General features: G+C 74.5%; 54 protein-coding genes and 3 tRNA genes (2 of these 57 cut by a window edge). 40 read left to right on the top strand and 17 right to left on the bottom strand.

Going from position 1 to position 56,104, the window contains the following annotated elements:
• Positions 1 to 761, bottom strand: the 5' portion of a protein-coding gene (locus ACPXCB_RS03065) for a 3-methyladenine DNA glycosylase (protein WP_425872143.1). It extends 175 nt beyond the left edge of the window; the window shows 761 of its 936 coding nt (coding positions 1-761); it begins with the start codon at positions 759 to 761; its stop codon lies off the left edge, out of view.
• Between the two features lie 61 nt (positions 762 to 822).
• The gene (locus tag ACPXCB_RS03060) at positions 823 to 2,103 is read right to left on the bottom strand and encodes a hypothetical protein (RefSeq protein ID WP_425871937.1); all 1,281 of its coding nucleotides are present in this window, start codon (positions 2,101 to 2,103) and stop codon (positions 823 to 825) included.
• A 173-nt stretch (positions 2,104 to 2,276) separates the two neighbouring features.
• Here ACPXCB_RS03060 and ACPXCB_RS03055 point away from each other — a divergent pair, with 173 nt between their 5' ends.
• The 4 genes from ACPXCB_RS03055 to ACPXCB_RS03040 all read left to right on the top strand — a co-directional run bounded on the left by ACPXCB_RS03055 (position 2,277) and on the right by ACPXCB_RS03040 (position 3,876).
• A complete protein-coding gene (locus ACPXCB_RS03055; RefSeq protein WP_425871935.1) occupies positions 2,277 to 3,080 on the top strand; it encodes a fumarylacetoacetate hydrolase family protein in 804 nt (267 codons plus the stop codon).
• Positions 3,081 to 3,187: 107 nt separating this feature from the next.
• A tRNA-Gln gene (locus ACPXCB_RS03050) sits at positions 3,188 to 3,259 on the top strand.
• Between the two features lie 136 nt (positions 3,260 to 3,395).
• Positions 3,396 to 3,468, top strand: a tRNA-Glu gene (locus tag ACPXCB_RS03045).
• Positions 3,469 to 3,803: 335 nt separating this feature from the next.
• Positions 3,804 to 3,876, top strand: a tRNA-Glu gene (locus ACPXCB_RS03040).
• 269 nt (positions 3,877 to 4,145) lie between these two features.
• Here the strand turns inward: ACPXCB_RS03040 and ACPXCB_RS03035 are convergent.
• Positions 4,146 to 4,832 (bottom strand): IclR family transcriptional regulator, encoded by a 687-nt coding sequence (locus ACPXCB_RS03035; RefSeq protein ID WP_013284529.1) that lies wholly within the window; start codon positions 4,830 to 4,832, stop codon positions 4,146 to 4,148.
• A gap of 49 nt (positions 4,833 to 4,881) precedes the next feature.
• Between ACPXCB_RS03035 and leuC the strand changes: the two genes are divergently transcribed.
• The 4 genes from leuC (at position 4,882) to ACPXCB_RS03015 (ending at position 9,866) form a co-directional block, all read left to right on the top strand.
• On the top strand, positions 4,882 to 6,330 hold the full coding sequence (gene leuC, locus ACPXCB_RS03030; RefSeq protein WP_425871933.1) for a 3-isopropylmalate dehydratase large subunit: 1,449 nt from the start codon (positions 4,882 to 4,884) through the stop codon (positions 6,328 to 6,330).
• A 12-nt stretch (positions 6,331 to 6,342) separates the two neighbouring features.
• Positions 6,343 to 6,930, top strand: coding sequence for a 3-isopropylmalate dehydratase small subunit (leuD, locus tag ACPXCB_RS03025; RefSeq protein WP_425871931.1), 588 nt, complete (start codon positions 6,343 to 6,345; stop codon positions 6,928 to 6,930).
• A gap of 172 nt (positions 6,931 to 7,102) precedes the next feature.
• A complete protein-coding gene (locus ACPXCB_RS03020; RefSeq protein WP_425871929.1) occupies positions 7,103 to 7,789 on the top strand; it encodes an HU family DNA-binding protein in 687 nt (228 codons plus the stop codon).
• A gap of 130 nt (positions 7,790 to 7,919) precedes the next feature.
• On the top strand, positions 7,920 to 9,866 hold the full coding sequence (locus ACPXCB_RS03015) for an endonuclease/exonuclease/phosphatase family protein (RefSeq protein ID WP_425871927.1): 1,947 nt from the start codon (positions 7,920 to 7,922) through the stop codon (positions 9,864 to 9,866).
• A 76-nt stretch (positions 9,867 to 9,942) separates the two neighbouring features.
• Here the strand turns inward: ACPXCB_RS03015 and ACPXCB_RS03010 are convergent, their stop codons facing one another.
• Genes ACPXCB_RS03010 through cofC form a run of 4 tightly spaced genes read right to left on the bottom strand, consistent with a single transcriptional unit; the run spans position 9,943 to position 14,255 of the window.
• Entirely contained in the window at positions 9,943 to 10,926 is a 984-nt protein-coding gene (locus ACPXCB_RS03010) for an NUDIX hydrolase (protein ID WP_425871926.1), read from the bottom strand.
• A gap of 24 nt (positions 10,927 to 10,950) precedes the next feature.
• On the bottom strand, positions 10,951 to 13,347 hold the full coding sequence (locus tag ACPXCB_RS03005) for an RNA degradosome polyphosphate kinase (protein WP_425871924.1): 2,397 nt from the start codon (positions 13,345 to 13,347) through the stop codon (positions 10,951 to 10,953).
• Positions 13,348 to 13,400: 53 nt separating this feature from the next.
• Complete coding sequence (locus tag ACPXCB_RS03000; RefSeq protein WP_192581542.1) at positions 13,401 to 13,598, bottom strand: cold-shock protein; 198 nt, start codon at positions 13,596 to 13,598, stop codon at positions 13,401 to 13,403.
• 21 nt (positions 13,599 to 13,619) lie between these two features.
• On the bottom strand, positions 13,620 to 14,255 hold the full coding sequence (cofC, locus tag ACPXCB_RS02995) for a 2-phospho-L-lactate guanylyltransferase (protein WP_425871922.1): 636 nt from the start codon (positions 14,253 to 14,255) through the stop codon (positions 13,620 to 13,622).
• 126 nt (positions 14,256 to 14,381) lie between these two features.
• Here cofC and ACPXCB_RS02990 point away from each other — a divergent pair, with 126 nt between their 5' ends.
• From ACPXCB_RS02990 to ACPXCB_RS02970, 5 genes are all read left to right on the top strand, one after another.
• Entirely contained in the window at positions 14,382 to 15,119 is a 738-nt protein-coding gene (locus ACPXCB_RS02990) for a lysophospholipid acyltransferase family protein (protein WP_425871920.1), read from the top strand.
• Complete coding sequence (locus tag ACPXCB_RS02985; protein WP_425871918.1) at positions 15,116 to 16,114, top strand: NAD(P)H-dependent glycerol-3-phosphate dehydrogenase; 999 nt, start codon at positions 15,116 to 15,118, stop codon at positions 16,112 to 16,114. Before ACPXCB_RS02990 ends, ACPXCB_RS02985 begins: the two co-directional genes overlap by 4 nt.
• Positions 16,111 to 17,232 (top strand): cystathionine gamma-lyase, encoded by a 1,122-nt coding sequence (locus tag ACPXCB_RS02980; protein WP_425871916.1) that lies wholly within the window; start codon positions 16,111 to 16,113, stop codon positions 17,230 to 17,232. The genes ACPXCB_RS02985 and ACPXCB_RS02980 overlap by 4 nt, the downstream gene beginning before the upstream one ends.
• Positions 17,233 to 17,260: 28 nt before the next feature.
• On the top strand, positions 17,261 to 18,052 hold the full coding sequence (locus ACPXCB_RS02975) for a putative protein N(5)-glutamine methyltransferase (protein WP_425871914.1): 792 nt from the start codon (positions 17,261 to 17,263) through the stop codon (positions 18,050 to 18,052).
• Between the two features lie 181 nt (positions 18,053 to 18,233).
• A complete protein-coding gene (locus ACPXCB_RS02970; protein ID WP_425871913.1) occupies positions 18,234 to 19,286 on the top strand; it encodes an ROK family protein in 1,053 nt (350 codons plus the stop codon).
• Positions 19,287 to 19,470: 184 nt separating this feature from the next.
• Here the strand turns inward: ACPXCB_RS02970 and ACPXCB_RS02965 are convergent, their stop codons facing one another.
• On the bottom strand, positions 19,471 to 19,671 hold the full coding sequence (locus tag ACPXCB_RS02965; RefSeq protein ID WP_121396135.1) for a DUF397 domain-containing protein: 201 nt from the start codon (positions 19,669 to 19,671) through the stop codon (positions 19,471 to 19,473).
• Positions 19,672 to 19,675: 4 nt separating this feature from the next.
• On the bottom strand, positions 19,676 to 20,521 hold the full coding sequence (locus ACPXCB_RS02960) for a helix-turn-helix domain-containing protein (protein WP_425871912.1): 846 nt from the start codon (positions 20,519 to 20,521) through the stop codon (positions 19,676 to 19,678).
• 279 nt (positions 20,522 to 20,800) lie between these two features.
• Between ACPXCB_RS02960 and ACPXCB_RS02955 the strand changes: the two genes are divergently transcribed.
• Complete coding sequence (locus tag ACPXCB_RS02955) at positions 20,801 to 21,019, top strand: hypothetical protein (protein WP_121396133.1); 219 nt, start codon at positions 20,801 to 20,803, stop codon at positions 21,017 to 21,019.
• Positions 21,020 to 21,134: 115 nt separating this feature from the next.
• On the opposite strand, the gene ACPXCB_RS02950 is transcribed toward ACPXCB_RS02955, so the two are convergent.
• Positions 21,135 to 22,418 carry an ATP-binding protein gene (locus ACPXCB_RS02950; RefSeq protein ID WP_425871910.1) on the bottom strand — a complete coding sequence of 428 codons (1,284 nt, stop codon included), beginning with the start codon at positions 22,416 to 22,418 and terminating at the stop codon, positions 21,135 to 21,137.
• A 195-nt stretch (positions 22,419 to 22,613) separates the two neighbouring features.
• Between ACPXCB_RS02950 and ACPXCB_RS02945 the strand changes: the two genes are divergently transcribed.
• Positions 22,614 to 23,720, top strand: coding sequence for a D-alanine--D-alanine ligase family protein (locus ACPXCB_RS02945; protein WP_425871908.1), 1,107 nt, complete (start codon positions 22,614 to 22,616; stop codon positions 23,718 to 23,720).
• A gap of 112 nt (positions 23,721 to 23,832) precedes the next feature.
• Here the strand turns inward: ACPXCB_RS02945 and ACPXCB_RS02940 are convergent, their stop codons facing one another.
• A complete protein-coding gene (locus ACPXCB_RS02940; RefSeq protein ID WP_425871906.1) occupies positions 23,833 to 24,477 on the bottom strand; it encodes a DUF3515 family protein in 645 nt (214 codons plus the stop codon).
• Positions 24,478 to 24,711 (bottom strand): Lrp/AsnC ligand binding domain-containing protein, encoded by a 234-nt coding sequence (locus ACPXCB_RS02935; protein WP_089001579.1) that lies wholly within the window; start codon positions 24,709 to 24,711, stop codon positions 24,478 to 24,480.
• Between the two features lie 125 nt (positions 24,712 to 24,836).
• Here ACPXCB_RS02935 and ACPXCB_RS02930 point away from each other — a divergent pair, with 125 nt between their 5' ends.
• Together ACPXCB_RS02930 and ACPXCB_RS02925 are read left to right on the top strand one after the other, a co-directional pair.
• A complete protein-coding gene (locus ACPXCB_RS02930; RefSeq protein WP_425871904.1) occupies positions 24,837 to 25,775 on the top strand; it encodes a thiamine-phosphate kinase in 939 nt (312 codons plus the stop codon).
• Positions 25,776 to 25,804: 29 nt separating this feature from the next.
• Positions 25,805 to 26,272 carry a GNAT family N-acetyltransferase gene (locus ACPXCB_RS02925; protein WP_425871902.1) on the top strand — a complete coding sequence of 156 codons (468 nt, stop codon included), beginning with the start codon at positions 25,805 to 25,807 and terminating at the stop codon, positions 26,270 to 26,272.
• A gap of 226 nt (positions 26,273 to 26,498) precedes the next feature.
• Here ACPXCB_RS02925 and rpmB read toward each other — a convergent pair whose 3' ends face one another.
• Positions 26,499 to 26,690 carry a 50S ribosomal protein L28 gene (gene rpmB, locus ACPXCB_RS02920; protein ID WP_011905179.1) on the bottom strand — a complete coding sequence of 64 codons (192 nt, stop codon included), beginning with the start codon at positions 26,688 to 26,690 and terminating at the stop codon, positions 26,499 to 26,501.
• A 293-nt stretch (positions 26,691 to 26,983) separates the two neighbouring features.
• Here rpmB and ACPXCB_RS02915 point away from each other — a divergent pair, with 293 nt between their 5' ends.
• The 12 genes from ACPXCB_RS02915 (at position 26,984) to mutM (ending at position 37,235) form a co-directional block, all read left to right on the top strand.
• The gene (locus ACPXCB_RS02915) at positions 26,984 to 28,600 is read left to right on the top strand and encodes a DAK2 domain-containing protein (RefSeq protein ID WP_425871900.1); all 1,617 of its coding nucleotides are present in this window, start codon (positions 26,984 to 26,986) and stop codon (positions 28,598 to 28,600) included.
• Entirely contained in the window at positions 28,597 to 30,798 is a 2,202-nt protein-coding gene (recG, locus tag ACPXCB_RS02910; RefSeq protein ID WP_425871898.1) for an ATP-dependent DNA helicase RecG, read from the top strand. Before ACPXCB_RS02915 ends, recG begins: the two co-directional genes overlap by 4 nt.
• 15 nt (positions 30,799 to 30,813) lie before the next feature.
• The gene (locus ACPXCB_RS02905) at positions 30,814 to 31,512 is read left to right on the top strand and encodes a serine hydrolase domain-containing protein (protein WP_425871897.1); all 699 of its coding nucleotides are present in this window, start codon (positions 30,814 to 30,816) and stop codon (positions 31,510 to 31,512) included.
• Between the two features lie 5 nt (positions 31,513 to 31,517).
• Positions 31,518 to 31,751: a serine hydrolase gene (locus ACPXCB_RS02900; RefSeq protein ID WP_425871895.1), complete on the top strand. Its 234-nt coding sequence runs from the start codon at positions 31,518 to 31,520 to the stop codon at positions 31,749 to 31,751.
• 148 nt (positions 31,752 to 31,899) lie between these two features.
• On the top strand, positions 31,900 to 32,463 hold the full coding sequence (rsmD, locus tag ACPXCB_RS02895) for a 16S rRNA (guanine(966)-N(2))-methyltransferase RsmD (RefSeq protein ID WP_311410967.1): 564 nt from the start codon (positions 31,900 to 31,902) through the stop codon (positions 32,461 to 32,463).
• On the top strand, positions 32,460 to 32,948 hold the full coding sequence (coaD, locus tag ACPXCB_RS02890; RefSeq protein ID WP_132232638.1) for a pantetheine-phosphate adenylyltransferase: 489 nt from the start codon (positions 32,460 to 32,462) through the stop codon (positions 32,946 to 32,948). The genes rsmD and coaD overlap by 4 nt, the downstream gene beginning before the upstream one ends.
• A 186-nt stretch (positions 32,949 to 33,134) precedes the next feature.
• Positions 33,135 to 33,632, top strand: a complete 498-nt coding sequence (locus tag ACPXCB_RS02885) for a hypothetical protein (RefSeq protein WP_132232640.1) — start codon at positions 33,135 to 33,137, stop codon at positions 33,630 to 33,632.
• A 109-nt stretch (positions 33,633 to 33,741) separates the two neighbouring features.
• Positions 33,742 to 34,305: a YceD family protein gene (locus ACPXCB_RS02880; protein ID WP_393165693.1), complete on the top strand. Its 564-nt coding sequence runs from the start codon at positions 33,742 to 33,744 to the stop codon at positions 34,303 to 34,305.
• Between the two features lie 5 nt (positions 34,306 to 34,310).
• Positions 34,311 to 34,484 carry a 50S ribosomal protein L32 gene (gene rpmF, locus ACPXCB_RS02875; protein ID WP_018786309.1) on the top strand — a complete coding sequence of 58 codons (174 nt, stop codon included), beginning with the start codon at positions 34,311 to 34,313 and terminating at the stop codon, positions 34,482 to 34,484.
• Positions 34,485 to 34,598: 114 nt separating this feature from the next.
• Complete coding sequence (locus ACPXCB_RS02870; protein ID WP_425871893.1) at positions 34,599 to 35,594, top strand: phosphate acyltransferase PlsX; 996 nt, start codon at positions 34,599 to 34,601, stop codon at positions 35,592 to 35,594.
• Positions 35,591 to 36,385: a ribonuclease III gene (rnc, locus tag ACPXCB_RS02865; RefSeq protein WP_425871892.1), complete on the top strand. Its 795-nt coding sequence runs from the start codon at positions 35,591 to 35,593 to the stop codon at positions 36,383 to 36,385. The genes ACPXCB_RS02870 and rnc overlap by 4 nt, the downstream gene beginning before the upstream one ends.
• Positions 36,378 to 37,235, top strand: coding sequence for a bifunctional DNA-formamidopyrimidine glycosylase/DNA-(apurinic or apyrimidinic site) lyase (mutM, locus tag ACPXCB_RS02860; protein ID WP_425871890.1), 858 nt, complete (start codon positions 36,378 to 36,380; stop codon positions 37,233 to 37,235). Before rnc ends, mutM begins: the two co-directional genes overlap by 8 nt.
• A 69-nt stretch (positions 37,236 to 37,304) precedes the next feature.
• Here mutM and ACPXCB_RS02855 read toward each other — a convergent pair whose 3' ends face one another.
• Together ACPXCB_RS02855 and ACPXCB_RS02850 are read right to left on the bottom strand one after the other, a co-directional pair.
• The gene (locus ACPXCB_RS02855; RefSeq protein ID WP_425871889.1) at positions 37,305 to 38,147 is read right to left on the bottom strand and encodes an endo alpha-1,4 polygalactosaminidase; all 843 of its coding nucleotides are present in this window, start codon (positions 38,145 to 38,147) and stop codon (positions 37,305 to 37,307) included.
• A gap of 105 nt (positions 38,148 to 38,252) precedes the next feature.
• Complete coding sequence (locus ACPXCB_RS02850; RefSeq protein WP_425871887.1) at positions 38,253 to 39,515, bottom strand: CAP domain-containing protein; 1,263 nt, start codon at positions 39,513 to 39,515, stop codon at positions 38,253 to 38,255.
• A gap of 375 nt (positions 39,516 to 39,890) precedes the next feature.
• Between ACPXCB_RS02850 and ACPXCB_RS02845 the strand changes: the two genes are divergently transcribed.
• The 3 genes from ACPXCB_RS02845 to ACPXCB_RS02835 all read left to right on the top strand — a co-directional run bounded on the left by ACPXCB_RS02845 (position 39,891) and on the right by ACPXCB_RS02835 (position 44,637).
• Positions 39,891 to 40,085 carry a hypothetical protein gene (locus tag ACPXCB_RS02845; RefSeq protein WP_091621030.1) on the top strand — a complete coding sequence of 65 codons (195 nt, stop codon included), beginning with the start codon at positions 39,891 to 39,893 and terminating at the stop codon, positions 40,083 to 40,085.
• A 320-nt stretch (positions 40,086 to 40,405) separates the two neighbouring features.
• Positions 40,406 to 44,017 (top strand): chromosome segregation protein SMC, encoded by a 3,612-nt coding sequence (gene smc, locus ACPXCB_RS02840; protein WP_425871885.1) that lies wholly within the window; start codon positions 40,406 to 40,408, stop codon positions 44,015 to 44,017.
• Positions 44,017 to 44,637, top strand: coding sequence for an HAD family hydrolase (locus ACPXCB_RS02835; protein WP_425871883.1), 621 nt, complete (start codon positions 44,017 to 44,019; stop codon positions 44,635 to 44,637). The genes smc and ACPXCB_RS02835 overlap by 1 nt, the downstream gene beginning before the upstream one ends.
• A gap of 27 nt (positions 44,638 to 44,664) precedes the next feature.
• On the opposite strand, the gene ACPXCB_RS02830 is transcribed toward ACPXCB_RS02835, so the two are convergent.
• Both ACPXCB_RS02830 and ACPXCB_RS02825 read right to left on the bottom strand, forming a co-directional pair.
• Positions 44,665 to 45,186, bottom strand: coding sequence for a DinB family protein (locus ACPXCB_RS02830; RefSeq protein ID WP_425871881.1), 522 nt, complete (start codon positions 45,184 to 45,186; stop codon positions 44,665 to 44,667).
• Positions 45,187 to 45,310: 124 nt separating this feature from the next.
• Positions 45,311 to 47,023, bottom strand: a complete 1,713-nt coding sequence (locus ACPXCB_RS02825) for an alkaline phosphatase D family protein (RefSeq protein WP_425871879.1) — start codon at positions 47,021 to 47,023, stop codon at positions 45,311 to 45,313.
• Positions 47,024 to 47,173: 150 nt separating this feature from the next.
• Between ACPXCB_RS02825 and ftsY the strand changes: the two genes are divergently transcribed.
• The 8 genes from ftsY to ACPXCB_RS02785 all read left to right on the top strand — a co-directional run.
• Positions 47,174 to 48,361: a signal recognition particle-docking protein FtsY gene (ftsY, locus tag ACPXCB_RS02820; protein WP_425871877.1), complete on the top strand. Its 1,188-nt coding sequence runs from the start codon at positions 47,174 to 47,176 to the stop codon at positions 48,359 to 48,361.
• A gap of 7 nt (positions 48,362 to 48,368) precedes the next feature.
• Positions 48,369 to 49,232 carry an aminoglycoside phosphotransferase family protein gene (locus ACPXCB_RS02815; protein WP_192581443.1) on the top strand — a complete coding sequence of 288 codons (864 nt, stop codon included), beginning with the start codon at positions 48,369 to 48,371 and terminating at the stop codon, positions 49,230 to 49,232.
• A gap of 193 nt (positions 49,233 to 49,425) precedes the next feature.
• Entirely contained in the window at positions 49,426 to 50,904 is a 1,479-nt protein-coding gene (locus tag ACPXCB_RS02810; RefSeq protein WP_425871875.1) for an ammonium transporter, read from the top strand.
• Positions 50,905 to 50,929: 25 nt separating this feature from the next.
• Positions 50,930 to 51,268 carry a P-II family nitrogen regulator gene (locus tag ACPXCB_RS02805; protein WP_176733926.1) on the top strand — a complete coding sequence of 113 codons (339 nt, stop codon included), beginning with the start codon at positions 50,930 to 50,932 and terminating at the stop codon, positions 51,266 to 51,268.
• A 16-nt stretch (positions 51,269 to 51,284) separates the two neighbouring features.
• Entirely contained in the window at positions 51,285 to 53,621 is a 2,337-nt protein-coding gene (locus ACPXCB_RS02800; protein ID WP_425871873.1) for a [protein-PII] uridylyltransferase, read from the top strand.
• Between the two features lie 181 nt (positions 53,622 to 53,802).
• Positions 53,803 to 55,362, top strand: a complete 1,560-nt coding sequence (gene ffh, locus ACPXCB_RS02795) for a signal recognition particle protein (protein ID WP_425871871.1) — start codon at positions 53,803 to 53,805, stop codon at positions 55,360 to 55,362.
• A gap of 68 nt (positions 55,363 to 55,430) precedes the next feature.
• The gene (locus ACPXCB_RS02790) at positions 55,431 to 56,009 is read left to right on the top strand and encodes a Uma2 family endonuclease (RefSeq protein ID WP_425871869.1); all 579 of its coding nucleotides are present in this window, start codon (positions 55,431 to 55,433) and stop codon (positions 56,007 to 56,009) included.
• Between the two features lie 69 nt (positions 56,010 to 56,078).
• Positions 56,079 to 56,104: the 5' portion of an amidohydrolase family protein gene (locus ACPXCB_RS02785; RefSeq protein ID WP_425871867.1), read on the top strand. It continues 1,054 nt past the right edge of the window; the window shows 26 of its 1,080 coding nt (coding positions 1-26); it begins with the start codon at positions 56,079 to 56,081; its stop codon lies beyond the right edge, outside the window.

Genomic DNA, 56,104 nt, shown 5'->3' with positions numbered 1-56,104 from the left:
TCGTACGGGGACGCCTGCATGTCGAGTAGCCGGATGTCCCTCGCCAGCTCGAAGCAGTCGAGCGCCAGGTCCCCCGGGACCGCGGGGCCCAACTTGGTCGCCCACTTGTGGCAGTCCATCGACGCGTGCAGGCAGCCCGGCTGGTCGAGCTCCACCTGGCTCTCCCGCGTGGGTCGGAGCCGGTTGAGGCCGACCGCGTCCGGGGTGAAGAAGCGGAACGCGTCGAAGTGCGTGCAGCGGATCTGGTGCGACTCGACGACCGCGTCGGTGCCCTCCTGCCCGAGTCGCAGGGGGAGCGGGTGCCGGTGCTCGCGTTGGCGGTACACCATCGCCCACTCGTGCAGGCCGAAGCAGCCGGTGAAGGCCGGTCGCGACGCGATCGCGGACAACAGTCGGTGGATGAAGCGCACCGACTCGGCCCGGTCGACGAGGAACGCCGCGGCGTCGAAGCTCACCGCCCCGTCCGCCGCCGTGGCGTACCAACGCCACTGCCGGTGCGGGGCGGAGCCGTCCGGCCCCGGCTCCAGACAGATGCCCACGCCCGGGTGCCACCGTCGGAGCACCGAGGGCCGGGTGCCGTAGTAGTCGTACAGGAAGTCGTCGATCGCGTGGCGTTCCCCGGTGGCCCTGCGGGCGCGGTGGCCTGCGGTGAGGGCGTCCGCACGCCTCTCGTGCGCTTCCAGGAGGGGAACCCAGGTCGCCGCGGGGACGGTGGTCGACGGCTCCTCGCGCCGGGCCTGCCGGCGCGCCGCGTCGGGCACGGCGGTCGGGGTGAGGGCGGCGGTCACGAAGCCAAGGGTACGACCGCCGCCCGGCGCCCGGTCAGGGCACGTCCACCCGGACCCCGGCGGAGAACACCCCGCTGCGCAGCTCGAGCTGCTCCGGCGGCGCCTTCCCGGCGACGGTGAAGACCAGCGGCAGCACCGTCCGGCTGCCGGCCGCCATCGGCTGGGCGAAGACGTCCCGGCCCTGGTTGGCCGCCCGGGTCGCCTGCTCGTCGGTGCTGACGAAGTTGCCGTCGGGCAGGTACGCCCGTTGCAGCCGGCCGTGCCAGCTCTGCTGCTCCGGGGTGAGGTTGCGCACCCCGACCGTCGCCTCGCACTGCCGGGCCGCGGCGCCGGGCTCGCACGCGACGCGGTACACGGTGAACTCGAACGCCGACTCGCGCAGCGGCTCGCCGACGGCGCCGTTGACCCCCTGGCCCAGCCACGCGCCGCTGGTCGGCTGGCTGTCGGTGTCGACGGCGGCGACCTGCCGGGTGGCCGTCCAGGCGGCGGTGCCCACCGTGCCGGCGAGCACGGCGGCGGCCACCGGGACGATCAACCAGACGGACGGCTTGCGGCGGAGCTGTTCCGGTCGCGGCGCGGCCGGGCGTGGGTAGACCGTCCCTGGATGATGGCCGGAGAGGGCCGCGGCGACCGGCCGGCGGCGCCGGCGCCAGGTCCACACCCCGCCCACCGCGAGCACCGTCACCGTGCCGAGCCCGGCCAGCAGCACCGGCGTCCGGCGCCACGGCGGCGCCTCGGAACGCTCGGGCGCGGCGGCCGGCGCGCCCGCGTTCCAGGTCGCGGTCGCACAGTCGTACGGCCGGCTGCCGTCGCGGGCGTAGGCGCAGGCCGGCGCGGTCAGCGGCCGGGCCGGGGCGGCGGCGGTGAGCGCCGTGCCCAGGGTGGTGGTGCTGCGGGCGGGCAGCTTGAGCTGCCAGGTCACCTCGGTGGCCGACTGACCGGTGGCCCGGGTGGCCCGGCCCCCGGCGGTGATGGCGGTCGCCGAGGCCCCGGGCGGCAGTTCCTGCCGGACGGTGGTGTCCACCGGCGTGCCCCCGCTGTTGCGGACCTGGATCCGGTAGCGCGGCGCCGGCGTGCTCTCCGGCACCACCGCGACCGTGACCGGCGGCTTCGCCACCGGCGGGGCGGCCCGGGTCGGGGTGGGCACCGCCGGCGGCGCCGACGGCATCGCCGGCTCCGGGGTCGGCGCGACCACCGGTGGTGGCGCGGCCGCCGCGGGTGGGGCCGCCGCGGGCAGTGCCGGCACGGCGGAGAGAATGCCGAGGCAGTGTACGAACACTGCGAGGGCCCTGTGGTGTCGTGTCGATGCAGGCATACGAACGAACCTCCGGAGCCGACGCTATGGGCGCGACGACACCGGGCGGGTACGAAGTCGCGAACTCCGCCCCCGCGAGCGGAGGGTGGCGTAGGGTGCGCCCTCCCCGTCTGCGGCGCGCCCCTGACTCCGGCCTCGGCCGGGGCGCGGGTCACCGGGGCTAGATTGGCCTGGTGCGTATCGCTCGTTTTGCTCATGCCAAGGGAATGTCGTTCGGGGTCGTCGAGGGCGAAGCGGAGGCGGGCCCGCAGAGCCTGACCATCGCCGAGATCGAGGGCCACCCGTTCGGCCAGATCACCTTCAGCGGTGCCCGCTGGGCGCTGTCGGACGTCCGCCTGCTCTCGCCGATCCTGCCCAGCAAGGTCGTCTGCGTCGGCCGCAACTACGCCGAGCACGCCGCCGAGCACGGCAGCGAGGTGCCGAAGGAGCCGCTGCTCTTCCTCAAACCGTCCACCTCCGTGATCGGGCCCCGGGACGCGATCCGGCTGCCGATCTTCTCGAAGCAGGTCGAGCACGAGGCCGAACTGGCCGTGGTGATCGGCGCGCCGGGCGCCCGCCGGGCCGACCGGGCCGCCGCGGAGCGGGCCATCTTCGGCTACACCTGCGCCAACGACGTCACCGCCCGGGACCTCCAGCGCTCCGACGGCCAGTGGACCCGCGCCAAGGGCTTCGACTCGTTCTGCCCGATCGGGCCGTGGATCACCACCGGGCTCGACGTCCGCGACCTGGAGATCCGCTGTGAGGTGGGTCGCAATCCCGAGGAGATGGAGGTCCGCCAGCTCGGCCGGACCCGCGACATGGTCTTCGACGTGCCGGCCCTCGTGTCGTACGTCTCGCACGTGATGACGCTGCTCCCCGGCGACGTGGTGCTCACGGGCACACCCGCCGGGGTTAGCCCGCTGCTGGACGGGGATACGGTCACCGTGCGGATCGAGGGGATCGGAGACCTCATCAACCCGGTGGTGCCCGTCGCCTGATCCGCGTCGAGGCCCCGTTTCCGCAGTTCAGGGGCGGTTTGGGGGACTCGATTTGGCCTGCTGGCACCGGGAGGGTAAAGTTTGATCCCGGCACCGCAAGGGGCCAATGGGGTATGGGGTAATTGGCAGCCCGACTGATTCTGGTTCAGTTAGTCTAGGTTCGAGTCCTGGTACCCCAGCGCAGCCGAGGTTCGGAAGAGCTTCGGGCGCTGGATCTCGTAGGAGACGACTCCGGTTCCCGTCAGGGGATCGGGGTTCTCTCTGATAGAGTCCAGCGGCACCGCTCGGCAGAGTGGTGCCGCAAGTTCAGGTTCTGGCCCCGTCGTCTAGCGGCCCAGGACGCCGCCCTCTCAAGGCGGTAGCGCCGGTTCGAATCCGGTCGGGGCTACATCTCAGAACGGCCCGTTCCACTCCGGTGGGGCGGGCCGTTTCGCATGTCCCGCGCCGACGCTGCTTGTTGCCTGCCGCCGCAGACACGGATGGCCCGACGCCGGCGGCTGCGACCCGCCGTGTGTGGCTCGGGCTCGCCCCTGCTGGCCGACCGGTCTCCGCCCCGCCGGTCGTGGCCTCGGCCGAAGCCTGGTCTCCGGTCGTCCGATCCTGGTCGTCCGGGTGGTGGAGTGCCGGGACGACCGTCGGGTCGCCCCGATTTCCGCCCCGGTGAGGGCCGCCGCTAGACTACAGCCGCACCGCTCGCAAGGGCGGTGGAAGCAGTGAAGTCTTGGCCCCGTCGTCTAGCGGCCCAGGACGCCGCCCTCTCAAGGCGGTAGCGCCGGTTCGAATCCGGTCGGGGCTACATCTCAGAACGGCCCGTTCCACTCCGGTGGAACGGGCCGTTCGGCATTCCACCCTCCCGCCCGGGCTGCACCGCGCGCTGTACTTCCGCCCCTGGCCGCGCCGCTGCCGGTCGTGTCGACCAAGAAGTTTTCGCTCGGTCGGGGGTCGAACCCGGGCGAAAACTTCTTGATCGACGCGGGGCCGATGGGCGGCGGTGGGGCGAGCCGGCGGGTGGGCCGGGTGGGCCGGGTGGGCCGGGTGGGCCGGGGGGCCGGGGTGGGTGGGGCGTCAGAGGCCGGAGAGGCGTTGGCCGGCGCGGACCACGGCCATGGCGTGGCGTTCGCCGGGGCGGCGTCCCAGGCGCTCGATGGGCCCGGAGATGCTGATCGCGGCGATGACCCGACCGGTGCGGTCGCGGATCGGCGCCGAGACGCTCGCCACACCGGCCTCGCGTTCGGCGACGCTCTGCGCCCAGCCCCGGCGGCGTACCTCGGCCAGGGTGCGGCCGGTGAACTTCGACCGGGGTAGCAGCGGCATCACGGCCTCGGGCGGCTCCCAGGCGAGCAGGATCTGCGCCGCGGAGCCCGCCGTCATCGGCAGCACCGAGCCGACCGGCACGGTGTCCCGCAGGCCGCTGGCGCGCTCGGCGGCGGCCACGCAGATGCGTTCGTCGGCGCGGCGCAGGTAGAGCTGGGCGCTTTCGCCCGTCGCGTCCCGCAGTGCCGCCAGCAGCGGCTCCGCCGCCGTCAGGAGCACGTCCGGGGCAGCGTTGGCGAGCTCACCCAGGCGCGGGCCGGGACGCCAGCGACCCTGGGTGTCCCGGACCAGCATCCGGTGGATCTCCAGCGCCTGCGCCAGCCGGTGCGCGGTGGCCCGGGGCAGCTTGGTGCGTTCAACGAGTTCGGCCAGGCTGGCGCCGTCGACGCAGGCGGCCAGGATGACCACCGCCTTGTCGAGAACGCCGACACCGCTCATACTGTGTCCCACAAGCCGAAACTTACCTCCCAGAATTTAGGATGTCCAGATGGTGGGAGTCACTACTACCGAGCCGAGGACCCTGGCCGAGAAGGTCTGGGACGCGCACGTCGTACGGTCCGCCGAGGGCGAGCCCGATCTGCTCTTCATCGACCTGCACCTGCTGCACGAGGTGACGAGCCCGCAGGCCTTCGACGGGCTGCGCCTCGCCGGGCGCCGGGTGCGCCGCACCGACCTCACGCTCGCGACGGAGGACCACAACACCCCGACGGGGTATGCCGACCCGTCGTTCCGCCTGCGGCGCGGCGATCTGCTCACCATCGCCGACCCCACCTCGCGTACGCAGATCGAGACGCTGCGCCGCAACTGCGCCGAGTTCGGGGTGCGGCTGCACCCGCTGGGCGACGAGAACCAGGGCATCGTGCACGTCATCGGCCCGCAGCTCGGCGTCACCCAGCCCGGCATGACCATCGTCTGTGGGGATTCGCACACCGCCACCCACGGCGCGTTCGGCGCGCTCGCGTTCGGCATCGGCACGAGTGAGGTCGAACACGTGCTGGCCACCCAGACGCTGCCGCAGAGCCGGCCGAAGACGATGGCGGTGAACGTGACCGGGCGGCTCGCCCCCGGGGTCACCGCCAAGGACCTGGTGCTCGCGCTGATCGCCCAGGTGGGTACGGGCGGCGGCCGCGGGCACATCGTCGAGTACCGCGGCGAGGCGATCCGGTCGCTGTCCATGGAGGGGCGGATGACGATCGCCAACATGTCCATCGAGTGGGGCGCCAAGGCCGGCATGATCGCGCCGGACGAGACCACCTTCGCGTACCTGAAGGGGCGGCCGAACGCCCCGAAGGGCGCCGACTGGGACGCGGCGCTGGCCTGGTGGCGGACCCTGCCCACCGACGAGGGCGCCACCTTCGACGCCGAGGTGACCCTCGACGCCGGCGCCGTCACCCCGTTCGTGACCTGGGGCACCAACCCGGGTCAGGGCGCGCCGCTGGGCGCGGTGGTGCCCACGCCCGAGGAGTTCGTCACCGAGGCCGAGCGGACCGCCGCCCGGCGCGCGCTGGAGTACATGGACCTGCGCCCCGGCACCCCGCTGCGCGACCTCGCCGTCGACGTGGTCTTCGTCGGGTCCTGCACCAACGGCCGGCTGGAGGACCTCCGGGCCGCCGCCGACGTGCTGCGCGGGCACCGGGTCGCCGACGGGGTGCGGATGCTGGTCGTGCCCGGTTCCGCCGCCGTCCGCGAGGCGGCCGAGGCGGAGGGGCTGGACAAGGTCTTCAGCGACGCCGGCGCCGAGTGGCGCTTCGCCGGCTGCTCCATGTGCCTGGGGATGAACCCGGACACGCTCTCGCCGGGCCAGCGTTCCGCCTCGACCTCCAACCGCAACTTCGAGGGCCGCCAGGGCCGGGGCGGACGCACCCACCTGGTCTCCCCGCCGGTCGCCGCCGCCACCGCCGTGGCGGGCCGGCTGGCCGCTCCCACCGACCTGTAGAAGGGCACCCAGATGGAGAGGTTCACCACCCACACGGGCACCGCCGTGCCGCTGCGGCGCTCCAATGTGGACACCGATCAGATCATCCCCGCCGTGTACCTCAAGCGGGTGACCCGGACCGGTTTCGCGGACGGCTTGTTCAGCGCCTGGCGGGAGGACCCGGAATTCGTGCTCAACGATGAAGCCTATTCGGGTGCGTCGATTCTTGTGGCCGGTCCGGAGTTCGGCACCGGCTCCTCCCGGGAGCACGCCGTCTGGGCGCTGCGCGACTGGGGGTTCCGTGCCGTGATCGCGCCCCGCTTCGGCGACATCTTCCGGGGCAACGCCCTCAAGGAGGGGCTGCTCCCGGTCGAGCTGGAATTGAAGGCGGTCGAGGAGATCTGGGACCTGGTGGAGGCCGACCCGACCACCCCCGTCACCGTGGACCTGACCGCCCGCGAGGTGCGTGTCGGCGAGGCCACCTGGTCGTTCCCGATGGACGACTTCAGCCGTTGGCGGCTGCTGGAGGGCTTGGACGACATTGGACTCACCCTCCGCCACGAGTCGGAGATCAGCGCCTTCGAGGCCACCCGGGCGCCGTTCCTGCCCTCGGTCGCATAGCCGTACGCCCGATCCCACAGCGGTTTCCGCCCCCGCCGGTCTCACCGGTGGGGGCGAATCCGTTACGACACAAGGGCTTTTTTCGACCGAATGTTTGTGTCCCGGCAGCACAGGGCATACCGTGCGCGCAGAATGGCTCGCGTCGAGTCAGTTGCACAATCGGGAGGAAGTCGTGAACAAGGCCGAGCTCATCGAGGCGCTCGCCGTTCGCCTGGGGGACCGGAAGACGGCGACGGCCGCGCTCGACGCGGTCCTCGCTGAGGTCCAGGCGGCGGTCACCAAGGGCGAGAAGGTGGCGATCACCGGATTCGGAGCGTTCGAAAAGCGCGTCCGGGGCGCCCGAACAGCGCGCAACCCGCGGACCGGCGAGGCGGTGAAGGTCAAGAAGACATCCGTCCCGACCTTCCGTCCCGGCGCCGGATTCAAGGAGATGGTGGCCAGCGGCAAGGTGCCGAAGGCCACGGCGGCGGCGAAGAAGAGCACGGCTGCCGCCGCCAAGACCACGTCCGCCGCCAAGACCACCGCGGCGGCCAAGACGACGGGTGCCAAGGCGACCGGGGCGAAGGCCACCGGGGCTAAGGCGACCGGCGCCAAGGCCACCGGGGCCAAGGCGGCGGGCGCGAAGGCGGCCGGGACCAAGGCGACCGAGGCGGCCAAGAAGGCCCCCGCGGCGAAGGCGACCAAGACCACCGCGGCGAAGAAGACCGCGACCACCAAGGCCGCCCCGGCGAAGAAGACCACCGCGGCGGCCAAGGCCACGGCGGCGAAGAAGACCGCCGCGACGGCGAGCAAGAGCGCGGCGGCGAAGAAGGCGCCGGCAAAGAAGTCGGCGGCGAAGAAGACCGCCACCAAGCGCTGAACCTGGCGGTACGGCAAGGGCGTCCACCGACGGTGGGCGCCCTTCGCCGTGTCCACCCCCACCCGTTGACCCCGACCGTGCCCCGCCCGCAGAATCGCCGCACCCCTTCCGGTCGGCGAAAGGCAGCCCGGTGCGCTACCGCCACCTCACCACCGTCACCCTCGCCCTGGGCGTCGTGCTCCTGGTCGACGTGCTGCGCGTCTTCCTGCCGGCGGTCATCACCATCTTCGGGCAGGCCGCCTCGACCCCCGCCGAACTGCTGGGGGCGTTCGCGTTCGGCTGGTTCCTGCTCGCCCTGGCCGCGCCCGCGCTGATCCGTCGGGTCGGCGCCCGCCCCGTGACGCTCGTCGCCGCGGTGCTGCTGGTCGTGGCGCGGCTCGCCGTCAACGGCCAGCCGGGCGGGCGGCTCCAGCTCTGGCTCGCCACGGCCGGGCTGCTGGCCGGGCTGGTCTGGCTCGCCGGTGTCGCCGCCGGCACCGATCGCCCCGTACCCGGGTTGGCGCTCGGGTTGGCGGTCGGGGCCGTCCTGCACACGGTGCTGGACACGTACCGCTCGGCGTTCTTCGGGGACTGGCCGGCGTGGTTGGCGGCCGTCGGAGTCGCGGCGCTCTTCCTGGCGGGGCAGGCGCGGCCCGCGCCGGCGTCCGGGGCGGGCGGCGTACGGAGCTGGCTGCTGGCCGGGCCGGCGCTGCTGCTCGCCGGCATGGTGGCGCTCTCCCCGGCGGTCGCCCGGACGGCGACGTCGTACCAGTTCGGTCTGCTGCGGTCGGATCCCGCCGACGAGGTGGGGGTGGCCACCGTGCCGCTGTTCGGCCCCGCCCCGCTCGCCGTGGCGGTCGGCGGGTTCCTGCTCGCCGCGCTGGCCCCGCCCCGCCGGGGCGCCTGGCGGTGGCTCGGGCCGGTGGCCCTGGTCGGCGGGGCCGTCCTCGTCGCCCTCGGACGCGGGGAGTTGCTGCTGCCGGCCGTCCTGCTCACCGCCGTCGGTCTCGGCGCGTGCCTGGCGTCGGCCGGTGCGGCGGACGGACGGGGCGACGACGGCGCGGACGAAGCCCGCACCCCGGTCCCCGACGGCGCTGGGCAGGACCCGGCACGGGCAGCCGGGCGGCGCGGGTACGCCGCCGTCGCCGGGATGCTCGTCTTCGCCGTCGCGGCGGTGGCCTACTACTCCGCCTACGACCTCGGCCACCCCAACGCCGGGGTGCCGGTGGCGGTGGCGGTGCTGGTCGCCGCCGTCGCGCTGGCGACCCGTCCCACGCCGGGGCCGGCCCGGTCGCCGCTGCCGCCGGTGTGGACGGCCGCCACCGCCGCCGTGGTGACGCTGCTGGCCGCGGTCGCCAGCGACGAGCTGCTCTCCGCCACCAACCGGGACGGGCCGCCGGAGACGGTGCGGGTGGCGGCGTACAACGTGCGGATGGGGTTCGGGATGGACGGCCGCTTCGACCCGGACGCGCTGGCGCGGGCCGTGGCCGGGGCCGACGTCGTGGCACTCAGCGAGGTGGACCGGGGCTGGCTGCTCAACGGCGGCCACGACACGCTCGACCTGCTGGCGGAGCGGCTGGACATGCCGTACGTCTTCGCGCCGGCCGCCGATCCGCTCTGGGGCGACGCCGTGCTCAGCCGGTGGCCACTGGACGCGGCGCGGACCCGGCCGCTGCCGGCGGTCGGCGCGCCCACCGGGGCGCAGGCCCTCGGCGTCACCGTCGACTTCAGCGAGGGCGTCAGCCTGGCGGTCGTCGCCACCCACCTGCAACCGCCGCCCGGCGAGGACCCGGTGGTCCAGGCCCGCGCGGTCGCCGACTTCGCCGTGCGGTACGCGGCCGGCCGTCCCCTGGTGGTCGCCGGAGACCTGAACACCGAGCCCGGCGACCCGGCGTTCACCGAGTTCACCCGGGCCGGTCTGGTCGACGCGCTCGCCGCCGCCCGTCCCCTGCCGACCAGCCCGGCGGACGCCCCGCGCCAGCAGATCGACCACGTCTTCGTCACGCCCGGCCTGGCCGCCGCCGACGCAGCGGCTCCGCCCGGGACGGCCAGCGACCACCTGCCGGTCGCGGTGACGCTGACCCTGCCACCGGCCTGACCCGCCGCCGAACGGGCCGGCCTGACCCGCCGCCCAGCGGGCCGGTCGGGACCGGTCGACCCCGGTGGGTGCGCGGTCAGAGGCGGTCGCCGGCGACCAGGCGGTCGCCGGCGAAGGCGAGCAGCCAGCCGCCGCCCTTCGGGGTGGTGAAGTCGCCCGGCCGCCCGCTGAGTCGGGCCAGGGCGCCCGGGATCACCTTGCCCTGGCTGCACACCCCCACCGGCTCGCCGGTGGCCGCCAGCGCGGCCAGGCGGCCGGCGGCGGCCAGCGCGCACTCGTCGGGCTGCTGGCCCGGCCGCGGCTCGTCCAGGTCGCCGTCGATCTCGACCGGCAGGTCGAGCAGCGCCGCCGCCGGGTCGAGGGTCTGTACGCAGCGGCGGGCCGAGGCCGACAGCAGGCGTACCGGGCGGAGCAGCGCCACCAGCGGGGCGAGCGCGTGGGCCTGCGCCCAGCCCCGGGCGTCGAGCGGCCGGCCGGTGTCCGGGCCCGACCAGGTGGCCCGCTTGCCGGCGTGGGCGTGCCGGACCAGCGCCACCGTCCCGGTGACCGTCGGCAGGGCCGCGAACGCGGCCAGCACCTCGGCGTCGTGCGGGTAGCTGACCAGCCGGACCGCCTCGTCCACGCCGAGCCAGCGCACGTCGTCGACCTCGGTGCCCGGCTGGAAGCCGCCGGTGGCCACCGCCCGCATCGACCAGTAGTCGACCACCTTCGGGCGGCCCTCGCTGCGGTAGCGCACGGTGGGCAGCCGCACCTGCGGCACCGCCCGGACGTCGGTCTCCTCGGCCACCTCCCGCACGGCGGCGCGCAGCGGATGCTCGCCCGGCTCCAGCTTGCCCTTGGGCAGCGACCAGTCGCCGTAGCGGGGCCGGTGCACGAGGCAGACCAGCACCCCACCGCGCGGGGTGGCGTCCGTGCTCCCGGCGGCCGGCCCCTCGCCCGGCCCGGGCTCATCGGCGGGGCGCCACACGACACCACCCGCCGCCCGGATCGGGGGCGCGGCGTCAGGGAACCCGGGCAGCCGGCCCCGGCCGGGGCCGGCCGCGTCCCGCTCATCCAGCATCAGGTCAGCCTATGCGGGTACCGGTCAGCCCGCCGTGTCACCGACGCGACGCAGCAGCAACTCCTGGAGGTGGACCCGCGGTTCCTCGGCCGTGCCGGTACGCCGGCTCCAGGTGCCGTCCGCCGCCAGCTCGAACGCGTCCACGTCGGGGCTCATCGCGGCGGTCAGCACGTGGTCCAGCTCGGCCCGGGCGACGGGGTCGCTCACCCGCACCAGCGCCTCGACCCGGCGGTCCAGGTTGCGGTGCATCAGGTCGGCCGAGCCCATCCAGAACTCGGCGTCGCCGTCGTTGCCGAACCGGAAGATCCGGGAGTGCTCCAGGAACCGGCCCAGGATCGAGCGGACCCGGATGTTCTCCGACAGGCCGGGCACCCCCGGGCGCAGCGTGCACATGCCCCGGATCACCAGGTCCACGTGGACGCCGGCCCGGGAGGCCCGGTAGAGCGCGTCCGTGATCTTCTCGTCGACCAGCGAGTTCACCTTGATCTGCACGAGCCCGGGCATGCCCAGCCGGACGTGCGCGATCTCCCGCTCGATGCGTTCGATGAGGCCGCTGCGGATGCCCTGCGGCGCCACCAGCAGACGGCGGTACGAGGTCTGCCGGCTGTAGCCGGTGAGGACGTTGAACAGGTCGGTCAGGTCGGCCCCGATCTCCGGGTCGGCGGTGAGCATGCCGAAGTCCTCGTAGAGCCGGGCGGTCTTCGGGTGGTAGTTGCCGGTGCCGATGTGGCAGTAGCGGCGGATCTGGTTGCCCTCCTGGCGTACCACCAGGGCGGTCTTGCAGTGCGTCTTCAGCCCGACCAGGCCGTAGACGACGTGGCAGCCGGCGCGCTCCAGCTTGCGCGCCCAGCCGATGTTGGCCACCTCGTCGAAGCGCGCCTTCAGCTCGACCAGCACCACCACCTGCTTGCCGGCGGCCGCCGCGTCGACGAGCGCGTCCACGATCGGGGAGTCGCCGCTGGTGCGGTAGAGGGTCTGCTTGATGGCCAGCACGTCCGGGTCCGCGGCGGCCTGCTCGATGAAGCGCTGCACGCTGGTGGCGAACGAGTGGTACGGGTGGTGGACGAGGATGTCGCCGTCGCGCAGGGTCGCGAAGACGCTGCGCGGCACCTCGCCCTCGGTGAGGCGGGGGTGGGTGGCCGGCACGAACGGCGGATCCTTGAGGTCCGGCCGGTCGGCCTCGTCGTAGAGCTGCCAGAGCGCGGAGAGGTCGAGCAGGCCGGGCACCCGCAGCACCTCCTGGTCGTGCATGTCCAGCTCGCGGACGAGCAGCTCCAGCACGTGGTCGGAGACCGAGGCGGCCACCTCCAGCCGGACGGGCGGGCCGAACCGGCGCCGGGCCAGCTCCCGTTCCAGGGCCTGGAGCAGGTCCTCGTCGCGGTCCTCGTCGACCTCCATCTCGGCGTTGCGGGTGACCCGGAACAGGTGGCACTCGACCACCCGCATGCCGGAGAAGAGCTGCCCCAGGTGCACCGAGATCAGGTCCTCCACCGGCAGCATCCGCACGCCCGGCAGGTCGCGGTGCACCCGGACGAAGCGGGGCACGTTGTTCGGCACCTTGACCCGGGCGAAGAACTCCGAGCCGCCGTCCGGGTCGCGGACGGCCACCGCGAGGTTGAGCGACCGCCCGGAGATGTACGGGAAGGGGTGCGCCGGGTCCACCGCCAGCGGGGTCAGCACCGGGAAGATCTGCTCCCGGAAGTACGCGCGCAGCCGTTCCCGTTCGGGGTCGTCCAGTTCGGCCCAGCGCAGGATCCGGATGTCCTCGGCGGCCAGCTTCGGCAGCACCTCGTCGGTGAAGCAGGCCGAGTGCCGGGCCACCAGCGTCGCGGCCTTCCCGGCGACCAGTTCCAGCTGGGTGCGCAGCGGCATCCGGTCCCCGCCGCGTACCGGCAGGCCGGCCTGGAGCCGGCGCTTCAGCCCGGCGACCCGCACCATGTAGAACTCGTCGAGGTTGCTGGCGAAGATGGCCAGGAACTTGGCCCGCTCCAGCAGCGGCGTGCGCGGGTCCTCGGCGAGCGCCAGCACCCGGGCGTTGAAGTCGAGCCAGGAGAGTTCCCGGTTGAGGAAGCGGTCCTCCGGCAGCGGCTCCGCCGCGGGGGGCTCGTCGATGAGGTCGGGCGCCGGCGCCTCGGCGGGCGGCGGCGCATCCAGCACCTCCTCCAGCCCGGCGGAGGCGGCCGCACCGGCGGCGTCGGCCGTGCCGGTCGCTGCGGACACTCCGCCCGGGGTCGCTGCGGACGCACCGCCCGGGGTCGCGGCGGACACTCCGCCTGGAGCTGCGGTGGGCGCCTCGCCGGGGGGCGCGGCCGGCGGGTCGGCGTGGAAGCGGCCGTCGGCGCCCCGGGACCGGGTGCCGTTGCGGGGGGCGGCAGGGTCGGTGGACGGGCGGTTGGCGGGGTGCTTGCGAGGGGTGCTCACCTGCCCATAATCACCCGGATGCGGTTAACGCAAAATGAACTTCGACCAGCCGCTCAGGCCATCGTCGGCAATGTCACCCGGACCACCGCGCCGGTGTCGTCGGTCTCGACGCGCAACCGCTGGCCGAGGCGGAGCAGGCGCAGGCCGGAGGCGTCGAACGCCCGGGCCGGGAAGGCCAGCTCGGTGCCGTCGTCGAGGAGCAGCGTCCCGCTGCGGGTCGCCGCGTCGTAGGTGGCCACCGTGCCCTGCATGACCCGCACGCTACACGCCCCTCAGGCCGGGCAGCCGGCGGCGGCCAACGCGGCCGTGCGGGGCCCCAGTCCGAGCCGGGCCGCCGCGGCCAGGTCGCCGGCGGTGTCCACGTCCCGGCGCAGGCTCGACCAGTCCCCGGTGAGGGCGAGCGCCCCGCTCGCGGCGTGCGCGGCGGCCGAGCCGACCCCGAAGCGGGGATCCAGGGCCACGCCCGGCGGCGCGGCCAGCAGCACGGTGCCCTGGCCGGGGGCGTCGGCCACGTACCCGCGTACGCCCGGGGGCGCGGCCTGGGCCGCCCGCAGCGCCGCCGCCAGCTCGGCCGGGCGCAACGCGGGCAGGTCGGCGGTGAGCCCGGCCACCCAGCCGCCGCCCGCGACCGACGCGCCGTGCCGGAAGGCGGCGTTCAGCCCGGCCCCGGGGGCGTCGGGCAGCGCCCGGGCGCCCGCCCGGCGGGCGGCCTCGGCCACCCGGGCGTCGTCGGTGACGACCAGCACCCCCGCCACCGCCGGGCAGGCCCGCACCGCGGCGACCGTGTCGGCGGCCAGGGCCAGCGCCAGTTCCTCGTGCGGTACGGCCGGCAGCGCCCCCCGCAGCCGGCTCTTCGCGGCGGCCAGGCGCTTCACGGGCACCACCACGGTCCACCTCGGCTGACTCACACCGCCATCCTGCCAGCCGTACGGCGGTACCCTCTCTGGCCGGACCCGGGTCGAGCAGGCATGATTTCCGCTGCGGGCGTCACCGGGTGCGGATCCGGTGGGGGCGGGGCGGCACGAGGAGGCGCGGTGACACGGCGGAGGCTGGGGTTCTGGCAATGGTTCGCCGTGGTGCTGGTCAAGCCGGTGATGACCGTCTGGACCCGGCGCACCTGGCGCGGTGTGGAGCACCTGCGCGGCGACGGTGGCGTGATCATTGTGCCGAACCACATCTCGCACGCCGACCCGCTCGTCGCGGCCCACTTCGTCTACGACTCCGGCCGTTGGCCGCAGTTCCTCGGCAAGGCCAGCGTGTTCCGGGTCCCGGTGATCGGCTGGATCCTGCACCGGTGCCGGCAGATCCCGGTCGAGCGCAACACCGTGGACGCGGTGCGGTCGCTGGACCATCTCGTCGCCGCGCTCGACCAGGGCGGCGCGGTGGTGATCTACCCGGAGGGCACCATCACCCGCGAGCCGGAGCTGTGGCCGATGAAGGGCAAGACCGGCGCCGCCCGCCTCGCGCTCGCCACCGGGGCGCCGGTGGTCCCGCTCGTCATGTGGGGCCCGGAGCGGATCTTCGACCCGCGCCGGTCCCGACTGGACCCGCGCCCCCGGATTCCGGTGACCGTGGTCGCCGGACCCCCCGTCGACCTGGGCCGGTGGGCCGGGTCGACCCCGACGAAGGCCGTCCTCGAGGAGATGACCGACACCATCATGCTGCGCCTTCGTGACATGCTCACCGAGATCCGGGGCGGCACCCCGCCACCGCTGTGGGAACGGACGGCCCGCCCCGCCGTCGAGCGGCCGCGGCCGGAGGCGGCGGCGTGAGCGGGCACGTCGCGGTCCTGGGTGCCGGCTCGTGGGGCACCGCGTTCGCCAAGATCCTCGCCGACGCCGGGCGGGACGTCACCGTCTGGGCCCGCCGCCAGGCGGTCGCCGACACGATCCGGGCCGAGCGGCGCAACCCGGAGTACCTGCCGGACGTGCTGCTGCCGTCGCGGGTCACGGCGACGGGCGACGCCGCCGAGGCGATCACCGGGGCCGAGCAGGTGGTGCTGGCCGTACCGTCGCAGACGCTGCGCGGCAACCTGGCCGAGTGGACCGCGCACCTGCACCCGGACGCCACCCTGGTGTCGCTGATGAAGGGCATCGAGCTCGGCACCACCAGGCGGATGAGCGAGGTGATCGTGGAGACCACCGGGGTGGCGGCGGACCGGGTGGTGGTGGTCTCCGGCCCCAACCTGGCCCCGGAGATCGCCGCCGAGCAGCCCGCCGCCACGGTGGTCGCCTGCACCGACGCCGACCGGGCGACGCTGGTGCAGCGCTCCATCACCACGCCCTACTTCCGCCCGTACACCAACGACGACGTGATCGGCTGCGAGCTGGGCGGCGCGGTCAAGAACGTGATCGCCCTGGCGTACGGCATCGCCGTGGCGATGGGTTTCGGCGACAACACCCGGGCCATGCTCGTCACCCGGGGACTGGCCGAGACGGCCCGGCTCGGGGTGGCCCTGGGCGCCGACCCGCTCACCTTCGCCGGCCTGGCGGGGATGGGCGACCTCGTCGCCTCCTGCTCGTCGCCGCTGGCCCGCAACCGCACCTTCGGCGAGCACCTGGGCCGGGGCGCGACCCTGGAGGAGGCACGCGTCGCCACCCGGCAGACCGCCGAGGGCGTCAAGAGCGCGCTGGCCCTGCGCGACCTGGCCCGGGCGCACGCGGTGGAGATGCCGATCACCGAGCAGGTCGAGCTGGTCTGCCACGAGGGCATGGACCCTCGGCTCGCCGTCGAGGCGCTGATGAGCCGCACCACCAAGCCGGAGTGAGCGACGTGACCGAGCACCACGACGGCACCCGCTGCGTCCGCGCCGGCCTGCCCGAGCCGGCTCCCGGCCAGCCGTTCCTGCCCGGGCCGGTGTTCGCCGCGCCGTACCACCTGGACCCGTGGGCGGGGCCGGCGGCGGCACCCGACGGCTACGGCCGGCCGGACAACCCCACCCGGCGGCTGCTGGAGGCGGCGGTCGGGGAACTGGAGGGGGGCGACTGCCGGGTCTTCGCCAGCGGGCAGGCCGCGATCACCGGGCTGGTGCTGACGGTGCTCAGGCCGGGGGACACCGTGGTGCTCCCGTCGGACGGGTACTTCGCCGTCCGGGCCTTCGCCGCCGACACGCTGGAGGGCATCGGCGTACGGGTGCTCCTCGCCCCGACCGCCGGCCCGCACCCGGCCTTCGACGGCGTACGCCTGGTGCTGCTGGAGACCCCGGCCAACCCGGGCCTGGACGTCGCCGACGTGGCGGCGCTGGCCGCCCGGGCGCACGCCGCCGGCGCCCTGGTCGCGGTCGACAACACCACGGCGACTCCGCTCGGGCAGCGCCCGCTCGACCTGGGCGCCGACGTCGTGGTGGCCTCCGGGACGAAGGCCCTCACCGGGCACTCCGACCTGCTGCTGGGCTACGTCGCGACCCGCTCGCCCGAGCTGCGGGACGCGGTCACCGCCTGGCGGAACGTCACCGGGGCCGTGCCGGGCGCGTTCGACGCCTGGCTCGCGCACCGGTCGCTGGCCACCCTGGACCTGCGGCTGGCCCGGCAGACCGCGAACGCGCAGGCCCTCGCCGGGCTGCTCGCGGGGCGCGACGACGTGACCGGGCTGCGCTGGCCGGGGCTGCCCGGCGACCCGGCCCACCCGGTGGCGTCGGTCCAGATGCGACGCATCCCCGGGGTGCTCTGCTTCGACCTGGGCGACGCCGGGCGGGTGGCGCGGTTCCTCGACGCGGCCCGGCTGGTGGCCGCGGCCACCTCCTTCGGCGGCCTGCACACCACCGCCGACCGGCGGGCCCAGTGGGGCGACGACACCCCGCCCGGCTTCGTCCGGCTCTCCTGCGGGGTCGAGGACGCCGTCGACCTGGTCGCCGACGTGACCGCCGCCCTGGACGCCAGCCGCTGAGCACCGGACGCCGGCCCGGAGGTGCCCCGTGACCGTCTTCTCCTTCCGCCCCGACCGGCCCGCCCTCGTGCAGCGGCTGCGCGCCGCCGGCTGCGTCTACGCCGAGGACGAGGCAGAACTGCTGATCGCCGCCGCCGGCTCGGCCGAGGCGCTGGCCGGCCTGGTCGACCGCCGGGTCGCCGGGCTGCCGCTGGAGTACGTGCTCGGCTGGGCCGAGTTCTGCGGCGAACGGATCGCCGTCGACCCCGGCGTGTTCGTGCCGCGTGCGCGTACCGCCCTGCTGGTCGACGTCGCCGTCGCGGTGACCGGCCCCGCGGCGGCCGTGGTGGACCTGTGCTGCGGCTCCGGCGCCACCACGGTGGCGCTGGCCCGCCGGCTCGCGCCGCGCTGGCTGGCCGCCGCCGACGTGGACCCCGCCGCCGTGGCCTGCGCCCGGCGCAACCTGGCCCCGCTGGCCGTGCCGGTCTTCGAGGGCGACCTGTACGACCCGCTGCCGGCCCGCTGGCGGGGCCGGCTGGACCTGGTGCTGGCCAACGCCCCCTACGTGCCGACGGCGGCGGTGGCGCTGATGCCGCCGGAGGCCCGGCTGCACGAGGCGCCGGTGGCCCTCGACGGCGGGCCGGACGGACTGGCGGTGCTGCGCCGCGTCGCCGAGGGCGCGGCGCGCTGGCTGGCCCCGGGCGGGCACCTGGTGGTCGAGGCGGGGGAGGCGCAGGTGGAGGCGCTCCGCGCGGCGCTGACCGCCGTGGGCCTGCACCCCACGGTGACCCGGGACGACGACCGGGACGCCACCGCCGTCTCGGCCCGCCGCCCGGGCTGACCCTCGTCGGTCGCCGCGCCTACCTGTCCGTCGCCGCGCCGGCGCTGGATCGGGCCGGCGCGGGCCGGTGAGCCCGGCTTCGGCCGGGCGGCGGCCCGGTACGGCCGTTGGGCGCGGCCTGGCGGGGGCGGGGAAGGGGAACTAGCCTCACGACAGGCGTGGCGGCGGAAGGCGGGTTGTCGTGGGTGGTGCGGACGTGCCGGTGGTCGTCGGGCTGGACAACGGGGGGACCAGCAACAACGCCACGGTGCTCACCATGGACGGCCGGTTCCTGGTGGACGGCCTGGTGGAGAACCCGAGCGAGGTACGCGCCGGCCCGGCGGCGGCGATCGAGGCGCTGGCCCGCGCGTTCGACGGGGTGCTGGCGCTGACCGGGGTGCCCCGCGCGGCGGTGCGCGCGGTCGGGCTGGACACGCCGGGGCCGGCGAGCGCCACCGGGGTGATCTCCTCCCGCGGGTCGACCAACTTCTCCCAGCCGGCCTGGCGCGGCTACGACGTGCGGACGGCCCTGGAACGGCGGCTCGGGCTGCCGGTGCTCTACCACAACGACGGCAACGCCGCCGCGCTCTACGCCCACCACGCGCACTTCGGCGCGGAGGCGATGCGCCGCTCGTCGGTGTCGGCCATCGTCGGCACGGGGCTGGGCGGCGGTGTGGTCGAGGCGGGCCGGGTGGTCGCCGGGGCGGCCGGGATGGCCGGCGAACTGGGGCACGTGCACATCCCGCTGACCGGGCTGCTCGCGCCGGACCAGCCGGTGCCCACGTGCGCCTGCGGCTTCGCCGGGGACGCCGAGAGCGTCGCCTCGCTGACCGCCATCGGGCGGAACCTGCTGCCGTACTGGCTGGGACGCTTTCCGGACCATCCGCTGGCCGCCGAGCCGCCGGAGCGGGCGGCGAAGCTGGTCCGGGGCTACGGTGAGCGCGGCGACGCGTTGGCCCGGGAGTTGTTCACCCAGCAGGCGATGGCGCTGGGTCGGCTCTTCACCGTCGCGGCCAACTTCACCGACCCGCACGCGTACTTCGTCGGGGGCGGGGTGGTGGAGGCGGCCCCGGAGTTCCGGGACTGGTTCCTCGCGACGGTGCGGGAGCACACGGTGCTGCGGGAGGAGCAGGCCGCGTCGGCCACCTTCGCCCTGGTGCCCGAGCGGGACATGGCCGGCGCCCGGGGCGTGGCCATCGCGGCGCTGGAGGCGCTGCGCGCCGGCCCCGCGCCCCGCCCGGTCGTCGCGGGCTGACCCGCCCGCCTTCCGTCGGGCGAGGGCGCTCCGCCGCCTCCAACGGCGGGGCGGTGCGGCCGGTCGCCCGTCGGAGCCGACCCCGCCGGGCGACGGCCCCACCGGCTCCCATCGGTGGGACCGCCGCCGGCGGGGCACCGGCGCGACGGGTCAGCGGGCGCGCCGGCGCCCCCGGAGGGAGGGGTCAGTGTCCGGGCGGCGCCCCGACGAAGGCGGCCCAGGCGGCCGGCGGGAAGAGCAGCGCGGGGCCGGACGGGTCCTTGGAGTCGCGGACGGCGACCGTGCCCGGGACCACTGCCATCTCCACGCACGCCCCCTCGTCGCCGCTGCGGCTGCTCTTGCGCCACCGCGCCACGGCCAGCGCCGCGCTGATCGTCGGTGTCATGGTCCTACCGTCCCTTCAGGAGTTGGAGGAGCTGGTCGCGGCTGTCCGCCGGGCTGAGCGCGACGGTCCGCAGGTGCTCCATGATCTTGGTGCAGGTACGCAGGTCGCCCGGCCGGTCGAGGACCATCTGCCCGGCCACCGTCTCGACCGAGGCGATGATCGGGTCCTCCGGGTCTGCGAACTCCAGAATGTGCAGCGAGCCCCGGGTGCCCCGGTGGTACCCGGCGGCGAGCGGGATCACCTGGACCGTGATGTTGGGCAGCTCGCCCATCTTGACCAGGTGGTGCAGCTGCGACTCCATCACCGACCGGTCGCCGACGGGCCGCAGCAGCGCGCCCTCGTCGATGATGGCGTCCAGGATCGGCGGCTGGTCACTGATGAGCCGTTGCTGCCGGTCGAGCCGGAACTTGACCCGCTGCTCCACCTCGTCGTCGCGCAGGGTGTGCGGGCCGCCGCGCATCACACCCCGGATGTAGTCGGCGGTCTGCAACAGCCCCGGCACCACCGAGGGCTCGAAGTTGGCGATGCCGGTGGCCTCGGCCTCCAGCGCGATGAAGTCGATGGTGCGCCGGTCCAGCAGGTGCGAGTACGACACCCACCAGCCGGGCTTGCGCGCGTCCTTGGCGAGCTGCACGGCGGCGGCCACCTCGTCCGCGCCGACCCCGTAGAGGGTGAGCAGGGCGCGCACGGTGGCGGGGCTGACCAGCGTCTGCGCGTTCTCGTAGCGGGACAGGGTGCTGCGGGTGCTGCTGATCTCGTCCGCCGCTGCCTCCAGCGTGAGGCCGGCGGCTTCCCGGTGGGTGCGCAGCGCGATGCCCAGTCGCCGGGCACGGGCGGTCTTCGGAGCCATGCATCGATCGTCGCACATCTTCTCGGGAACGTGTAGATGAGAGAACGTCGATGAGAGTTGCATTCATTGCTGCACACATGTCAATCTGTCATCGCGTCCTCGCTGCCGGTTGTCGTGGCGACGGCGGTGGTGAGCGACCGGAGGGGAAGGGGCGCGCGGCGATCGGGTTTCTCCCCCGTACCCGATCGCCGCGTGCCACGTCCCGTGGCCCGCCAGCCGGAAGGGACCCGACGTGCGTACTGCCCGACAGGCCCGCGCCGACCGTCCCGGCGGGCACCGATGACGCGGTTCCTGGTGGTGCTCACCGACGTGCGGCCGGCCGAGGGCGCCGGACGCGACGAACGCAACTGCCCCGAGCGCCGCCGTCAGGTGGTCGGGGCGAGCAGCCGCGAGGCGGCGGACCGGATCGCGGGCGCGTTCATGGCGCTGGGCATGGTGCGGGCCGGCCGGCAGCGGGTCAAGGTGATCGCCATCGGCCGGCGGCACGCGCGCGGCTGACGCCGCCGAGGACGGTGCGGTCGCGGGAGGCGGCCCCGCCGGGTGGGAGGGCCGCCCGGCAGGCGGCCCGGCCCGGCGGGAGGCGCGGCCCGGCGCCCCGCCGGGCCGTCCGGCGTCACAGCATCCTGCGCCGCTTCAGGTAGGCGACCAGGTCGTCGTAGACGCCCCCCTCGTTGGCGAACATCGCCACGTTGCGGGCGGTGGCCATCCACGGCTTCGTCGACGGCCGGACCTCCTTGACCGCCCGCTCCAGGTCCCGGTGCTCGATCATCCGCACCTCGCCGGTACGTACCGAGTCGGCCATCGCGAACTCGGCGGCCGTCTCGCAGAGGTGGGCCAGGTCGGCGCCCGAGTAGTCCTCGGTGGCCGCCACGATCTTCCGCAGGTCGATCCCCGCGATCGGCCGCTCCCGCAGGTGGTACTCCAGGATGGCGCGGCGCGCCTCGGCGTCCGGCGGCAGCACCAGCACCACCCGGTCGAGCCGCCCGGGACGACGCAGCGCCGGGTCGACGTCCCACGGGGTGTTGGTGGCGGCCAGCACGAAGACCCCCTCGTTGCTGCCCTCCATCCCGTCCAGCTCCGCCAGCAGCTGGTTGCCCAGCGTCCGCATCGAGCTGGAGCCGACCTGCGAGCGCTTGTGCCCCAGCGCGTCGACCTCGTCCAGGAAGAGCACGCAGGGCGCGTTGCGGCGGGCCGCCTGGAACAGCTCGTGCAGGTTGCGCTCCGAGTTGCCCATCCACATGTCCAACACGTCCACGATGGACAGCGAGATGAACTTCGCGCCCATCTCCCCGGCGACCGCCCGGGCCAGGAACGTCTTGCCGCAGCCGGGCGGGCCGTAGAGCATCAGGCCGCCGCGGAGGCTCTTGCCGTACATCCTGCGCAGTTCCGGGTTGCGCAACGGGCCGAGGAAGGCCAGCTCCAGCCGCTCCTTGACCGCCGACATGCCGCCCACGTCGGCCAGCCGGATGCCGGAGGCCTCCACGTCGTACACCCGGTCGGAGTGGCCGGCGACCGGCTCCGGCTCGTCGCCGGCGCGGGCGAACCGCGGTGGCACCACGTCGGCCAGTTCCTGCTCGTAGGCGGCGAGGGGATCCTGGTCGGCGGTCGCGGCGGAACCGCCGGGCCCGGCCGGTGCCGGGCGCTGCGCCGGCGGTCGCGGGTCCGCCGTGGGCGGCGTCGGCGGCGGGGGTACGGAGCCGCCCAGCGCCCGCTGCATCAGCGCCTGCGCCTGGCCGTTGCCCGGATCCCGGGCGAGGGCCTGCCCGACCTGCGCGATCGCCTCCCCGGCCCGGCCGGCGTCCAGCAGCAGCGCGGCGAGGTGCAGGCGCAGCGGCAGGTCGTCGGGGCGGGCGTCCAGGGCCGCCGTCAGGGACTCGATGAGGGGATCAGCGCTCATAGGACGTGCAGCGTAGTGGGCGGCCGGTGCCGTCACCGTCCCGTACGGGCGGTTACGGAACGTATATCCTCTGCTGACCGCTTGCTGCGACGGTCCGGCTGTCCCCGGGTATCGGCAGCCGGTGCCCGCCACGCACAGTAAGGTCAACCGGGTGAGCGCCACGACCGGATCAGTCGCGTACGAAGAGGTGACGCAGTGACCACCCCAGGCAGGACCCGCGTGGCGATCGTGTTCGGCGGCCGCAGCCCGGAGCACGGCATCTCCTGCGTCAGCGCCGGCAGCGTCCTCGGCGCCCTCGACCCGGACGAGTTCGAGGTGGTGCCGGTCGGCATCACCCGGGCCGGCCAGTGGGTGCTGACCAGCGGCGACCCGGCCCAGTTGGCGATCACCGCCCGCCGGCTGCCGGAGATCACCGCCGAGTCCGGCACCGACATCGTGCTGCGCGCCGACCCGACCGGCAACGGGCTCATGGTGCTCGACCCCACCGAGGGGCCCCGGGCGCTCGCCGACGTCGACGTGGTCTTCCCGGTGCTGCACGGCGCCTACGGCGAGGACGGCACCATCCAGGGCATGCTGGAGATGGCCGGCATCCCGTACGTCGGGGCGAACGTCTTCGCCTCCGCCGCCGCCATGGACAAGGAGTTCACCAAGAAGCTCTGCGCCGTCGAGGGCATCCCCGTCGGCCCGTACGCCGTGCTGCGCAACGGGATGACGCTGAGCGAGGCGGACAAGGAGCGGCTCGGCCTGCCGGTCTTCGTGAAGCCGTCGCGGGCCGGCTCGTCGTTCGGCATCAGCAAGGTCGACGACTGGGCCGACCTCGACGCGGCGGTCGCCACCGCCCGGCAGATCGACCCGAAGGTGCTCGTCGAGGGTGCGGTCGTCGGCCGCGAGATCGAGTGCGGCGTGCTGGAGGGCGAGGCCGGCGGCGCGCCGGAGGCGTCCGTGCTGGCCGAGGTCCGGGTGGTCGGGGACTACGACTTCTACGACTTCGAGGCCAAGTACATCGACTCCGAGACCGCCTGCGAGTACGACATCCCCGCCGGCCTGCCGGAGCGGGTGACCCGCCAGGTCCGGGAGTACGCCACCCGCGCCTTCACCGCGCTCGACTGCGCGGGCCTGGCCCGGGTCGACTTCTTCGTCACCCCGGAGCTGGACGTCTACCTCAACGAGATCAACACCATGCCGGGCTTCACCCCGACGTCGATGTTCCCGCGGATGTGGGCGGCGTCCGGGCTGGAGTACCCGAAGCTGGTCAACCGCCTCGTCCGCACCGCCCTGCACCGCGGCGTCGGCCTGCACTGAGGTGTCAGGAAGGGCACCCTCCTGACGCCTGACGCGCAGGAAGGTGCCCTTCCTGACCGTTGCCCGCCCACGCGAGGCGGGCCGGGGCGGGCCGTGCGGGGGCGGAGCGGTGTCAGGTCCGGCAGCCGCTGGGGGTGTCGGCGACGGAGGGCACCGAGGCCACGATCGTGTCCGAGACGGGGGCGACCCACTGCAACCCCTGCCCGTAGAAGTGCGGCACGCGGACCGTGACGGCGGTCTCCCGGTCCATGGTGGTGAGCACGGTGGCGTCGCGTTCCTCGCTGGCGTACCAGCAGACCCGGTTGACCGTCCAGACGTGGTCGGTGTCGTCGACGGCCGGCTTGGCCCCGCCGCAGGCGACGGTGACCGCCGGGTCGCCGTACGCGGCGTTCTGCTCCGGGCCGGCCGTGACCGGGCGCTGGGCGAGGTCGTTGACCGTGGGCGGCAACTGGGAGAGCAGGGCGCGGCAGACCGTGGCGGGCCGTTGGGCCAGCGTCGGCGCGGCCATCTCGACCGGGGCGGTGGAGCGCGGTCCGGCGCTCGTGGCGGTCGCGCTCGGCGTGGCGGCCGGCTCGGCCCGCTCGTCGGGGGAGAGTTGGGCGAACGCGAACGCGCCCACCAGCACGGTGACCGGCAGCGCGATCAGCGTGGCGATCAGCGCCGCGCCGCGCGTCGTGCGGTCGCGGGTCGGCCGGTCGGGGGCCACCTCGTCCGGCTGGGCGGAATCGGTCACGGGAGAGTCAGTGATCTTGTCCACTTACAGGCGCACCACCGAACACGTGAGGGTGCGGGTGATGCCGGGCACCATCTGCACCTTGCTGACGATGAGTTTGCCGAGCTCGTCGACGGTGTTCGCCTCGGTGAGCACGACCACGTCGTACGGCCCGGTGACGGCGTCGACGCGTACCACGCCGGCAAGGTCCGAGATGAGACCGGCCACGTCACGCGCCCGGCCGACCTCGGTCTGGATGAGGATGTACGCCTGTACCACGACTCGACCTCCGTCCGTCGCCGCCCTGGAGCGGCCCGAAGGGAGAAAGTACCTTACGGACCAGGTCTGATCCCTATCGGTGGTCAAGGAGAAGCGGTGAGCGAGCAGCACGGCGGAGGAGCGGCATGAGCGTCGCGGGGATCGGCGAGTTCGGCCTGATCGACCGGGTGACCGCCCGGTTGTCGTACGGATCGACGGTACTGCTGGGCCCGGGGGACGACGCGGCGGTGGTGGCCGCCCCGGACGGTCGGGTCGCGGCCTCGACCGACGTGCTGGTGGAGGGGCGGCACTTCCGGCGGGACTGGTCCAGCGCGCGTGACGTCGGCCACCGGGCGGCGGCGGCGAACCTGGCCGACATCGCCGCGATGGGGGCGCAGCCGACCGCGCTGCTGGTGGCGCTCTGCATGCCGCCCGAGCTGGATCCCGGGTGGGCCGAGGAGCTCGCCGACGGGCTGGCCGCCGAGGCGGCGAAGGTCGGCGCGAGTGTGGTGGGCGGGGACATGTCGGGCAGCCCGACGCTGACCATCGCGGTCACGGCCCTCGGCGACCTGGGCGGCCGGCCGCCGGTGACGCGCTCCGGCGCGCGGCCCGGTGACGTGCTGGCCCTGGCCGGCCGCATCGGGTACGCGGCGGCCGGGCTGACCGTGCTCTCCCGGGGCTTCCGTACGCCCCGGCTGCTGGTGGAGGCCTGCCGACGGCCCGAGGTGCCGTACGCGGCGGGACCGCACGCCGCCCGGCTCGGCGCCACCTCCATGATCGACGTGTCGGACGGGCTGCTCGCCGACGTCGGGCACGTGGCGAAGGCGAGCGGGGTCGCCGTGGACGTGCGCCGGGACGCCTTCGAGGTGCCCCGGCAGATGCGCGACGCCGCCCAGGCGCTCGGCGTCGACCCGTACACCTGGCTCCTCGCCGGGGGCGAGGACCACGCGCTGGCCGCGACCTTCCCGTCGGCGGTGGCGCTGCCGGGCGACTGGCGGCCGATCGGGCGGGTGACGGAGGGCTCGGGTGTCACGGTCGACGGGCAGCCGTACGACGGACCCGCTGGCTGGGACCACTTTCGGTAAGGGCCGATCGGCGTCGTACCCTTTACTTCGTGAGTGAGATCGAGATTCGGGCCGAGCGCTTCGACTCGCCGGTGGCGCAGCGGCTGATCCGCGCCGCGCTGGCCGACCTCGGTGCCCGGTACGGCGGCAGCGGCGACGAGACCCCGGTCGATCCGGGGGAGTTCGCGCCGCCCGCCGGCGCCTTCCTCGTCGCCCACCTCGGCGGCGAGCCGGTCGGCTGCGGCGGCTGGCGCAGCCACGGTGACGAGGGCGACACCGCCGAGCTGAAGCGGATGTACACCGCGCCGGCGGCCCGGGGCCGGGGCGTGGCCCGGGCGGTGCTGGCGGCGGTGGAGCGCTCCGCGCGGGAGCACGGGCGCAAGCGGATCGTCCTGGAGTGCGGCGACAAGCAGCCGGAGGCCATCGCCATGTACACGGCGGCCGGCTACGAGCGCATCCCGAACTTCGGCTTCTACCGGGACGCCCCGGGCTGCATCTCCTTCGCCCGCACGCTCTGACCCGTTCTGCGCGCGCCCTGACCCGTCTCGCGCCGGGGCCGCCCTGACCCGCTCGCGCCGGGGCCGCCCTGACCCGCTCGCGCCGGGGGCCGTCCGGGCCCCGGCGCCGGCACGCCCGCACCGTGCGCGGACGGGCATCGGAGGTGGAGCGTCGCCGGACACGACAGAACCGGCGGACCGCAACGGCCCGCCGGCAATGACGAGTGTGAAGCTGGGGGCTACCGCGTCAGGCGCGGGTGACCTTGCCAGCCTTGATGCAGGAGGTGCAGACCTTCAACTTCTTGGTGTTGCCGCCACCGGCCGGGGTACGCACCGACTGGATGTTCGGGTTCCAGCGGCGGTTGGTCCGCCGGTGCGAGTGGGACACGTTGTGGCCGAAGCCCGGTCCCTTGCCACAGACGTCGCACACGCTAGCCACGGGATACTCCTGGGATTGAAACGTTCATGAGGTCGCCGCCAGGCGCAGCCCGGGCAACCTGGCCAGGTTACCCGATGACCCGGGGCCCGACCAACCGGCCCCGGACGCCAGCCCAGGGTGGGGGGCGTGACCGCGCGACGCGGTCCCGGTCGCCCGGTCCGCGCCCGCCCCCGCGGCATCGCCGCACCCGGGGACACGCCACGAGGATAGTGGGTGCGCCGCGGCTGCCGGACACGCCGTGGGAGTCGCGTGGACCCCGGCGCGTGTCGGTGCGCGCCAGTAGGCTTCTCGCCGTGCTGGACACCCTCGACGCCGCCGCGGTCCGCCGTTGGTGCGCGGGCGGGCTGGTCGCGCTCAAGCGCCACCAGGGCGAGATCGACGACCTGAACGTCTACCCGGTGCCCGACGGCGACACCGGCACCAACATGGTGCTCACCCTCACCTCGGCCCAGCAGGCGCTCGCGATGGACCTCGGCACCCTGCCGGAGGACGGGCCCACCGCGCACGGGCACGCGTTGCGGCTGATGGCCCGGGGCGCGCTGCTGGGCGCGCGGGGCAACTCGGGGGTGATCCTGTCGCAGATCCTGCGCGGCTTCGCCGACGCCGTCGCCGCCGCGCCCGCCGTGCGGGGGCGCGAGCTGGCCGCCGCCCTGCGCGACGGCACCGCCGCCGCCTACGCCGCGGTCGCCCGCCCGGTCGAGGGCACGCTGCTCAGCGTCGTCGCCGCGGCGGCGCACGCCGCCGAGCGGGCCGACACCGACGACCTGCGGGCGGTCGTCCGGGCGGCGGCGGGCGGGGCGGCGCACGCGTTGGCGCGCACCCCCGAGCAGCTTCCGGCGCTGGCCCGGGCCGGCGTGGTGGACGCGGGCGGCCGGGGCCTGTGCCTGCTGCTCGACGCCCTGGTCGAGGTCGTGACCGGCGAGAACCCCGAGCGTCCCGCGCCCGCGCGGCGCCCGGTCCGTCCGCCGGCCACCGCTGTGCGCGAGACCGGTTCCGAGGAGTACGCGTACGAGGTGCAGTTCCTGCTCGACGCCGGGCCGGAGGCGGTGGCCCGGCTGCGGGACGAGCTGGCGGGCCTGGGCGACTCGCTGGTGGTCGTCGGCGACGGAAACGCCGGCACGGGCACCTGGAACGTGCACGTGCACGTCAACGACGTGGGCGCGGCCATCGAGGCGGGCGTGGTGGCCGGCCGGCCGCACCGCATCTCGGTGACCCACTTCGCCGACCAGAGGGCACCGGTGTCGCCCCCCGCGGCGGCGGACGGGCGGGCCGCCGTGGTGGTGGCCGCCGGCGCGGGCATCGCCGAGCTGTTCGCCGGCGAGGGCGCGACGGTGGTGCCCGGCAACCCGTCGATCGGCGAGCTGCTGGACGCGATCCGCGCCACCGGGGCGGCCCGCGTGGTGGTGCTGCCCAACGACCCCGACACGCAGGCGGTGGCGAACGCCGCCGCCCGGGAGGCGCACGGGCTCGGCGTCAAGGTCAGCGTGGTGCCGACCCGCTCGCCGGTGCAGGCGCTGGCCGCCCTCGCCGTACGCGACCCGGGGCGGCGCTTCGCCGACGACGTGATCGCGATGGCCGAGGCGGCTGGCGCGTGCCGCTACGCCGAGGTCTGCTACGCCCGCCGCGAGGCGCTGACCGTCGCCGGCCCCTGCCGTCCCGGCGACGTGCTGGCGCTGGTCGAGGGGGAGGTGCACCTGATCGGGTCCGACCTGATCGACACCTGCGCCGCCGTGGTCGACCGGATGCTCGGCGGCGGCGGTGAGCTGGTGACCCTGCTCCCGGGGGCGGACGCTCCCGACGGGCTGGCCGACGCGGTCCGCGAGCACGTCGGGCGGCGCTGGCCGTTCGTCGAGGTGCAGGCGTACCCGGGCGGGCAGCCGCACTATCCGCTCCTGGTGGGGGTCGAATGACATCCGAGCCGGCCACGATGGACACGCCGCTCAAGAAGCTGGTCGGCGAGAAGACCGCGAAGGCCCTCGCCGGGCACGTCGACCTGCACACCGCCGGTGACCTGGTCTACCACTTCCCCCGCCGCTACGACGAGCGCGGCGAGCACACCGACATCCGCTCGCTCGACGTCGGCGAGCAGGCCACCGTGCTGGCCCAGGTGCAGCGCACCGCCGTACGCCCGATGCGCCAGCGCCGGGGCAACCTGCTGGAGGTGACGGTCGGCGACGGCTCGGGCGGCACCCTCACCCTGACCTTCTTCGGCAACCAGGCCTGGCGCGAGCGCGAGCTGCGCCCCGGCCGGTGGGGGCTCTTCGCCGGCAAGGTCACCAAGTTCCGGGGCAAGCGGCAGCTCAACGGCCCGGAGTACGTCCTGCTCGGCGAGGGCGGCGACGGCGAAGCGGCGGCCAACGAGGAGATCGAGGAGTTCGCCGGCGCGCTGATCCCGGTCTACCCGGCCGCCGCGGCGGTGCCCACCTGGGTGATCGCCCGCTGCGTCCGGGTGGTGCTGGACACGTTCACGGCGCCGGACGACCCGCTGCCCGCGACCCTGCGGGCGAGCCGCAACCTGGGTGGCATCGACACGGCGCTGCGCGAGATCCACCGGCCGACCAGCAAGGAGGCGCTCTACCGGGCCCGGCACCGGCTCAAGTGGGACGAGGCGTTCGCCGTGCAGCTCACCCTGGTGCAGCGCAAGCACCGGGCCGCCGCCTCGCCGGCCCGGCCCCGCCCGGCGAAGCCAGGCGGCCTGCTCGACGCCTTCGACGCCCGGCTGCCCTACGAGCTGACGCCCGGCCAGCGCGACGTGGGTGTGGAGATCGCGGCGGACCTGGCCACGGCCCACCCGATGCACCGGCTGCTCCAGGGCGAGGTCGGCTCCGGCAAGACGGTGGTCGCGCTGCGCGCGATGCTCCAGGTGGTCGACGCGGGCGGGCAGGCCGCGCTGCTGGCCCCGACCGAGGTGCTCGCCGCGCAGCACCACCGGGGCATCCTCGACCTGCTCGGGCCGCTCGGACGGGCCGGCGAGCTGGGCGCGGCCGACGACGCCACCCGGGTCGAGCTGGTCACCGGCTCGCTGGGCGCGGCGGCCCGCCGGCGGGCCCTGGCCGAGGTCGCCAGCGGCGCGGCCGGCATCGTGCTCGGCACCCACGCCCTGCTCTACGAGGGCGTCGACTTCGCCGACCTCGGCCTGGTGGTGGTCGACGAGCAGCACCGCTTCGGCGTGGAGCAGCGCGACGCGCTGCGCGCCAAGGCCGAGCAGCCCCCGCACGTGCTGGTGATGACGGCCACCCCGATCCCGCGCACGGTGGCGATGACCGTCTACGGCGACCTGGAGACCTCCACGCTCTCCCAGCTGCCGCAGGGCCGCTCGCCGATCGCCTCGCACGTGGTGCCGGTCGCCGAGAAGCCGGCCTTCCTGGACCGGGCCTGGCGCCGGGTGCGCGAGGAGGTGGCCGCCGGGCACCAGGCGTACGTCGTCTGCCCGCGCATCGGGGAGGGGCCGGCGAGCGAGGAGGAGCCGCCGCCGGAGGACGACAACGGGCGGCGGCCGCCGATGGCGGTCACCGAGGTGGCGCCGCTGCTCGCCGAGGGGCCGCTGCACGGCCTGCGCATCGGCGTGCTGCACGGCCGGCTGCCGGCCGACGAGAAGGACGCGGTGATGCGCTCCTTCGCGGCCGGCGACCTCGACGTGCTGGTCGCCACGACCGTGGTCGAGGTGGGCGTCAACGTGCCGAACGCGACAGTGATGATCGTGCTCGACGCCGACCGGTTCGGCGTCTCCCAGCTGCACCAGCTGCGCGGCCGGGTCGGCCGGGGCTCTGCCCCGGGGCTCTGCCTGCTGGTCACCGAGGCGCTGGAGGGCACGCCCGCGCGGGAGCGGCTCGACGCGGTGGCATCCACCACCGACGGGTTCAAGCTCGCCGAGCTGGATCTGGAGCAGCGCCGGGAGGGCGACGTGCTGGGCGCCACCCAGTCGGGGCGCCGCTCGCACCTGCGGCTGCTCTCGCTGCTGCGCGACGCCGACCTGATCCGCGACGCCCGGGCCGAGGCGATCGCCCTGGTCGAGGGGGACCCGGAGCTGGCCCGGCATCCGGCGCTGGCCGCGTCGGTGGCGGCCCTGGTCGACGAGGAACGCGCCGAATACCTGGAGAAGGGCTGACCTAGGCTTCGAAGGATGTCGATATCCTCATTAGACAGTGGCGTGCTCCTGCTGGCCCGGGGCGACGAGATCCTGACGGAGCAGGTCGCCGGGGTGGCCGATCGGAGCACCGGTGTCCACTGCGCTCCCGGGACCCGGTTCCAGATCGCCTCGATCAGCAAGCAGATGGCCGCCGCGGCGGTGCTGTTGCTCGCTGAGCGGGGTGCGTTGAGCCTGTCCGATCCGGTCGTGCGCTGGCTGCCCGGCCCGCCGCCGGAATGGTCCGGCATCACGCTGCACCACCTGCTCACCCACACCTCGGGCCTGGGCCACTGGGAGCAGTACCCGGCGGTCGATCTCGCCGACCCGGCCGAGCCGGACGACCTGCTCGGCTTGTTCGCCGCGGTGCCGCCGCTGTTCCGGCCCGGAGCCGGGTGGCACTACAGCAGCCCCGGCTACGTGCTGTTGGCCCGGACCGTCGAGCGCGCGGCCGACCGGCCGTACGCCGAGTTCCTCGCCGAGGAGGTCTTCGCGCCGCTGGGCATGACGGGCAGCTTCGCCGGTGCGGGCGACGGACGGCCGGACGTGGCGGTCGGACACGAGGGCGGCCGTCCGGTGCCGTCCTGGGACCTGGCGACCGTGAGCATGGGCGCGGGTGACGTCTGGTGCACCGGGACGGACCTGCTCACCTGGCTCGGCCGCGCCGGGGCCGGCTGCTCGCCCCGGCCTCGGTGACGGCGATGACCGCTCCACACGCGCCCACCGGCCGGCCCGGGGAAGCGTACGGCTACGGGTTCTTCGTCGGCCCGCTGGCCGGCAGACGGGCGCTGCACCACTCGGGGGACAACGGCGGATACAAGGCGTTCGCAGCCTGGCTGCCCGATTCGGACCAGCGGCTCGTGCTGCTGACCAACCAGGCCGAGGTCGACCCGGTCACGATCACGTCGGTGCTCGGTCCCGCCGAGGTGCGTTGACCGGGTGCGGACGCCGACCGGGTGGCGGACGCGCACTCGGTGCGGGCCGGTGGGGCCGACAGGTCGTGGAGGGTCCGCTTGTCGCCTCGGGTGCCTCGTCCACCGGCCGGGCCGTCGCGTAGCGTCGGGGCATGGGCAGGGAGCGACGGTGACCCGGATCGTGGCCGGAACCCTTGGTGGGCGGCGGATCGCCGCGCCGCCCGGCGCGGGCACCCGGCCCACGTCGGACCGGGTCCGCGAGGCGCTGTTCAGCGCCGTGCAGGCCGAGGTCGACCTGGCCGGCGTCCGCTTCGCCGACCTCTACGCCGGCTCCGGGGCGGTCGGTCTGGAGGCCCTCTCCCGGGGGGCCGCGCACGTGCTGCTGGTGGAGTCCGACCCCCGGGCAGCCCGGGTGGTCCGGGAGAACGTGGCCACGTTGCGCGCCGCCCCGGCCGCCCGGCTGGTCACCGGCAAGGTCGCCACGGTGCTGGCGGCCGGCCCGGACGGCGACCCGTACGACGTGGTCTTCGCCGACCCGCCCTACGCGGTGCCGGACGCGGAGATCACGGCGATGCTCGTCGCGCTGGTCGACGGCGGCTGGCTGGCCCCGGACGCCCTGGTGGTGGTGGAGCGGTCCAGCCGCACGGGCCCCGTCGGGTGGGTGCAGGGCATCACCGGCGAGCGCAGCCGGCGCTACGGCGAGACGACCCTTTGGTACGGTCGCCGATCATGAGACGTGCGGTGTGTCCCGGCTCGTTCGATCCGGTCACCAACGGGCACCTCGACATCGTCGGCCGGGCGAGCCGGCTGTTCGACGAGGTGATCGTGGGTGTGCTGGTCAACCAGTCGAAGAGTGGCCTGTTCACCGTCGAGGAGCGGATCGACATGCTCCGCGAGGTGACCGCCTCCTACGACAACGTCCGGGTCGAGTCGTTCCGCGGCCTGCTTGTCGACTTCTGTCGGGCGCAGCAGGCGAGCGTGTTGATCAAGGGCCTGCGGGCGGTCAGCGACTTCGACTACGAGTTGCAGATGGCGCAGATGAACATCGGCCTGGCCGGCGTCGAGACCCTGTTCATGCCGACCAATCCGCTCTACTCGTTCCTCTCCTCCAGCCTGGTCAAGGACGTGGCGAAGTGGGGCGGCGACATCTCCGCCCACGTGCCCGACCGGGTCCGCGAGGAGTTGAGCGCCCGGCTCGTCCCGCCGTCGCGCGACTGACCGCCCCGGGCCGCGGTCCCCGCCAGCGCCGTGCCCGGTGGGGACGGCGCCGTGGCGTACCGCGACGCGCCGGGCCGGGGTGAGCGGTGCGCTGTGGTCGGGGCGCGACATGATGTGTGCAGCGGGAAACCGGCCGTAGCCCGCATCATGTAGGTCGGCCCGACGAACGACAGGAGTGAGGTACCGGTGGACCCGCTCGATCGCATCGACGAACTGATCGCCATGGTGGAGCAGGCGCGCTCCGTCCCGATGTCGCGCAACAACTGCATGGTCGACCGGGGTGAGTTCATCGCGATCCTCGATGAGCTGCGCGCCGAACTCCCCGCCGACCTGCGTCGGGCCGCCGCGCTGCTGGACGAGCGGGACAAGATCATGGAGGCCGGCAAGCGCGAGGCCGACCGGATCATCAGCGAGGGTGAGGCGGAACACGCCCGGCTGGTCTCGGTGAACGAGATCACGGTCTCCGCCGAGCACGAGGGCGCGCGGATCATCGCGGAGGCCCGCGCCGAGGCGCAGCGCCTGCGCGAGGAGGTCGACGACTACGTCGACACCGCGCTGGCCAACTTCGAGCAGTTCCTCACCCGGGCGCTGGCCTCGATAGAGCGCGGGCGGGACAAGATGCACGCGCTGCGCGAGATCGGCACCTTCGGTGGGGAGGAGGCGGACCGCCCGCTACCCTTCTGAGCGGCACCTCACCAGCCGACAGATGGGGCGGGCGCCGCCCCCGGTTCGACGGTCCGGCGGTCGCCCAGGTAACCTTTTTTGTCGGCCTCTCACCGGCCGGAGTCTGACTATGCCCAAACACACGCCTTCGACACTCAACCCCAGGTCGCCGCTGGTCCTCGACACGAGGGAGCTGCCGCGCCGACCTGGTGCGTTGCGTACGGAAAAGCGGGTGGTGCCGGCACCGGCGGACCTCGGCGGCGAGATGATCGCCGTGCCGCAGGGCGCTGACCTCGACCTCGACCTGAGGTTGGAGTCGGTGTCCGAGGGCGTGCTCGTCTCCGGGACCGTCAGCGGTCGCGTCCGGGGCGAGTGCGGTCGCTGCCTTCGCGAGATCGACGACTCGCTGGTTGTGCGGATCCAGGAGCTGTACGCGTACGAGAACAGCACCACGGACACCACGACCGACGAGGACGAGGTGGGCCGGATGCAGGACGATCTGATCGACCTGGAGCCGGCGCTGCGGGACGCGGTGGTGCTCGCGCTGCCGACCAACCCGCTCTGCCGGGAGGACTGCCCAGGCCTGTGCCCCGAATGCGGGGTGCACTTGGACGATCTGCCGGCCGACCACAGTCACGAGCAGATCGACCCGCGTTGGGCGGGCCTGTCGCAACTGAACCGTAAAGAGGAGTAGGAACCGTGGCCGTCCCCAAGCGCAAGATGTCGCGCAGCAACACCCGCGCCCGCCGGGCGAACTGGAAGGCGACCGTGGTCGCGACCGTGGCCTGCCCCCAGTGCAAGTCGGCGAAGCTGCCCCACGCCGCCTGCTCCGTCTGCGGCACCTACAACGGCCGCCAGGTCCTCGAGGTCTGACCTGGACGCCGAGTGACGCCCCCGACCCCTGGTCGGGCGGCGCGCGCACCCTGGCAATCGTCCGGTGCCCCGGCTCCCTCCGACGCCGGCCGGCCTGTTCCGGCCGGCGTTCCGATGGAGCCGGGCACCGCGCGGATCGCCGTTGACCTCCTCGGCGGGGACGACGCTCCCGCCGTCGTGGTTGACGGCGCTCTGCGGGCCGTGCGCGCCGACCCGGACCTGCACCTGCTTCTCGTCGGCCCGGCCGAGGCCGCCGGCGAGGTGATCCGTGCCCTCGACCCGGCACAGCGTGCCCGGGTCACCGTGCGGCCGGTCCGCGCCGCCGTCGGCATGGCCGACCATCCCGTGGCCGCCCGTGCCGACAGCACCGTCCGCGCGGTGGTGCACGCCGTCCGCGACGGCGTCGCCGACGCGCTCGTCTCCGCCGGGTCCACCGGCGCCACCGTCACCGCCGTCGCGCTCGGCCTCGGCCGCTGGCCGGACGTGCGCCGTCCGGCGCTGATCGCCACCCTGCCGGCCGTCGCCGGCCCGGTGGTCCTGCTGGACGTGGGCGGCTCGCTGGAGCCGCGCCCGGCCACCCTGGCCCGGCACGCCGTGCTCGGCGCCGCCTACGCGGCGGTGGCGCACGCCGTCGTCGCGCCCCGGGTGGGGCTGCTCTCGGTGGGCACCGAGGCGGGCAAGGGCGACCGCGCCCGCCGGCTCGCCGATCCCGTCCTCGCCGCCGCGTCGCTGCCCTGCGACGGGCGCTACGTCGGCCTCGTCGAGGGGTACGACGTCTCCCTCGGCACGCGCGCCGATGTGGTGGTCACCGACGGGTTCACCGGTAACGTGCTGCTCAAGGCGATCGAGGGCGCGTACGCGATGGCCGGCGGGCCCCCGTCCGGCGGCGGCGCCCCGCGCGCGGCGGCCCTGCTGGGGGTCGCCGGGACGGTCGTCGTCTGCCACGGCGCCGCCCGCGCCGAGGACGTCGCCGCGGGCATCGCGCTGGCCGCCCATCTCTGGCGACGGCGCGCCACCGACCACGTCCGCACGCTGCTCGACGGCGCCGAGGCGGGCGACCGCGAGGAACGCACCGACCGCTCCACCGACACCGAGGTACCCACATCATGAGCAACGACAAGCGGCGGCGGGCGTCCGTCGGTCACCTGGAAGCCGCGTTCGGCGTCAGCCTGGATCCGGAGCTGCTCCAGCGCGCGCTGACCCACCGCTCGTACGCGTACGAGAACGGCGGTCTGCCCACCAACGAGCGGTTGGAGTTCCTGGGCGACTCGGTGCTCGGCGTGGTGATCACCACCGCGCTCTTCCACAACCACCCCGACCTGCCCGAGGGGCAGCTGGCCAAGCTGCGGGCCAGCGTGGTAAACATGCGGGCCCTCGCCGACGTGGCCCGGGGCCTCGGCCCGGACGGGCTCGGCGCCTACCTGCTGCTCGGCAAGGGGGAGGAGACCACCGGTGGCCGGGACAAGGCGAGCATCCTCGCCGACACCCTGGAGGCGCTGCTCGGCGCGATCTACCTCCAGTACGGGCTGGACACCGCCGCCATCGTCATCCACCGGCTCTTCGACCCGCTGATGGCCGAGTCGGCCGGCCGGGGTGCGGCCCTGGACTGGAAGACCAGCCTCCAGGAGCTGACGGCGGCGCTGGGGCTCGGCGTCCCCGAGTACCGCATCGAGGGCACCGGCCCGGACCACCTCAAGACCTTCACCGCCTGGGTGGTCGTCGCCGGCAACCGCTACGGCGGGGCCGACGGGCGCAGCAAGAAGGAGGCCGAGCAGCGGGCCGCCGAGGCGGCCTGGCGGACGCTCACCGAGCAGGCGGAGCGGGAGCTGGTCGCGGCGGAGGGCCCGGTGGCCGGGGAGGGGACGGCGCAGACCGCCGAGGCGGGCCTGGGTCGTGCCTGAGCTGCCGGAGGTCGAGACCGTCCGGCAGGGGCTGGCCCGGTGGGTCACCGGCCGGCGGATCTCCTCCGTCGAGGTGCGCCACCCCCGCGCGGTACGCCGGCACACCCCCGGCGGCGGGCACTTCGCCGACGTGCTGGCCGACCGGACGGTGCTGGACGTGCGCCGGCGCGGCAAGTACCTGTGGCTGCCGCTGGACAGCGGCGACGCCGTGATCGGGCACCTGGGCATGTCGGGTCAGCTGCTGGTGCAGCCGGCCGACGCCCCCGACGAGACGCACCTGCGCGTCCGGTTCCGGTTCTCCGACGACGGTCCCGAGCTGCGTTTCGTCGACCAGCGCACGTTCGGCGGCCTGTCGGTCTCCGCAGGGGGCGCCGAGTTGCCGGCGGAGATCGCGCACATCGCGCGGGACCCGATGGACCCGCAGTTCTCCGACGCGGCGTTCGTCGCCGCGCTGCGCCGGCGGCGTACCGAGGTCAAGCGGGCGCTGCTGGACCAGACACTGATCTCCGGCGTGGGCAACATCTACGCCGACGAGGCGCTGTGGCGGGCGAGGCTGCACGGCGTCCGCCCCACCGACGCGCTGACCGGCCCGGCCGCGCTGCGGCTGCTGGGCCACGTCCGGGACGTGCTCGGCGAGGCGATCACGTCCGGCGGCACCAGCTTCGACGCCCTCTACGTCAACGTGAACGGGGAGAGCGGCTACTTCGACCGGGCGCTCAACGTCTACGGCCGGGAGGGGCTGCCGTGCCACCGGTGCGGCGCACCGGTGCGCCGCGAGGCGTTCATGAACCGTTCGTCGTACAGCTGCCCGCGCTGTCAGCCCCGTCCCCGGGCGGCCCTGCGGGGCTGACCCCGCGCGGTGCTCCGGGAGCAGCGGCGGCGCGTTCGCCCGTCCCGGCCCGAGAGGAGGCGCCGGTGGTCAGGGCGCCGCGCAGGGGAGCCGCCACGCGTCGAGCCGGCGTTCCTTGCGGATCGAGGAGAGGCCGTAGCCCAGCGTGGTGACGCAGAAGTCCGTCGTCGAGCCGGCGTACTCCACGTGGAACACCGGCTTGCCCGCCTCGACGAACGGCAGCAGCCGGGCGCACTGGTCCAGCCGCACGCACTCCTCGTTGACGGCGAAGTCGAAGTCCGGGGCCAGGGCGGCCACCTGCCCCAGGTCGTTGATCAGGCCGGGGGAGAGGCTCAGCGAGCGGGCCAGCTCGGCCAGCCGGCGGTTGAACCGCAGCTGGTCGTCGAAGTCGAGCGGGAAGCCCGACCGGTGCGCGTACCCGTCGGCGTCGGCCAGGGCGACCGCCCCGAAGCCCTTGCCCCGGCAGAGCCGGAACCGGTCGGCCAGCACCGGCCGCAGCGCGTCCCACTGCCGTACGTCGAGCCAGCGGCCCTGCGGCTGGCGGGACGCGGCACCCCGCACGGCGGCCGGGAGGCGGTCCGCGTCCGGGTCGGTCGGCAGGACGGAACCGACGTGCACCTGGCAGACCAGCCGGCGGTCCCGGGAGCGCAGCTCGGCGGTCTGCGCGGCGGTGGTGGCGACCGGGTCGAGCAGGAAGACGTCGGCGTCGACGGTGAGGTCCAGCACGCCGCTGAGCTGCCACTGCCACTGCCACCGGCCCGCCGACGAAGCCGGCCAGGCGGTCGGCGCACCGGGCGCGGCCAGGTCCGGCCGGCAGGCGACGAGCACGCTCAGCAGGGCGAGCGCGACGCAGGCCGGCAGGGCCCGGCGCAGGCCCCGCCCGACGGCGCGCGTACGCGGCCGGATCCGCATCGGCAGCTCCCGGGTCGCGGGCGGCGGCACACCGCCCGGAGCGGGTACGCCGTGTCGGCGTACCTCACCCGGTCAAACGAGTACGGCCCCGGCCACGACTCGCGTTCAGCGCGGCGCGGCGAAGACCTGCGTCCAGTACGGCCCGTTGCTGTTGGCGACGCCGACGCCGATCTCGGTGAAGGCGCAGTTCAGGATGTTGGCCCGGTGGCCGGAGCTGTTCATCCAGGCGTCCATGACGGCGGCCGGCGTCTTCTGGTTCCAGGCGACGTTCTCGCCGTAGGTGCGCCAGGAGTAGCCGACCCGGTCCAGCCTCGTCCCGACGTTGCTGCCGTCGCTGCCCGTGTGCGACATGTTCCGGTGGTCGGCCTGGTCCTGGCTGTGCCGCTGGGCGGCGGTCGTCAGCTTGTCGTCGACGCTCACCGCGCCGCAGCCGGCCTTGGCGCGCTCGGCGTTGACCAGGGCGACCACCTGGCTGGCCTGGCTGCCGGTGCCGCTGCTGACCGGTGCCTTCGTGCCGCCGCCGGTCGGCGGCGTGCTCCGTTCGGCGCTGCGCCGCGAGGGCGCGGTGGTACGCGACGGCGCCGGCGTCGGCCTGGTGCTCTTCGTGGCCGACGGGGTGGGCCTGGCGGTGGTCGGCGCGGTGCTCGGGGTGGCGCTCGGGGCGGGCGGGGCCAGCGAGTCGCCGGGCGTCGACTCGCCGCCCGGCAGCACCGGGGCGGCGGCGATCGTGTCGTCGACGGCGGTGGGGTCGGTCGCCGGGCCGTCGCCGGTCAGCGCGATCGCGCCGACGCCGAGGCTCACCACCAGCGTGGCGGCCGCGGCGGCACCGCCGATCACCAGCGGGCGGGGGAACCGGCGGCGGGGACGGTGGCGGCCCTCGGCGGCGGCCGGCGCCGTCGCGGCCGGGGCGGCCCGGAGCGCGGCGAGGTCGACGGGAGCGGTCGGGTCGTCGACCGGCCAGGCGCCGGCGGTCCGGTCCGCGGGGAAGGGGCGCTCCGCCGGGTACGCCCCGTCCGTCGGGCTGCCGGCCCCGGCGGCCCAGCGGGCGTCCGGCTCTGCCTGCCAGCGGTCGGTGGGCTCGGGCCGCCAGGTCGCGGTCGCGTCGGTGGACTGCGGCTGCCAGGTCCCGGCCGGCGCGGCGGGCTCGGGCTGCCAGGTCCGGGCGGGCTCGGCGGGCTCGGCCTGCCAGCGGGCGGTCGGCTGGTCGCGGTGCCACTCGTCGGCGGGCTGCTCCGGGTCGTCCCCGAAGAGGTAGGCCGACCTCGGCTCCGGACGGTCGGTGAGCCAGGTTGGCGGCTCCTCGCCCAGCGGCTGCTCGCGGCGCCGGGCGGCGCCGTCCGGGTGGTTCGGGTCGGTCCAGCCGTACACGCCACTGCCTCCAAGGGGGTCGGTTGCGGGCCGGGGTGACGCTACGTGGCGGGCGTGAACAGCGGCAACGTGGCTAAGGAAGAGTTAAGGGGAAGCCGGACGGCAGGGTGGGGACTTCCCGGGATCCGAGGCGTAGAGTCAAGGTGTCCGGACAGAGTGTGTCCGCGCCTTGTGGCAGCCCCCCGGCAAGTGGACAGGTCGACGTGGAAATGATCTACGGCCTGCGAGAACTTGACGAAAGAGGGGGTGTCGGCTCAATATGTAGGTGTCGCCAGTCGCGCCCGGTCATGCCCAGAATCGCCTGGGGTGACAGCCGCGTACACATTTGGGCGCGCGTTGGCCGGCCCTTCCGGCAGCGCATATCAAGGAGTCAACATGGCTAAGGCCCTGTACGGCCACGTAGGTGCGGCGCCCGATCGGCGTCTGCTCGACGAGGTCACCCGACTGCGTACCACGGTTCGGGCTCTGGAGTTCGAGATCACGCGGCTGCGTGCCGAGAACGATCGGCTCGCGGCGGCTGCGGCGGAGGCGGACGATCTGCTCCGTCTGGCCGAGCCCGCGCTGACCTGATCTCCAGATCGCAAAACTGAATCGCATCACGCAAAAAGAGCGCGCCGACACTTCTGTGCCGGCGCGCAGCTCTGTCCGCACCCCTTTTTCGCCGCACCAATTCGTGATCTTGTGCGGCCCGCCGCGACGATTCCCGTACGACTCCGGCCGACGGATGGGCCGCACCCGGGCGGGCCGGCCCGCGCCACCTGGGACGGGCGCCCGGCGGTCGCCAGGCGGGTCGCGTGCCCGGCGGTTCCCGGTCCCGGGTTAGTCTGCGGGTTCACCCAGGTCCGCGCAGCCGGCGACGGTACGGCGGCCACCGGACGAGGATAGAGAAGGTGCATCTCAAGAGCCTGACGGTGAAGGGCTTCAAGTCCTTCGCCTCCGCGACGACGCTCAAGCTGGAGCCGGGGATCACCTGCGTGGTCGGCCCCAACGGCTCCGGCAAGTCCAACGTCGTCGACGCCATCGCCTGGGTGCTCGGCGAGCAGGGCGCCAAGGCGCTGCGCGGCGGCAAGATGGAGGACGTCATCTTCGCCGGCACCGCCGGCCGGGCCCCGCTGGGCCGGGCCGAGGTGACCCTCACGATCGACAACACCGACGGTGCGCTGCCGATCGAGTACACCGAGGTGTCGATCACCCGCCGGATGTTCCGCTCCGGCGAGAGCGAGTACGAGATCAACGGCGACACCTGCCGGCTGCTCGACATCCAGGAGCTGCTGTCGGACTCCGGCATCGGCCGGGAGATGCACATCATCGTCGGCCAGGGGCGACTCGACGGGATGCTGCACGCCAAGCCGGAGGACCGGCGGTCGTTCGTCGAGGAGGCGGCCGGCGTCCTCAAGCACCGTAAGCGCAAGGAGAAGGCGCTGCGGAAGCTCGACGCGATGCAGACGAACCTCAACCGGCTCAACGACCTCACCGCCGAGCTGCGCCGCCAGCTCAAGCCGCTGGGCCGGCAGGCGGAGGTGGCCCGCCGTGCCGCCGCCATCCAGGCCAACCTGCGCGACGCCCGGCTACGGCTGCTCGCCGACGACCTGGCCACCCTGCGCGCCACCCTGGACCGGGAGATCGCCGACGAGACCGCGGTGCGCGAGCGGCGCGAGCAGGTCGAGGCCGAACACGCCGAGGTGCAGGCGCGGCTGGCCGAGCTGGAGGCGGCCCTCGCCGAGGACGCGCCGCTGCTGGCCGCCGCCCAGGACACCTGGTACAAGCTCTCCGCCCTCTCCGAGCGGTTCCGCTCCATCGAGCAGCTTGCCCGGGAACGGCTGCGGCACCTCAGCGCCACCCCCGACGACGAGCGTCCCGGTCGCGATCCCGAGCAGTTGGAGGCCGAGGCCGAGCGGATCCGCGAGCAGGAGGAGGAGCTGCGCGGCGCGCTGACCGACGACCAGATCCGGCTGGCCGAGGCCGTCGAGCACCGCCAGGAACTGGAGCGGCAGCTCGCCGCCGCCGAACGCGAGCTGGTCGCCGCGGCCAAGGCGATCGCCGACCGGCGGGAGGGCCTGGCCCGGCTGACCGGTCAGGTCAACTCCGCCCGCGCCCGGACCACCAGCGCCGGCGAGGAGATCGAGCGGCTCGCCACCGCGCACGCCGACGCGCTGGCCCGGGCCGACCAGGCCCAGGCCGAACTCGACGCGGTCGCCGAGCAGTCCACCGAGGCAGACCGCGACAACGCCGACCTCGACGCCCGGCACGCCGAGGCGGTCGCCGCCCAGGAGCGGGCGCAGGCCACCGTGCGGTCGCTGACCGACGCGGAGCGGGCGGCGGAGAAGGACGCCGCCACCTGGAAGGCCCGGGAGGAGGCGCTCGCCCTCGGCCTGCGCCGCAAGGACGGCGCGGGCGCGCTGCTGGCCCGCGCCGACGAGGTCCCGGGCCTGCTGGGCAGCCTGGCCGGGCTACTCACGATCGCGCCCGGGCAGGAGGCCGCGCTCGCCGCCGCGCTCGGCGGGCTGGCCGACGCGGTCGCGGTGAGCGGCGTCGACGAGGCGGTCGAGGCCATGCGGCTGCTGAAGATCTCCGACGCCGGCCGCGCCGGCCTGCTGGTCGGCAGCCCCGCCGGGCCGGGCATGGACGGGCCCGCCGACGCGCTGCGGCCGAAGCTGCCCGACGGCGCCCGCTGGGCGCCCGACCTGGTGGAGTGCTCCCCGCAGCTCCGCCCCGCGGTGCACCGGGCGCTGCGCGACGTCGTGCTGGTCGACGACCTCGCCGCCGCGGCCGAGGTGGTCGCCGGCAACCCGGAGCTGCGCGCGGTCACCCCCGACGGCGACGTGGTCGGGGCGTACGCGGCGGCCGGGGGGTCGGCCAAGGCGCCCAGCTTCATCGAGGTGCAGGCCGCCGTCGAGGAGGCCCGCTCGAACCGGCTCGCCGCCGAGCAGACCGGCGCGGAGCTGCGCGAACAGCTCGTCGACGCCCGCGCCGAGGTGGCCGCCGCCAAGGAGACGGTGCAGCACGCCGCCGCCGCCAAGCGGGAGGCGGAGAGCCACCGCAACGCCGCCGCCCGCCGGCTGGCCGAGCTGGGCGCGGCGGCCCGCTCGGCGAAGGCGGAGACCGACCGGCTCGGCGAGTCCCGGGCCCGCGCGGAGGCCGCCCGCGAGCGGGACCTGCTCACCCTGGCCGAGCTGGCGGAGCGGCTGCGGCTGGCCGAGGAGACCCCCGTCGACGCGGAACCGTCGACCGAGGAACGCGACCAGCTCGCCGCGATGGTGCCGCAGGCGCGGCAGAACGAGATGGAGGTCCGGCTCGCGGTGCGTACCGCCGAGGAGCGGGTCTCCTCGATCGCTGGCCGCGCGGACTCCCTGCGCCGGCAGGCCACCGCCGAGCGGGCCGCGCGGGAACGCGCGGCGGCGCGGCGGGCGGCACGCACCCGGGGCGCGGGGATCGCCCGGGCCGTGGCGGGCGGGGCCCGGGAGGCCCTCGCCCGGCTGGCCACCTCGATCGCCGCGGCCGAGGAGCACCGCGACGCCGTGGCGCGCGAACGCGCCGCCCGCGAGGCCGAACTCCAGGAGGTACGCGGCGCGGCCAAGCGGCTCGGCGCGGAGCTGGAGCGGCTGACCAGCCAGGTGCACCGCGACGAGGTGGCCCGCGCCGAGCAGCGGCTGCGCATCGAGCAGCTGGAGGCGAAGGCCGCCGAGGACTTCGGCCTGGACGTGGAGACCCTCGTCGCCGAGTACGGCCCGACCCAGCCCGTCCCGCCCACCCAGGCCGACGTGGCGGCGGCCGAACGCGACGGCCTGCCGGTGCCCGAGCCGGTCCGCTACGAGCGGCCGGTGCAGGAGAAGCGGGCCGCCAAGGCGGAACGGGAACTGGCCCTGCTCGGCAAGGTGAACCCGCTGGCCCTGGAGGAGTTCGCCGCGCTGGAGGAGCGCTTCAAGTTCCTCTCCGAGCAGCTGGAGGACCTCAAGGCCACCCGCCGCGACCTGCTCACCGTGGTCAAGGACGTCGACGACCGGATCCTGGAGGTCTTCGCCAGCGCGTTCGCCGACACGGCCCGGGAGTTCCAGCAGGTCTTCACGGTGCTCTTCCCCGGCGGTGAGGGGCGGCTCGTGCTGACCGACCCCGACGACCTGCTCACCACCGGCATCGAGGTCGAGGCCCGCCCGCCGGGCAAGAAGATCAAGCGGCTGTCGCTGCTTTCCGGCGGCGAGCGTTCGCTGACGGCGGTGGCGATGCTGGTGGCCATCTTCCGGGCCCGGCCCAGCCCGTTCTACATCATGGACGAGGTGGAGGCGGCGCTCGACGACGTCAACCTGGGGCGGCTGATCACGCTGCTGGCCCAGTTGCGGGAGAAGAGCCAGCTCATCGTCATCACGCACCAGAAGCGGACGATGGAGGTCGCCGACGCCCTGTACGGCGTGACCATGCGCAACGGGGTGACCCAGGTGATCAGCCAGCGGCTCAACCGGGCCGACGGAGACGAGCGGCGTGGCCGCGGCGAGGAGAACGAGTAGTGGGTCGGGAACGGGCGACGGCGCTCCTGGTGGACTTCGACGGCGTCCTGCGTCGGTGGGACCCGGCGGTGGCCGCCGGGGTGGAGCGGGAGTACGGCCTGTCCGACGGCGTACTCACCGAGATCGCCATGCAGTGGGGGCGGCTCCAGCCGGTGCTGACCGGGCGGGTCAGCCACGCCGACTGGATGAGCAGCGTGGCCGACGCGCTGGCCGACTCCGTGGGCGGCCCCGAGCGGGCCCGGGCCGCCGTGGAGCAGTGGCAGCGCTACCGGGGCGAGGTGGACCCCGAGGTGCTCGCCTTCGTCCGCGAGGCGCGGGCCGGCGGCATCCGCGTCGGGCTCGGCACGAACGCCACGGACCTGCTCGACGCCGACCTCGCCGCGCTCGGCCTGGTCGGCGAGTTCGACGTGGTGGTCAACTCGTCCAGGATCGGGGTGAACAAGCCGGCGAAGGAGTACTTCCAGGCGGCCTGCGAGGCCCTGGAGACCCCGGCGGCCCGGGTGCTCTTCGTCGACGACGAGGACTGGGCGATCCGGGGGGCCCGGGTCGCCGGCCTGTCGGCGCTGCGCTGGAGCGGCCCGGCCGACCTGCGGTACGCGCGGGCCGCCCTGGCGTACTGACCGGTCTCCGTCCCGCCCCGGCGGGGGCTACTCGCCCGTGACGCCGTCGATGCGTTCGCGGATCAGGTCGGCGTGACCGTTGTGCCGGGCGTACTCCTCGATCATGTGCACGTAGATCCAGCGCAGGTTGAACGTCCGGCGCTTCGGGCCGACCTCGGTGAAGGTCTCGTCGAGCGACCGGCCGCTGGCGGCGGCCCGGGCCAGCGCCACCTCCCGGTGGTAGGTGGCGAAGTCGGCCTCGGCGTCGGCGGCGCTGACGTCGTGGTCGGCGTCCGGGTTGTCGGGCGTGAAGTAGGGGTAGTCGACCTGCTGCCCGGCGAGGTTCTCCCGGAACCACCAGGCCTCCACCTCGGCCAGGTGCCGGACCAGGCCGAGCAGGGTGAGCCCGGAGGGCTCGACGCTCGGCGTGCGCAACTGCTCGGCGGTCAGCCCGGCGCACTTGAGCAGCAGGGTCTGCCGGTGGTAGTCCAGCCAGCCCTCCAGCATGGTGCGCTCGTCGCCGACGTAGGGCTCGGGGGTCCGGGTGATCTCCGGTGCTCGCCAGGTCATGCCGGTCATCCTGGCTGGCACCTCCGACAACCGGCGAGCGGTTTATCGGGCGCCGGGGCCACCGGCGGCGCGTGGGTGGTGGCCAGCCCGTCGCGGGCGGGCAGGCCGGGGCGCGGCGGGAGGCTCACCCGCCGGGGGTCAGGCGCTGCCGCATGACCTCGCGCAGGTGGCCGTCGCTGGTGGTGCCCTCGATCGTCACCTCGGCCGTCCGGCCGGCGTGCACCAGCGTGGCGACCGCGTTGCCGAAGTACGGCCCGGCCAGCCGCTTCCAGCGCAACGGCGGGCGGCGTACGCCGGCGGTGCGGGCCAGGGCCCGGGTGGCCCCGGACGGCCCGGACGACCAGCCCAGCTTCATCAGCGGGCGCATCCCGGCCGGGACCTGGTTGTGGATGGGCGAGCAGGTGAGCTGGTGCACCGGCGTGACCACGCTCCGGTCGTCGAACCGCGCCCGCGCCACGTACGAGTGGTGCACGTCGCCGGAGAGCACGCTGATCGACGCCGGTGGCGCGTACGCCGGGCCGGCCCCGACGCGCTCGCCGGGCTCGCCGGGGGTGCCGCTGCCGAGGCGGGCGAAGAGCGCGCCGAGCGCGTCGAACGAACGGCGGAACGCGGCCCAGTGCTCCAGGTCCAGCCCCCGGCGCAGGTTCTCGGCCAGCCGGGCGACCCAGGGCCGCCGCGAGTCGGCCAGCTTCTCGTTCCACGCCTCCACGTGGTGGATGCCGGGCGGCAGCAGCCACGGCAGGGACGCGCCGACCACCAGGTGGTCGTAGACGCCGTGGGCGCGGTCGAGGAACCACGACCACTCGCCCGCGGGCAGCATCGCCCGCTGGCCCGGCTCCAGCACCCGGCTGCACCGGTTGTCGAGCATGACCAGCCGGGTCCGGCCCAGGTCCAGCGCGTAGCTCCACTGGTACTGCACGGCGCGCCACCGCTCGGTGTCGTGGGCGAGGTCGGCCTCGGTGTCGACCCGCTGCCCGAACTCGCGCAGCACGCCGGTGGCGTCCTCCGCCGCGACGACCTTGGCGTAGACCGGGTCGGCGGCGATCTCGTCCGGGGAGAGGTTGCCCAGGTGCTGGTAGACCCAGTACGAGGCGAGGCCGCTGGTGATCCGCTCCGCCCACCACGGCTGCTCGCGCATGTCGGAGCGCCAGGAGGCCGAGGTGTTCCAGTCGTCGATGACCTCGTGGTCGTCGAAGATCATCACGCTCGGCACGGTGGAGAACAGCCAGCGGATCTCCGGGTCCCGCCAGGACTCCAGGTAGAGCTTCGTGTACTCGTCGAAGCTGACCACCTGGTCACCCGGCGCGCCCTTGGGTCGCCGGCGACGCCGCTTCAGCAGCCGCCGGACCGTGGGCGACGTCACGTCCGCGTAGACCTGGTCGCCGAGGAGCACCAGCAGGTCGGGCACGTCGGTCGCCTCCGGGTCGGCCATCAGCCGCCGGGCGTACGCGTCGAGGGCGTCCGGGGGCAGCCGACGGGTGGTGGCGTGCTGGGTGGTCTCCCGGCAGGAGCCGAACACCAACCGGACCGGCTGGTCGAGGTCGTCAGCCGCCCGGGTGCGGATCACGCTGGGCGGGAAGTTGCTCTTCGGCACCGGCCAGGCGACCTCGTCGTCGATCAGCACCTCGTAGGTGGTGGCGCTCTCGGGGGTGAGCCCCTCCACGACCACGAGGGCGTAGTGGTGGTCGTACGCCGAGAAGGTGGGGGCGGTGCCGCCGGCGCCGTCGGCGGTGCGGACGGTGACCACCGCGGGCGCGCTGGTCTCCACCCAGACGGTGGCCGTCGTGCCGACCACCCTGCGGAGCAACGGGCCGATGAGCAGGTGTGCCGCGGGCATGGTCGACCTCCAGATGAGCGGACTTCATCTTTACTACCCGGCCGGCGGTCGCACCACTGCTGGCTGTGAGCGAGCCTACCGCCGGCCTCCGCGGGCCCGGTCGGGAGCGGTGGCTGGGACAGCTTCGCCGGCATCTGACAGGATTCCGGCATGACGGAATACCTCCTCATCGCGCTCGCCCTGCTCGGCGTGCTGATCCTTGGCGGCATCGGGCTGGTCGTGCCGCGGCTGCGCCGGCGACCGGAGCCGCCGCTGCCGAAGACGGAGGTCGACACCCGGGCCGAGGAGGACCTGGCCGGCCCGCCGGTGGAGGCCCCGGAGGCCGAACTGTCCACCGGGATCCTGGTGGAACCGCCGGTGGTGGAGGCCCCGGCACCGGTGCTGGAGGTCCCCGAGCCGACGGCCGGCCGGCTGGTCCGGCTGCGCTCCCGGCTGTCCCGCTCGCAGAACGTCTTCGGCAAGGGCCTGCTCGGCCTGCTCAGCCGCGACCACCTCGACGAGGACACCTGGGAGGAGATCGAGGACAGCCTGATCACCGCCGACGTCGGCGTCGACGCCACCCGCGACATCGTCGACCGGCTGCGCGAGCGGACCCGGGTCCTCGGCACCCGCTCCGGCGGTGAGCTGCGCGCCCTGCTCGCCGCCGAGCTGGTCAACGCGCTCGACCCGACCCTGGACCGGTCCCTGCGGACCGCGCCCAAGGAGGGCGTGCCGGCGGTCGTGCTGGTCGTCGGCGTCAACGGCGCGGGCAAGACCACCACCTGCGGCAAGATCGCCCGGGTGCTCGTCGCCGACGGCCGCAGCGTGCTGCTCGGCGCCGCCGACACCTTCCGGGCCGCCGCCGCGGACCAGCTGGAGACCTGGGGCGGTCGGGTCGGCGCGGAGACCGTACGGGGGCCCGAGGCGGCCGACCCGGCCAGCGTGGCCTTCGACGCCGTCAAGCGGGGCATCGACACCGGCGTCGACACCGTGCTGATCGACACCGCCGGCCGCCTCCAGAACAAGATCGGCCTGATGGACGAGCTGGGCAAGGTCAAGCGGGTGGTGGAGAAGCACGGCCCGATCGACGAGACACTGCTCATCCTCGACGCCACCACCGGGCAGAACGGGCTGGAGCAGGCCCGGGTCTTCACCGAGGTGGTCAACGTGACCGGTGTCGTGCTCAGCAAGCTCGACGGCACCGCCAAGGGCGGCATCGTGATCGCCGTGCAGCGCAAGCTGGGCATCCCGGTCAAGCTGGTCGGGCTCGGCGAGGGCAAGGACGACCTGGCCCCGTTCGACCCCGCCCAGTTCGTCGACGCGCTGCTCGGTACCGAGCCGCTCGCCCGGGACGCGTAACCTCGCAGTGACGACCGACGATCGCGCCTACGCCGGGTGGCGCGACCCCAGCCACCCGTCGACGGGCCTCGGGAGACCGTACGTGACTTCGCAGGAGATCCCGCTGCACGGCGGGAACGTCAGCACCGTCGTCCGGGTCGGCGACACGGTCCGGCGCAACGCCGGGCCGTGGACGCCCTCGGTGCACGCCCTGCTGCGCCACCTGGAGTACGTCGGGTTCACCGGCGCCCCCCGCGCACTCGGCATGGACGAGCGCAACCGGGAGGTCCTGTCGTACCTGGAGGGGGAGTGCGGGGAGTACCCGCTGGCCCCGCACTGGGTCACCGACGAGGCGCTGGTGACCGTCGCCACCATGCTCCGGATGTTCCACGACGCCCAGTACGGCTTCGTCCCGCCGCCCGGGGCGGTGTGGCGCTCGTTCGGCCCGCCGCCGCCGGACACCGAGGTGATCTGCCACCACGACGCCGCCCCGCACAACGTCATCTGGCGGCCCGACGGCACCCTCGGGCTGATCGACTTCGACCTCGCCTCGCCCGGCGCCCGGATCTACGATGTGGCGTACGCGGCCTGGACCTGGGTGCCGATCTTCTCCGACCGGGACTCGATCACGCTCGGCTGGAAGCACCCCGACCGGCCGCGCCGGCTGCGCCTCTTCGCCGACGCGTACGGGCTCATCCCCCGGGACCGGCACCGGCTGATCCGGACCATCCGCAAGCGGATCGTGGACCACGTGGAGGGCATCCGCCGGATGGCCGCCGCCGGTGAGCCGGCCTTCGTCCGGATCGTGCACAAGGGGCACCTGCGCCGGCCGATGCGGGACCTGCGGCTGCTCGACTACGAGCGCAACGCCCTGGAGTACGCGCTGCGCTGAGCGGTCCGTGCTGTCGGTCGCGTCGGCCGGCGGTGAGCTTCTCTTCACACGTCCGAAACAACCCGTCACCGTTCGGAAATCGACGGGTGACGCTGGGGGAAACAGGGAGCGAGCAGGCTTCCGCCCATCCGGCGTACGGGCGACGCTGCCCCGGAAGCCGTGAAGGAGGGAACTTCACCTTTAGGAGGCCAGCGTGCCTGAGGCACCCACGCTCGATTCCGGCAACACCGTGTGGTTGCTGGTGTCGACGGCGCTCGTGCTGCTCATGACGCCCGGACTGGCGCTGTTCTACGGCGGCCTCAACAGGTCCAAGGGTGTACTGAACATGATGATGATGAGCTTCTCCGCGATCGGGCTCATCTCTGTCTTGTGGTGGTTCTACGGTTTCAGCATCGCCTTTGGTGGCGATGTCAACGGGCTCTGGGGCGACCCGGGCGCCTACCTCGGCACCAAGACCTTCCTCGCCGAGACCGACCTCTGGGGCGCGACGGCGGAGAACCCGAGCGGCATCGGCGTCCCGCTCTACGTGTTCATGGCCTTCCAGATGATGTTCGCCGTCATCACCGTCGCGCTGATCAGCGGCGCGATCTCCGACCGGGCGAAGTTCGCCGGCTGGCTGCTCTTCGCGTTCGGCTGGGCGACGCTTGTCTACTTCCCGGTCGCGCACTGGGTGTGGGGCGGCGGCATCATCGGCGGCGACCTGCACGCGCTCGACTTCGCCGGCGGCACTGCGGTGCACATCAACGCCGGCGCGGCGGCCCTGGCGCTGGCCCTGGTGCTGGGCAGGCGGCTCGGCTGGCCTCGGGAGGGCATGAAGCCGCACAACATCCCGCTCGTCGCGCTCGGCGCCGGGCTGCTCTGGTTCGGCTGGTTCGGCTTCAACGCCGGTTCCGAGCTCACCGTCGACTCGGTCGCCGGCCTGGCCTTCATCAACACCCAGCTCGCCACGGCCGCCGCCGTGCTCGGCTGGATCGTCGTCGAGTGGATCAAGGACAGGAAGCCGACCCTGGTCGGCGCCTCGTCCGGCGCCGTCGCCGGCCTGGTCGCCATCACCCCGGCCTGCGGCTTCATCGCCCCCTGGGCGGCGGTGCTGCTCGGTCTCGTCGCCGGGGCGGTCTGCGCGTTGGCGATCAGCCTCAAGTACAAGCTCGGCTACGACGACTCGCTCGACGTGGTCGGCGTGCACTTCGTCGGCGGCTGGATCGGCTCGCTCTGGCTCGGCCTCTTCGCCACCAACTCGGTCAACGGCGCGATCACCGACGTGATCGGCGCCTCCGACGGGCTCTTCTACGGCGGCGGGGTGACCCAGCTCGGCCGGCAGGCCCTGGCCGGTCTGATCGTCACCGTCTGGTCCTTCGCGGTGGCCTGGGTGCTCGCCTTCGGCATCGAGAAGACGATCGGCTTCCGCCTGCGGGCCGAGGACGAGGTCGGCGGCATCGACATCGCCGAGCACGCCGAGAGCGGCTACGACCTGTCGCCGGCCGCCGGCAGCGGCGGGGGCAGCGCGTTCGCCATGGCCGGGCTGACCGGCGCCAGGCCGGCGACGGAGCCGGCGGCCGCGCCCACCGTGCCTGCCGAGCCGGCTGCGCCCACCGTGCCTGCCGAGCCGGCTGCGGCTGCCGAGCCGGTCGAGCCGGCCGCCGGGTCCGCCGCCGAGAAGGTCGCCCGTTAACGTTCCTGGGATGGAGGGGTTGGACATGAAGCTGGTGACCGCGGTCATCAAGCCGTACCAGCTGGACGCGGTGAAGGAGGCCCTGCACGCCCTCGGCGTGGCCGGCCTGACCGTCAGCGAGGTCCAGGGCTACGGGCGGCAGAAGGGGCACACCGAGGTCTACCGGGGTGCCGAGTACACGGTCGAGTTCCTGCCCAAGATCCGGGTGGAGGTGCTCACCGACGAGATCGACGTCGACAAGATCGTGGACGCCGTCGTCGGCGCCGCCCGGACCGGCAAGATCGGCGACGGGAAGGTCTGGGTGACCGCCGTCGAGGAGGTCGTCCGGGTCCGTACCGGCGAGCGCGGCCTCGACGCGCTCTGACCGGCCACTGACCGACATGACCTCGTCGACCAGGAAGAACACGTCGGGACACACCGGCAACGGTGCCGCCGCACTCCTGGTCGACGAGGTCGTCGGCGTCGACGGGGGCATCGGGGCGACGGCGCGGGCCGCGCGGGCCGACGCGTACGACCGGTGGCTGCGCGGGCTGCTGCCGCAGCGGCCCGGGGTGGCGCTGATCGCCGTCGGCGGGCTGGGCCGCCGGCAGTGCGCGCCGCACGGCGACCTCGACCTCGTCCTGCTGCACGCCGGGGTGCCCGGCGTGGACGAGATGGCCGCCTCGATCTGGTATCCCGTGTGGGACGCCGGACTGCGGCTGGACCACTCCGTCCGGACCGTCGCCGAGGCGCTCTCCGTCGCCCAGGACGACGTGAAGGTGGCCCTCGGGCTGCTCGACGCGCGGCTGGTCGCCGGGGACGCCGCGCTCGCGGACACCCTCGTCCGCACCGCCGCCGACCACTGGCGGCGCACCGCCGTACGCCAGCTCCCGGCGCTCCGCGAGATCACCGCCGCCCGCTGGGCCGCCCACGGCGAGCTGGCGTTCCTGCTGGAGGGAGACCTGAAGGAGGCGGCCGGCGGACTGCGCGACGTGGGCATCCTGCGGGCGGTCGCCACCGCCGGGATCACCGACGCGCTGCGCCCCGCCGTCCGCGCCGCGCACCTGCGGCTGCTCGACACCCGGGACGCGCTGCACCGGCAGGCCGGCCGCCGGGTCGACCGGCTGGTCGCCCAGGAACGCGACGGGGTCGCCGCGCTGCTCGGGCTCCGGCAGTCACCGCCCGGCGCGGCCGACGGCGCGTCGCGGGTCGGCGCCACCGAGTCGATCGGCGACGGCGACGCGCTGCTGCGCCGGGTCGCCGGGGACGCCCGGACGGTCAGCCACGCCCTCGACGACGCCTTCCGCGCCGCCGACCGGCTCCGCTCCGGCCGCCGCCGGGGCACCGACGGGCGTCCGCTGCGCCGACCGGTCGCCCGGGACGTCGTCGAGCACGACGGCGAGCTGGTCCTGGCCCGCACCGCTATCGGGGCACGCCCCGACCCGAGCCTGTCGCTGCGGGTCGCCGCCGCCGCGGCCGGCACCCGGCTGCCGATCGCCCGGGCCACCTGCGAGTGGCTGGCCGCGTACTGCCCGCCGCTGCCGGCGCCGTGGCCGGCCGAGGCCCGGGCCGCGCTGATCACCCTGCTCGGCGCCGGTCCCGGCCTGGTGCCGGCCTGGGAGACCTGCGACCGGTACGGGCTGATCGAGGGCTGGCTGCCCGAGTGGACCCGGCTGCGCAGCCTCCCGCAGCACAACCCCGTGCACCGGTTCACCCTCGACCGGCACCTCGTGCAGACCGCGTACGAGGCCAGCCGGCACACCCGTGAGGTGGACCGCCCCGACCTGCTGCTGCTCGGCGCCCTCCTGCACGACGTCGGCAAGGGGCTTCCCGGCGACCACAGCACGGTCGGGGCGCCGCTGGCGGAGGCCGTGGCCGCCCGGATCGGCCTGCCCGAGCCGGAGGTGGCGCTGATCGGCACGCTGGTCCGGCTGCACCTGCTCCTGCCCGACGTGGCCACCCGGCGGGACCTGGCCGACCCGGTCACCATCGCCGGGGTGGCCGAGCGGGTCGGCGACCCGACCACGCTGGACCTGCTGCACGCCCTGGTGCGGGCCGACGCCGCCGCCACCGGCCCGGCCGCCTGGTCGGACTGGAAGGGGCGACTGGTCGCCGAGCTGGTCACCCGGGTGCGGACCGCGCTGGACACGGGCGCGCTGCCGGCCCCGCCCGCCCCCGACCCGGCCCTGCTGGCGGGACCCCTGCCGGTCGTACACCTGACGGCCGACCGGGTGGCGGTGGCCGCGGCGGACCGGCGCGGCCTGCTCGCGACGGTGGCCGGCTGCCTGGCGCTGCACCGGCTGGAGGTGCTCTCCGCCGACGCCTCCACCGTCGACGGCCGGGCCCTGGTCGAGTGCCGCGTGCAGCCCCGGTACGGGCTCGCGCCCGACCCGATCGCCCTCGGCGCCGACCTGCGCCGCGCGGTGAACGGCGACGTCTCGGTCACCCAGCGGCTGCGCGGCCGGGCCCTGGCGGCGCGGTCCGGTCCGGCCGCGCCCCGGGTGGTCTGGCACCGCGAGGCGGCCACCGACGCCGTGCTGCTGGAGCTGCGCGCCGCCGACGCGGCGGGCCTGCTCTACCGGGTCACCTGCGCCCTCGACGAGGCCGGCGCCCAGGTGCGCGCGGCCCGCATCTCCACCCTCGGCGGCGACGTGGTGGACGCCTTCTACCTCGTCGGCGGCTGGCCGGACGACGCCACCCGGGCCCGTCTGGAGGCCGCGGTGCTGGCCGCCGTGTGAGGATGTGCCTCCCGCCGGTCCGGGGAGCCTCGGCGTGCGCGGGCGTGCCGGCGCTCATCCGCGCCCCGGCTGTGCCCGGCCCGGAGCGGCCGTGCGGCCCGGCCGGCTACCCTAGCGGTGGCCGGACACCTCGCCCGGTCGCCGATGTGCCCGCCGGAACACTGACAAACGGGATGTTCGCGTGTTTGACACCTTGAGTGACCGCCTGTCCGGGATCTTCACCAAGCTCCGCGGCAAGGGCCGGCTCACCGACGCCGACATCGACGCCACCGCGCGCGAGATCCGCCTCGCGCTGCTGGAGGCGGACGTCGCGCTGCCGGTGGTCAAGGGCTTCATCGCCAACGTCAAGGAGCGGGCGCGCGGCTCCGAGGTCTCCCAGGCGCTCAACCCGGCGCAGCAGATCATCAAGATCGTCAACGAGGAGCTGATCAACGTCCTCGGCGGCGAGGGGCGGCGGCTCCAGTTCGCCAAGCAGCCGCCGACGGTGATCATGCTCGCGGGCCTCCAGGGTTCCGGTAAGACCACCCTCGCCGGCAAGCTGGCCCGCTGGCTCAAGGCCCAGGGCCACCAGCCGCTGCTGGTCGCCGCCGACCTCCAGCGCCCCAACGCCGTCGGGCAGCTCCAGGTGCTCGGTGGCCGCGCCGGCGTCGAGGTGTACGCCCCCGAGCCCGGCAACGGCACCGGCGACCCGGTGCAGGTGGCGCGCGCCTCGATCGAGCACGCGAAGCGGGCCGCCCGGGACATCGTCATCGTCGACACCGCCGGCCGGCTCGGCATCGACGCCGAGATGATGCAGCAGGCCGCCGACATCCGCGACGCGGTCGAGCCGGACGAGGTCATCTTCGTCATCGACGCCATGGTCGGCCAGGACGCGGTGCGCACCGCCGAGGCGTTCCGCGACGGCGTGGGCATCACCGGCGTGGTCCTCTCCAAGCTCGACGGCGACGCCCGCGGTGGCGCCGCGCTGTCGGTCCGGGAGGTCACCGGGCAGCCGATCCTCTTCGCCTCCACCGGCGAGAAGCTGGAGGACTTCGACGTCTTCCACCCCGACCGGATGGCCAGCCGGATCCTCGGCATGGGCGACGTCCTCACTCTGATCGAGCAGGCCGAGCAGGCCTTCGACACCGATCAGAAGGAGAAGATGACCGCCAAGCTGATGGGCGGCGAGCAGTTCACCCTGGAGGACTTCCTCGACCAGCTCATCGCGGTCCGGCGGATGGGCCCCATCGCCAACGTGCTGGCCATGATGCCGGGCATGGGGCAGATGAAGGACCAGCTCGCCGAGGTCGACGACAAGCACTTCGACCGGGTCACCGCGATCATCCGGTCGATGACCCCCGCCGAGCGCACCAACCCGAAGATCATCAACGGCTCGCGCCGGGCCCGCATCGCCAACGGCTCCGGCGTCACGGTGATGGACGTCAACCAGCTGCTCAACCGCTTCGCCGACGCGCAGAAGATGATGAAGCAGATGGGCGGCATGATGGGCCTGCCGGGCGGCGGCCGGCGCAAGGCGACCAAGTCGCCGAAGAACAAGCGCAAGGGCACCAAGGGCGGCAACCGGCCGCGCGCCGGGGCGGGCGCCGGGATGCCGGGCGGCTTCCCGGGCGGCATGCCGCAGCTCCCGCCGGGCATGGACCCGAACGACCTCACCGGCGGCCAGGGCCTCCCGCCGGGCTTCAAGCTGCCGAAGATCGACTTCAACAAGCTCGGCAAGGGCGGCGACGGCGGGCCCCGCTGACGCGTGTCGCTGACGGCGGGTGACATGATCCTTGCCTAGGGTGATGTCGCCCCTGGAAGGAGGAGTCAATGACCGTGGCACCCATCCTGCCCGACCGGTCGGAGTGGACGGTCGACGACCTCGGTGACCTGCCGAAGGACCTTCCGTACGAGTTGGTCAACGGAAGGTTGATCGTGCCGTCCCCCACCGCCGTGCACCAGGACCTCTGCGTGCGACTGCTGCTCGCTCTCGAGGTCAACTGTCCCGCCGAATACCTGGTGAGCATCGACCTGTCGATGCGCATCGACCGCCGCAACGAGCCGCGTCCCGACGTGGTCGCGATCCGCCGCGAGCACGCCGACCGCTCGCCCGTCCCCGTCGAGGACGCCCTGCTGGCCGTCGAGGTCCTCTCGCCGAGCTCTACCTTCCGCGACCTCTACGACAAGGCGAAGGTCTACGCGCACGCCGGGGTGCGGACGTACTGGGTGGTCGACCCGCTGCACGAGCGGATGACCCTCACGGAATACACGCTCGGCCCCACCGGCGAGTACGAGGCGGTGACCCACACCGAGGACCTCTTCGTCACCGAGCGGCCCTGGAAGGTCTCCGTCGACCTGCCCGCGCTGACGGCACGGCGGGCCGGGCTGCTGGCGCGCGACGAGGGCTGACCGCCGCCGGCCCGCGCGGGGCGGGAAGAATGGCGGCGGACCGCCCCCTTTCGCGCAGACGGAGGACGCATGGCCTGGCACGTACGCGGCGTGGT

Origin of the sequence: Micromonospora sp. DT62, from assembly GCF_049847285.1 — a bacterium.
GTDB lineage: Bacteria > Actinomycetota > Actinomycetes > Mycobacteriales > Micromonosporaceae > Micromonospora > Micromonospora reichwaldensis.
The sequence above is the reverse complement of the archived record's forward strand: the minus strand, read 5'-3'. Positions and strand labels throughout refer to the sequence as shown.

Bases quoted from the DNA above. Each gene is read 5' to 3' on its own strand.
- ACPXCB_RS02900 (WP_425871895.1), top strand. From the start codon at position 31,518: ATGACCGCTCCACACGCGCCCACCGGCCGGCCCGGGGAAGCGTACGGC.
- rnc (WP_425871892.1), top strand. From the start codon at position 35,591: ATGAGCAACGACAAGCGGCGGCGGGCGTCCGTCGGTCACCTGGAAGCC.
- ACPXCB_RS02830 (WP_425871881.1), bottom strand. From the start codon at position 45,186: ATGACCTGGCGAGCACCGGAGATCACCCGGACCCCCGAGCCCTACGTC.
- ACPXCB_RS03000 (WP_192581542.1), bottom strand. From the start codon at position 13,598: ATGCAGGGCACGGTGGCCACCTACGACGCGGCGACCCGCAGCGGGACG.
- ACPXCB_RS03010 (WP_425871926.1), bottom strand. From the start codon at position 10,926: ATGCTGGATGAGCGGGACGCGGCCGGCCCCGGCCGGGGCCGGCTGCCC.
- ACPXCB_RS02905 (WP_425871897.1), top strand. From the start codon at position 30,814: ATGTCGATATCCTCATTAGACAGTGGCGTGCTCCTGCTGGCCCGGGGC.
- leuD (WP_425871931.1), top strand. From the start codon at position 6,343: ATGGAGAGGTTCACCACCCACACGGGCACCGCCGTGCCGCTGCGGCGC.
- ACPXCB_RS02965 (WP_121396135.1), bottom strand. From the start codon at position 19,671: ATGACACCGACGATCAGCGCGGCGCTGGCCGTGGCGCGGTGGCGCAAG.
- recG (WP_425871898.1), top strand. From the start codon at position 28,597: ATGACATCCGAGCCGGCCACGATGGACACGCCGCTCAAGAAGCTGGTC.
- ACPXCB_RS02930 (WP_425871904.1), top strand. From the start codon at position 24,837: ATGAGCGTCGCGGGGATCGGCGAGTTCGGCCTGATCGACCGGGTGACC.
- ACPXCB_RS02880 (WP_393165693.1), top strand. From the start codon at position 33,742: ATGCCCAAACACACGCCTTCGACACTCAACCCCAGGTCGCCGCTGGTC.
- ACPXCB_RS03035 (WP_013284529.1), bottom strand. From the start codon at position 4,832: ATGAGCGGTGTCGGCGTTCTCGACAAGGCGGTGGTCATCCTGGCCGCC.
- ACPXCB_RS02805 (WP_176733926.1), top strand. From the start codon at position 50,930: ATGAAGCTGGTGACCGCGGTCATCAAGCCGTACCAGCTGGACGCGGTG.
- ACPXCB_RS02870 (WP_425871893.1), top strand. From the start codon at position 34,599: ATGGAGCCGGGCACCGCGCGGATCGCCGTTGACCTCCTCGGCGGGGAC.
- ACPXCB_RS02800 (WP_425871873.1), top strand. From the start codon at position 51,285: ATGACCTCGTCGACCAGGAAGAACACGTCGGGACACACCGGCAACGGT.
- ACPXCB_RS02825 (WP_425871879.1), bottom strand. From the start codon at position 47,023: ATGCCCGCGGCACACCTGCTCATCGGCCCGTTGCTCCGCAGGGTGGTC.
- ACPXCB_RS02955 (WP_121396133.1), top strand. From the start codon at position 20,801: ATGACGCGGTTCCTGGTGGTGCTCACCGACGTGCGGCCGGCCGAGGGC.
- ACPXCB_RS02855 (WP_425871889.1), bottom strand. From the start codon at position 38,147: ATGCGGATCCGGCCGCGTACGCGCGCCGTCGGGCGGGGCCTGCGCCGG.
- ACPXCB_RS02950 (WP_425871910.1), bottom strand. From the start codon at position 22,418: ATGAGCGCTGATCCCCTCATCGAGTCCCTGACGGCGGCCCTGGACGCC.
- ACPXCB_RS02845 (WP_091621030.1), top strand. From the start codon at position 39,891: ATGGCTAAGGCCCTGTACGGCCACGTAGGTGCGGCGCCCGATCGGCGT.
- ACPXCB_RS03060 (WP_425871937.1), bottom strand. From the start codon at position 2,103: ATGCCTGCATCGACACGACACCACAGGGCCCTCGCAGTGTTCGTACAC.
- leuC (WP_425871933.1), top strand. From the start codon at position 4,882: ATGGTGGGAGTCACTACTACCGAGCCGAGGACCCTGGCCGAGAAGGTC.
- coaD (WP_132232638.1), top strand. From the start codon at position 32,460: ATGAGACGTGCGGTGTGTCCCGGCTCGTTCGATCCGGTCACCAACGGG.
- ftsY (WP_425871877.1), top strand. From the start codon at position 47,174: ATGACGGAATACCTCCTCATCGCGCTCGCCCTGCTCGGCGTGCTGATC.
- ACPXCB_RS02790 (WP_425871869.1), top strand. From the start codon at position 55,431: ATGACCGTGGCACCCATCCTGCCCGACCGGTCGGAGTGGACGGTCGAC.
- ACPXCB_RS02960 (WP_425871912.1), bottom strand. From the start codon at position 20,521: ATGGCTCCGAAGACCGCCCGTGCCCGGCGACTGGGCATCGCGCTGCGC.